51 protein-coding genes and 1 pseudogene (1 of these 52 running past the window's edge) are annotated in these 56,860 nt (G+C 71.7%); 15 read left to right on the top strand and 37 right to left on the bottom strand.

The genetic code is table 11. The features are described 5' to 3' along the window. The 10 genes from tatC to ACH4PU_RS10330 all read right to left on the bottom strand — a co-directional run. Nucleotides 1–690 carry the 5' portion of a twin-arginine translocase subunit TatC gene (gene tatC, locus ACH4PU_RS10375; protein ID WP_398269011.1) on the bottom strand. 288 nt of this gene lie to the left of the window's left edge, so the window shows 690 of its 978 coding nt (coding positions 1–690); it begins with the start codon at nt 688–690; its stop codon lies beyond the left edge, outside the window. A 65-nt stretch (nt 691–755) separates the two neighbouring features. Continuing rightward, on the bottom strand, nt 756–1,037 hold the full coding sequence (gene tatA, locus ACH4PU_RS10370) for a Sec-independent protein translocase subunit TatA (protein ID WP_040889645.1): 282 nt from the start codon (nt 1,035–1,037) through the stop codon (nt 756–758). Between the two features lie 270 nt (nt 1,038–1,307). Then, the gene (locus tag ACH4PU_RS10365) at nt 1,308–1,523 is read right to left on the bottom strand and encodes a hypothetical protein (protein WP_398269008.1); all 216 of its coding nucleotides are present in this window, start codon (nt 1,521–1,523) and stop codon (nt 1,308–1,310) included. Nucleotides 1,524–1,721: 198 nt separating this feature from the next. Continuing rightward, on the bottom strand, nt 1,722–1,967 hold the full coding sequence (locus ACH4PU_RS10360) for a hypothetical protein (RefSeq protein WP_185944692.1): 246 nt from the start codon (nt 1,965–1,967) through the stop codon (nt 1,722–1,724). A gap of 10 nt (nt 1,968–1,977) precedes the next feature. After that, on the bottom strand, nt 1,978–2,940 hold the full coding sequence (locus tag ACH4PU_RS10355) for a YafY family protein (RefSeq protein WP_185944691.1): 963 nt from the start codon (nt 2,938–2,940) through the stop codon (nt 1,978–1,980). A 105-nt stretch (nt 2,941–3,045) separates the two neighbouring features. Then, the gene (locus tag ACH4PU_RS10350) at nt 3,046–4,086 is read right to left on the bottom strand and encodes a helix-turn-helix transcriptional regulator (RefSeq protein WP_398269004.1); all 1,041 of its coding nucleotides are present in this window, start codon (nt 4,084–4,086) and stop codon (nt 3,046–3,048) included. A 126-nt stretch (nt 4,087–4,212) separates the two neighbouring features. After that, nucleotides 4,213–4,587: an FKBP-type peptidyl-prolyl cis-trans isomerase gene (locus ACH4PU_RS10345; protein ID WP_398269001.1), complete on the bottom strand. Its 375-nt coding sequence runs from the start codon at nt 4,585–4,587 to the stop codon at nt 4,213–4,215. 81 nt (nt 4,588–4,668) lie between these two features. Further along, a complete protein-coding gene (locus ACH4PU_RS10340; protein ID WP_398268998.1) occupies nt 4,669–5,760 on the bottom strand; it encodes an FKBP-type peptidyl-prolyl cis-trans isomerase in 1,092 nt (363 codons plus the stop codon). 167 nt (nt 5,761–5,927) lie between these two features. Beyond that, nucleotides 5,928–7,289 carry a Pup--protein ligase gene (pafA, locus tag ACH4PU_RS10335; protein WP_185944687.1) on the bottom strand — a complete coding sequence of 454 codons (1,362 nt, stop codon included), beginning with the start codon at nt 7,287–7,289 and terminating at the stop codon, nt 5,928–5,930. A 9-nt stretch (nt 7,290–7,298) separates the two neighbouring features. Beyond that, nucleotides 7,299–8,558, bottom strand: coding sequence for an MFS transporter (locus tag ACH4PU_RS10330; protein ID WP_398268994.1), 1,260 nt, complete (start codon nt 8,556–8,558; stop codon nt 7,299–7,301). A 120-nt stretch (nt 8,559–8,678) separates the two neighbouring features. On the opposite strand from ACH4PU_RS10330, the gene ACH4PU_RS10325 reads away from it, so the two are divergent. Further along, complete coding sequence (locus tag ACH4PU_RS10325) at nt 8,679–9,773, top strand: LacI family DNA-binding transcriptional regulator (protein WP_398268991.1); 1,095 nt, start codon at nt 8,679–8,681, stop codon at nt 9,771–9,773. A gap of 214 nt (nt 9,774–9,987) precedes the next feature. On the opposite strand, the gene prcA is transcribed toward ACH4PU_RS10325, so the two are convergent. The 6 genes from prcA to arc form a co-directional block, all read right to left on the bottom strand. Next, a complete protein-coding gene (prcA, locus tag ACH4PU_RS10320; protein ID WP_398268987.1) occupies nt 9,988–10,728 on the bottom strand; it encodes a proteasome subunit alpha in 741 nt (246 codons plus the stop codon). Nucleotides 10,729–10,790: 62 nt separating this feature from the next. Next, a complete protein-coding gene (gene prcB / locus ACH4PU_RS10315) occupies nt 10,791–11,636 on the bottom strand; it encodes a proteasome subunit beta (protein ID WP_398268984.1) in 846 nt (281 codons plus the stop codon). Then, nucleotides 11,588–12,178 carry an endonuclease VII domain-containing protein gene (locus ACH4PU_RS10310; RefSeq protein WP_398268981.1) on the bottom strand — a complete coding sequence of 197 codons (591 nt, stop codon included), beginning with the start codon at nt 12,176–12,178 and terminating at the stop codon, nt 11,588–11,590. The genes prcB and ACH4PU_RS10310 overlap by 49 nt, the downstream gene beginning before the upstream one ends. Nucleotides 12,179–12,213: 35 nt before the next feature. Continuing rightward, nucleotides 12,214–12,432, bottom strand: a complete 219-nt coding sequence (locus ACH4PU_RS10305; protein WP_185944684.1) for a ubiquitin-like protein Pup — start codon at nt 12,430–12,432, stop codon at nt 12,214–12,216. Nucleotides 12,433–12,580: 148 nt separating this feature from the next. Then, nucleotides 12,581–14,092 carry a depupylase/deamidase Dop gene (gene dop / locus ACH4PU_RS10300; protein WP_398268977.1) on the bottom strand — a complete coding sequence of 504 codons (1,512 nt, stop codon included), beginning with the start codon at nt 14,090–14,092 and terminating at the stop codon, nt 12,581–12,583. Nucleotides 14,093–14,428: 336 nt separating this feature from the next. Next, complete coding sequence (gene arc, locus ACH4PU_RS10295; protein WP_398268974.1) at nt 14,429–16,195, bottom strand: proteasome ATPase; 1,767 nt, start codon at nt 16,193–16,195, stop codon at nt 14,429–14,431. Between the two features lie 242 nt (nt 16,196–16,437). Here arc and ACH4PU_RS10290 point away from each other — a divergent pair, with 242 nt between their 5' ends. Next, entirely contained in the window at nt 16,438–16,773 is a 336-nt protein-coding gene (locus ACH4PU_RS10290; protein ID WP_398268971.1) for a ferredoxin, read from the top strand. Between the two features lie 4 nt (nt 16,774–16,777). Here ACH4PU_RS10290 and ACH4PU_RS10285 read toward each other — a convergent pair whose 3' ends face one another. From ACH4PU_RS10285 to ACH4PU_RS10275, 3 genes are all read right to left on the bottom strand, one after another. Next, nucleotides 16,778–17,335, bottom strand: coding sequence for a hypothetical protein (locus ACH4PU_RS10285; protein WP_398268968.1), 558 nt, complete (start codon nt 17,333–17,335; stop codon nt 16,778–16,780). 150 nt (nt 17,336–17,485) lie between these two features. Beyond that, on the bottom strand, nt 17,486–18,385 hold the full coding sequence (locus tag ACH4PU_RS10280; protein ID WP_185944680.1) for a tRNA (adenine-N1)-methyltransferase: 900 nt from the start codon (nt 18,383–18,385) through the stop codon (nt 17,486–17,488). A gap of 59 nt (nt 18,386–18,444) precedes the next feature. Then, nucleotides 18,445–19,722: a site-2 protease family protein gene (locus ACH4PU_RS10275; RefSeq protein WP_398268964.1), complete on the bottom strand. Its 1,278-nt coding sequence runs from the start codon at nt 19,720–19,722 to the stop codon at nt 18,445–18,447. Nucleotides 19,723–19,852: 130 nt separating this feature from the next. Between ACH4PU_RS10275 and ACH4PU_RS10270 the strand changes: the two genes are divergently transcribed. Next, the gene (locus ACH4PU_RS10270) at nt 19,853–20,845 is read left to right on the top strand and encodes a RecB family exonuclease (protein WP_398268961.1); all 993 of its coding nucleotides are present in this window, start codon (nt 19,853–19,855) and stop codon (nt 20,843–20,845) included. A gap of 48 nt (nt 20,846–20,893) precedes the next feature. Further along, nucleotides 20,894–21,565: a response regulator gene (locus ACH4PU_RS10265; protein WP_398268958.1), complete on the top strand. Its 672-nt coding sequence runs from the start codon at nt 20,894–20,896 to the stop codon at nt 21,563–21,565. Nucleotides 21,566–21,633: 68 nt separating this feature from the next. On the opposite strand, the gene ACH4PU_RS10260 is transcribed toward ACH4PU_RS10265, so the two are convergent. The 4 genes from ACH4PU_RS10260 to metH all read right to left on the bottom strand — a co-directional run bounded on the left by ACH4PU_RS10260 (nt 21,634) and on the right by metH (nt 29,964). Then, entirely contained in the window at nt 21,634–23,229 is a 1,596-nt protein-coding gene (locus tag ACH4PU_RS10260) for an ABC transporter substrate-binding protein (RefSeq protein ID WP_398268955.1), read from the bottom strand. Between the two features lie 146 nt (nt 23,230–23,375). Continuing rightward, the gene (locus ACH4PU_RS10255; protein ID WP_398268952.1) at nt 23,376–24,974 is read right to left on the bottom strand and encodes an ABC transporter substrate-binding protein; all 1,599 of its coding nucleotides are present in this window, start codon (nt 24,972–24,974) and stop codon (nt 23,376–23,378) included. 453 nt (nt 24,975–25,427) lie between these two features. Then, a complete protein-coding gene (locus ACH4PU_RS10250; protein WP_398268949.1) occupies nt 25,428–26,126 on the bottom strand; it encodes an HAD family hydrolase in 699 nt (232 codons plus the stop codon). Nucleotides 26,127–26,463: 337 nt separating this feature from the next. Beyond that, on the bottom strand, nt 26,464–29,964 hold the full coding sequence (gene metH, locus ACH4PU_RS10245) for a methionine synthase (RefSeq protein ID WP_398268946.1): 3,501 nt from the start codon (nt 29,962–29,964) through the stop codon (nt 26,464–26,466). 273 nt (nt 29,965–30,237) lie between these two features. Here metH and ACH4PU_RS10240 point away from each other — a divergent pair, with 273 nt between their 5' ends. The 7 genes from ACH4PU_RS10240 (at nt 30,238) to ACH4PU_RS10210 (ending at nt 39,050) form a co-directional block, all read left to right on the top strand. After that, nucleotides 30,238–31,002: an IclR family transcriptional regulator gene (locus ACH4PU_RS10240; RefSeq protein ID WP_398268943.1), complete on the top strand. Its 765-nt coding sequence runs from the start codon at nt 30,238–30,240 to the stop codon at nt 31,000–31,002. A 372-nt stretch (nt 31,003–31,374) separates the two neighbouring features. Continuing rightward, on the top strand, nt 31,375–32,157 hold the full coding sequence (locus tag ACH4PU_RS10235; protein WP_398268940.1) for an MIP/aquaporin family protein: 783 nt from the start codon (nt 31,375–31,377) through the stop codon (nt 32,155–32,157). Nucleotides 32,158–32,201: 44 nt separating this feature from the next. Further along, complete coding sequence (glpK, locus tag ACH4PU_RS10230; RefSeq protein WP_398268937.1) at nt 32,202–33,737, top strand: glycerol kinase GlpK; 1,536 nt, start codon at nt 32,202–32,204, stop codon at nt 33,735–33,737. 14 nt (nt 33,738–33,751) lie between these two features. Further along, complete coding sequence (locus ACH4PU_RS10225; protein ID WP_398268934.1) at nt 33,752–35,359, top strand: FAD-dependent oxidoreductase; 1,608 nt, start codon at nt 33,752–33,754, stop codon at nt 35,357–35,359. Between the two features lie 138 nt (nt 35,360–35,497). Beyond that, nucleotides 35,498–36,553 (top strand): hypothetical protein, encoded by a 1,056-nt coding sequence (locus tag ACH4PU_RS10220; protein ID WP_398268931.1) that lies wholly within the window; start codon nt 35,498–35,500, stop codon nt 36,551–36,553. 182 nt (nt 36,554–36,735) lie between these two features. Further along, nucleotides 36,736–38,043 carry a PAC2 family protein gene (locus tag ACH4PU_RS10215; RefSeq protein WP_398268928.1) on the top strand — a complete coding sequence of 436 codons (1,308 nt, stop codon included), beginning with the start codon at nt 36,736–36,738 and terminating at the stop codon, nt 38,041–38,043. A gap of 185 nt (nt 38,044–38,228) precedes the next feature. Further along, entirely contained in the window at nt 38,229–39,050 is an 822-nt protein-coding gene (locus ACH4PU_RS10210) for a hypothetical protein (RefSeq protein WP_398268925.1), read from the top strand. Between the two features lie 10 nt (nt 39,051–39,060). Here ACH4PU_RS10210 and ACH4PU_RS10205 read toward each other — a convergent pair whose 3' ends face one another. From ACH4PU_RS10205 to ACH4PU_RS10190, 4 genes are all read right to left on the bottom strand, one after another. After that, nucleotides 39,061–39,762: a bleomycin resistance protein gene (locus tag ACH4PU_RS10205; protein ID WP_398268922.1), complete on the bottom strand. Its 702-nt coding sequence runs from the start codon at nt 39,760–39,762 to the stop codon at nt 39,061–39,063. Nucleotides 39,763–39,830: 68 nt separating this feature from the next. Continuing rightward, nucleotides 39,831–40,628, bottom strand: coding sequence for an aminotransferase class IV (locus tag ACH4PU_RS10200; protein ID WP_398268919.1), 798 nt, complete (start codon nt 40,626–40,628; stop codon nt 39,831–39,833). A 25-nt stretch (nt 40,629–40,653) separates the two neighbouring features. Beyond that, on the bottom strand, nt 40,654–41,580 hold the full coding sequence (locus ACH4PU_RS10195) for a ribosome-inactivating family protein (protein WP_398268916.1): 927 nt from the start codon (nt 41,578–41,580) through the stop codon (nt 40,654–40,656). Nucleotides 41,581–41,786: 206 nt separating this feature from the next. Continuing rightward, on the bottom strand, nt 41,787–42,368 hold the full coding sequence (locus ACH4PU_RS10190; RefSeq protein ID WP_398268913.1) for a flavoprotein: 582 nt from the start codon (nt 42,366–42,368) through the stop codon (nt 41,787–41,789). A 131-nt stretch (nt 42,369–42,499) separates the two neighbouring features. On the opposite strand from ACH4PU_RS10190, the gene ACH4PU_RS10185 reads away from it, so the two are divergent. Beyond that, nucleotides 42,500–43,231: a GntR family transcriptional regulator gene (locus tag ACH4PU_RS10185; protein ID WP_398268910.1), complete on the top strand. Its 732-nt coding sequence runs from the start codon at nt 42,500–42,502 to the stop codon at nt 43,229–43,231. A gap of 172 nt (nt 43,232–43,403) precedes the next feature. Beyond that, nucleotides 43,404–43,886: a hypothetical protein gene (locus tag ACH4PU_RS10180; protein WP_398268907.1), complete on the top strand. Its 483-nt coding sequence runs from the start codon at nt 43,404–43,406 to the stop codon at nt 43,884–43,886. A 301-nt stretch (nt 43,887–44,187) separates the two neighbouring features. Here ACH4PU_RS10180 and ACH4PU_RS10175 read toward each other — a convergent pair whose 3' ends face one another. The 8 genes and pseudogenes from ACH4PU_RS10175 to ACH4PU_RS10140 form a co-directional block, all read right to left on the bottom strand. After that, on the bottom strand, nt 44,188–44,619 hold the full coding sequence (locus tag ACH4PU_RS10175) for an ASCH domain-containing protein (protein ID WP_398268904.1): 432 nt from the start codon (nt 44,617–44,619) through the stop codon (nt 44,188–44,190). Between the two features lie 9 nt (nt 44,620–44,628). After that, nucleotides 44,629–44,931 carry a DUF6191 domain-containing protein gene (locus ACH4PU_RS10170; RefSeq protein WP_398268901.1) on the bottom strand — a complete coding sequence of 101 codons (303 nt, stop codon included), beginning with the start codon at nt 44,929–44,931 and terminating at the stop codon, nt 44,629–44,631. A gap of 50 nt (nt 44,932–44,981) precedes the next feature. After that, a pseudogene (locus ACH4PU_RS10165) lies at nt 44,982–47,258 on the bottom strand (TIM-barrel domain-containing protein); the annotation flags it as partial. 133 nt (nt 47,259–47,391) lie between these two features. Continuing rightward, nucleotides 47,392–47,802, bottom strand: a complete 411-nt coding sequence (locus ACH4PU_RS10160; RefSeq protein ID WP_398268898.1) for a nuclear transport factor 2 family protein — start codon at nt 47,800–47,802, stop codon at nt 47,392–47,394. 219 nt (nt 47,803–48,021) lie between these two features. Next, on the bottom strand, nt 48,022–49,251 hold the full coding sequence (gene mshC / locus ACH4PU_RS10155; RefSeq protein WP_398268895.1) for a cysteine--1-D-myo-inosityl 2-amino-2-deoxy-alpha-D-glucopyranoside ligase: 1,230 nt from the start codon (nt 49,249–49,251) through the stop codon (nt 48,022–48,024). A gap of 321 nt (nt 49,252–49,572) precedes the next feature. Next, nucleotides 49,573–50,517, bottom strand: a complete 945-nt coding sequence (locus ACH4PU_RS10150; RefSeq protein ID WP_398268892.1) for an SCO1664 family protein — start codon at nt 50,515–50,517, stop codon at nt 49,573–49,575. Then, complete coding sequence (locus tag ACH4PU_RS10145) at nt 50,481–51,071, bottom strand: DUF3090 domain-containing protein (RefSeq protein ID WP_004946210.1); 591 nt, start codon at nt 51,069–51,071, stop codon at nt 50,481–50,483. The genes ACH4PU_RS10150 and ACH4PU_RS10145 overlap by 37 nt, the downstream gene beginning before the upstream one ends. A gap of 115 nt (nt 51,072–51,186) precedes the next feature. Then, complete coding sequence (locus tag ACH4PU_RS10140) at nt 51,187–51,891, bottom strand: histidine phosphatase family protein (RefSeq protein ID WP_398268888.1); 705 nt, start codon at nt 51,889–51,891, stop codon at nt 51,187–51,189. Nucleotides 51,892–52,005: 114 nt separating this feature from the next. Here ACH4PU_RS10140 and ACH4PU_RS10135 point away from each other — a divergent pair, with 114 nt between their 5' ends. Beyond that, entirely contained in the window at nt 52,006–52,989 is a 984-nt protein-coding gene (locus tag ACH4PU_RS10135; RefSeq protein ID WP_398268885.1) for a magnesium and cobalt transport protein CorA, read from the top strand. A gap of 221 nt (nt 52,990–53,210) precedes the next feature. Here ACH4PU_RS10135 and ACH4PU_RS10130 read toward each other — a convergent pair whose 3' ends face one another. Continuing rightward, nucleotides 53,211–54,002, bottom strand: coding sequence for a ferritin-like domain-containing protein (locus ACH4PU_RS10130; RefSeq protein WP_398268882.1), 792 nt, complete (start codon nt 54,000–54,002; stop codon nt 53,211–53,213). A 214-nt stretch (nt 54,003–54,216) separates the two neighbouring features. Then, nucleotides 54,217–55,266 (bottom strand): LLM class F420-dependent oxidoreductase, encoded by a 1,050-nt coding sequence (locus ACH4PU_RS10125; protein WP_185944654.1) that lies wholly within the window; start codon nt 55,264–55,266, stop codon nt 54,217–54,219. Nucleotides 55,267–55,613: 347 nt separating this feature from the next. Here ACH4PU_RS10125 and ACH4PU_RS10120 point away from each other — a divergent pair, with 347 nt between their 5' ends. Next, complete coding sequence (locus ACH4PU_RS10120; protein WP_398268878.1) at nt 55,614–56,597, top strand: aldo/keto reductase; 984 nt, start codon at nt 55,614–55,616, stop codon at nt 56,595–56,597. The last annotated feature ends 263 nt before the right edge of the window (nt 56,598–56,860 follow it).

Genomic DNA, 56,860 nt, shown 5'->3' with positions numbered 1-56,860 from the left:
GGCCGCGAAGATCGTGACGCCCATGATCATGCCGCGCCACCAGCCCAGCATCCGGCGACCGGTGAGAATCCCGCCGAAGTTGAGCAGCATGAGCAGCAGCGGCAGCTCGAAGGAGAGACCGAAGACGATGATCATCCGCATGATCAGGTCGAGGAGGTCGTCCAGCGGTACGAGGTTGGTGACCCCGTCCGGTGTGAACTCGATCAGCACCTTGGCGGCCGTGGGCATGATCGTGTAGGCGAACCAGGCGCCCGCGGCGAAAAGCGGCACGCCCGCCGAGACGAAGCTGAGCGCGTACTTCTTCTCGTGCCGGTGCAGGCCCGGGGCCAGGAAGGCCCAGAGCTGGTAGAGCCACACCGGGCTGGACAGCACCAGACCGGAGACCATGGCCACCTTCATCGACAGGGCGAAGGGCCCGGTCAGCCCCGACATCGTGAGGGTGCCGCACTTGGTCCTGGTGCCGGACTTGGCCTCCAGCAGCTCCTTGACGGTGAGGTCACAGCCGATGGACTGCTGGATCGGGTGCTGGAACACCTCGATGATCTCGCGGTAGTAGACGAACGAGACGATCGAGACGATCACGATCGCGATGACCGACTTCGCCAACCGGTTGCGCAGCTCACGAAGGTGCTCCGCGAGGGGCATCCGCCCCTCGGGATCCTTCTCCTTCTTGCGGGCAGGCTTGAGCAACCCACGTCCCTATCTCGTGCGGCGGACGGTCGCCTGCCGGCGGCCGCCCCAGTCGTCCTCGGTCGTCAGCGCTGCGTCGTACGGTCGGCCGGCTCCTGCACCGGGCGCGAGGTCACGTCGCCGGGGGCCGCCTTGATCGTACGCGGGGCCGCCGCCTGCTGGTCCGCGGGCTCGGCGGGCGCCGCGGCGTCCTTGCCCTCGGACTTCATCGCCTTGGCCTCGCTCTTGAGGATGCGGGCGGACTTGCCGAGGGCACGCGCCATGTCGGGGAGCTTCTTGGCGCCGAACAAGAGCACGACAACGACGAGAATGAGGATGATCTCGGGGGCCCCGATCCGTCCGAACAACATAAGCGTTTACCTTCTCACCGAAGCGGTTTAGGGGTGTGGAGCTGTGGACCGATAAGACGTTTTGTCCAGCAGTCGTACGGCAGCGATCGTAACGCGCAAGGATGAACGCCGGGCAATCCCCGCGCGTACTTCCCCACCGTTCCCCCGCTGTTCCCGCGGGTGACCCTCCGCTTCGTCGGCAGGGTCACCCGCACCAGCGTACCGCCAGCGGTTCCGGCGCAGGAGACGGCCGTCGGACGCTTCCGGGGCGCCCGTCCGCGCCGGGTGTCACTCCGGGCGTGCGCCGTGCGCCACCCGCGCGGCCTCGGCCGCGAGCGGCGCGGCGGCCCGCTCCAGGTCCTCGGTCGCCCGGGCGATCCGCCGGGAGCTCTCCTCCACCTGCCGGGCCAGCCGGCGCACCTGCGCCAGGACGAGCGCGGCGAGGACGCCGAGCACGGCGATGCCGCAGAAGGAGAGGGCGACGGCCAGCATGGGGAAGAGCATGGGGACGAACCTACCGAAGGCGGAACGGCGGACGGGCACGGGCCCTGAGCCGCCGTCCGACGGCCCCTTGACGGATCCCGCCGGACGCCTGACGAACGCCTGACGGCTCCCACGGGACCCCCGACGGACCCTGGACAGATCCCCACCGAACCCCCACCGGCCCCCGACGGACCCTGGACGGACCCCGCCCGCTCCCCGTCAGACCCGCGAGTGCAGCCGCAGCGTCCGCACGCCCCCGCCGGTCAGCAGCTGCACGATCCGCTCCCCCGCCGGCTTGCGGACCGACGCGCCGCAGTCGGGGCAGGTGAAGGAGTAGAAGGTGGTGCGCCGGCTGCCGCCGATCGCCAGCCGGAAGGCGCCGGCCGCCAGCTCGAAACTCCCCCGGCAGTCGGGGCAGGCGGCCTTGAAGACCGCGTCCGACAGCTCCCGCGCGTACCCGTTCACCTCTCCCACCTCACCCGCCGTACGCCGCGAGGGCCTCGCGCGCCGCGTCCCGGGCGCTCGCCGCCAGCTCCGGGGGCGAGACGATCCGGCCGTCCCGGCCCAGCCGCAGCGCCAGCCGGCGCAGCGAGGCGGGGTCGGGGGTGCGCAGGGTGATCCGCAGACCGCCACCGGGCAGTTCCTCGGCGCTGTCGTGCGGGTAGTACTCGGCCACCCAGCGTCCGCCCGGGCCCACCTCGACGACGACCTCGGGGTCCTCGGCCGCGGGCTGCACCAGCCCGGCCGACAGGTCGCGGGGCTCGACGGGCGGCGGGTCGGAGACCTCGTCCAGCAGCCGGATCTCGGCCACCCGGTCCAGCCGGAAGGTGCGCCGGGCCTCGGAGAGCCGGCACCACGCCTCCATATAGGTGTGGCCGACGGCGAACAGCCTGATCGGGTCGACCTCGCGCTCGGTCAGCTCGTCGCGGGCCGGCGAGTAGTAGCGGACCCAGAGCCGGCGGCGCTCGGCGATGGCCCGGTCGACGTCGGCGAAGACGCCGCCCTCGGACTCGAAGGTGACCGAGAGCCGGGAGCTGGCGCCCGCCGTCTCCCCGGCCGCGGCCTCGATCTTGGCGGTGGCGCGGACCAGCGCCTGCCGGTCGCTCTCCCGCAGACCGGGGAGGGTGGCCACCGCGCGGGCGGCCACCAGCAGGGCGGTGGCCTCGTCGGCGGCGAGCCGCAGCGGCTCGCCGGTGCTGGTGCCGGACGCGTCCGGGTTGTGCCACCAGATGCGGTCGCCGTCGGTGTCGATGTCCAGCAGGTCGCCGCCACGGAAGCTGGTGCCGCACATCGGCAGTACATCGAGGTCGCCGATCAGTTCGTCCTCGGTGATGCCGAAGGCCCGGGCGACGTCGGCGACGCGGGCGCCGGGGCGCTCGCGCAGGTAGGTGACCAGTGACAGCATCCGCCGGGTCTGGTCGATGGCGTTTCCGGCCATGGGGGGTCGGTCCGTACCTTTCCGTTGAAAGTCCGCTCGAACCTGCTCGAAGTCCGCTGGGTGTCCGAAGGGGTCCGCTCGCCGGAGCGCGCCGGCGGGCGGCCGTCAGCCCGCGGCCACGGCCCGCAGCCGGTCGAGGACGTCGGCCCGCAGGTCGTCCGGTTCCAGCACCACCACGTCCGGGCCGAACTCGGCGAGCCAGGCGTCCAGCCCGTGCCCGTACGGGATCTCCAGTTCGTCCCAGCCGTCGCCCAGGTCGCGGCGGGCCAGGGCCTTGGCGCGCAGTGGGTAGCCGTGTCCCGCCCGGACCTTGATCAGCGCGGTGCCGGTGGCCGTCTCGCCCGCCCAGCTCTCCACCGTCTCGCGGACGGTGACGTGGTCCGGGACCGGCGCGGTGAAGGGCAGGGCGCGCGACCGGACGCGGCCGGTGATGCGGGAGAGGCGGAAGACGCGCTCCGCCTCACGGTCGCGGTCCCAGCCCGCCAGGTACCAGTGCCCGCGCCAGCACTCCAGCGTCCACGGCTCGACGTGCCGCTGCTCGGGGCGGGCCGCGTTGGCCTTGCGGTAGTCGAAGAGGACGGTCCTGCGGTCGCGCGCCGCCAGCATCAGCGGCTCGAACGCCGCCTCGTGCACGGGGATCCGCGTCTCCAGGGCGCCGCCCTCGTACGCGTCCTCCGCCAGCGGCATGCCGGCCGCGCGCAGCTTCTGCAGCGCGCCGCTGGCGGCCGACGCCAGCCGCGCCTGCTGCCAGACCTTCGCGGCGAGGCCGAGCGCCGCGGACTCCTCGACGTCGAGGGTGATCGGGGGGAGGCGGTTGCTGTCCCGGCGGGCGAGGTAGCCGGTCTCGCCGTCGATGCCCTCGACCGTCTCGATGATCAGGCCGAGCTCGCGGAGGTCCTCCTTGTCCCGCTCGAACATGCGGTTGAAGGCGTCGTCGCTGCCGGTGCCGGCGGTACGGGGGGACGGGGCGGCGTCCGGGTCACCGTCCGACGCGACATCCGCACCGGAGGCCACGTCGCCCCCCGGCCCGAAGGCCTCGATGTAAGCCTCGATCGACCCCCGCAGCTCCCGCTTGCTGAGCGGACGCCGCGTCCCCAGCAGGCACAGCGCCAGATTCATCAGCCGCTCGGCCTTGGCAATCGCCATCGACGCCCTCTCGCCCTCTTCTCATGTTCTTTCAACCGATGACCGTACCGCTCACGCGTCACCCGGCAAAAGCCGAGGGCCCGCGCACATGGCGCGGGCCCCCGGTCGGAACCGTTCGGCGTCCGGTCAGACGGCGACCAGGTCGCAGACGAAGATCAGCGTCTCGCCCGGGGCGATCACGCCGCCGCCGGCGCCACGGTCCCCGTAGGCGAGGTGGGCCGGGATGGTCAGCCGGCGGCGGCCGCCGACCTTCATGCCCTGGATGCCCTTGTCCCAGCCCTGGATGACCTGGCCGGCGCCGAGCTGGAACTCCAGCGGCTTGCCGCGGTTCCAGCTCGCGTCGAACTCCTCACCGGTGGAGTAGGCGACGCCCACGTAGTGGACCTTGACGAAGTCGCCGGCCTTGGCCACCGCGCCGTCGCCCTCCCAGATCTCGACGATCTCCAGGTCGGACGGGGCCGGGCCCTCGGGGAAGTCGATCTCCGGCTTGTCGATGCTCACGTAAGTGCTCCTACGAACGGAATCTTCGGACAACCGTGCAAGTTTCGCAGATCAGCGGTCCGTGTTCGTCCCGCCGGCCGGTCAGACCTTGCCCACGATGTCCACGACGAAGACCAGCGGCGCGTCGGCGGGGATACCGCTGCCGGGCGGCGGGCTGCTGCCGTACGCCTGCTCGGCCGGGAGCACCAGCAGCACCCTGTCCCCCACGTGCTTGCCGACCAGACCCTTGTCCCAGCCGGAGACGACCGAACCGGTGCCGATCTGGAAGGCGGTGGCGCCACCGTGGTCCCAGGACGAGTCGAACTTCTTCCCGCCGTCCCACAGCACACCGGTGTACTGGGCGACCAGACCGTCGCCGGCCTTGACCTCCGGGCCGTCGCCCTTGATCAGGACCTGCTCCTTGAGCTCCTTGGGTGCCTTCTGCCCCTTGGGCATGGTGATCTCGGCCGCCTTCCCGGACTCGGCCTTCACCTCCGGCATCCCCGCGTCGGGCTTCGCCTGCTCGCCCTTGGCCTCCGCCTTGGCGTCCACCGTGCCGGTGCCCACCACGTCGAGAACCCAGACGAGCGTCTGGTCCGCGTTCTGCTGGACCTTGTCGCCGTACATCGACTTCAGCGTGCCCTCGGCCCACACCCGGGTGCCGACCTTGCGGCCCACCAGGGCGTCGGCGACCGCGTCCGGCACCTGGCCGCCGCCCTCGCCGCCGCCCACCCGCTGCACCAGCTCGCGGCGCGGCCCCTTGGTGTCCTGGCCCGGCTCGGGGTTCCAGGTGCCCTTGGCGGTGGTGCCCTCCTGGGTCGACTGCACCGCGAAGGCGAGCCGGGTGAACGCGCCCTTCTCCACCGTGGCGCCCTTGCCCTCGGTGATCGTGGTGATCCGCACCTTGTCCGGACCCTTGGCGTCCTTCGGAGCGGAGATCTTCGGCTGCTCGCCGAAGGCACCCGTCACCGTGATCTTCGAGCCGCCCTGCGCGGAGCCGGAGCTCGCCGACGCCTTGGAACTGCTCTCGGAGGACTTCTTGGAACCGTCGTCGTCCGAGCCGCAGCCGGCGGCGGTCAACAGCAGGACGGGCACGGCCAGGGCGGCGGCCAGACGGCGGGACGGGCGGGTGCCGCTCGCGGTCCTCGCGAGACGACGGGATTGCGGGAATCGTCCCGCGGTGAATCGCAGCATCGGTCCAACTCGGGCTAGGGGGCGGTGGCTGAACAGTGCCCGCCACTCTACGGCCTGAGTCCCGCCCGTCACCCCCGTCCGACACGGCGGTGCGCCGGACCAAGAGGTCCGGCGCACCGATGCCGTATTCGCTTCCCCGAATTCGGAATGTCAGACCGTGCGTCCGCTCACATTCCGGCAATCAGCTTTTCCACCCGGTCGTCCACCGACCGGAAAGGGTCCTTGCACAACACCGTGCGCTGCGCCTGGTCGTTGAGCTTGAGATGGACCCAGTCGACGGTGAAGTCCCGCCGCTGCTCCTGCGCGCGGCGGATGAAATCGCCGCGCAGCCGGGCCCGGGTGGTCTGCGGCGGCACCGACTTGCCCTCGAAGATCTTGAGGTCGTTGCACACCCGCGCGGCCTGGCCGCGCCGCTCCAGCAGGTAGTACAGGCCCCGGCGGCGGTGGATGTCGTGGTAGGCGAGGTCTATCTGAGCGACCCTCGGATGGGACATGCTGATGGCGTTCTTCGCCCGGTAGCGCTCGATGAGCTGGTACTTCATCACCCAGTCGATCTCGGTGGAGATGCGGTCCAGGTCCTCGTCCCGGATCGCCTCCAGGGAACGGCCCCACAGCTCCAGCACCCGCTCGACGATGCCCGTGCGGATGCCGCGCCGTTCGCAGAAGTCGACGGCCTTCTCGTAGTACTCCTGCTGGATCTCCAGGGCGGACGCCTCCCGCCCGCTGGCCAGCCGCACCTTGCGGCGGCCGGTGATGTCGTGGCTGACCTCGCGGATGGCCCGGATGGGGTTCTCCAGGGTGAGGTCGCGCATCACCGTGCCCGCCTCGATCATGCGGAGCACCAGGTCGGTGGCGCCGACCTTGAGCAGCATCGTGGTCTCCGACATGTTCGAGTCGCCCACGATGACGTGCAGCCTGCGGTAGCGCTCGGCGTCCGCGTGCGGCTCGTCCCGGGTGTTGATGATCGGGCGCGAGCGGGTGGTGGCGGAGCTGACGCCTTCCCAGATGTGCTCCGCGCGCTGACTGACGCAGTAGACCGCGCCGCGCGGGGTCTGCAGGACCTTCCCCGCCCCGCAGATCAGCTGACGGGTCACCAGGAAGGGGATGAGGATGTCCGCGAGACGGGAGAACTCCCCGTGTCTGGCCACGAGGTAGTTCTCGTGGCAGCCGTAGGAGTTCCCCGCGGAGTCGGTGTTGTTCTTGAAGAGGTAGACGTCGCCCGCGATCCCCTCCTCGTGCAGGCGGCGTTCGGCGTCGACGAGCAGTCCCTCGAGAATGCGCTCGCCCGCCTTGTCGTGGGTGACCAGTTCGATCACGTTGTCGCACTCTGGTGTCGCGTATTCCGGGTGCGAGCCCACATCGAGGTAGAGACGGGCGCCGTTGCGCAGGAAGACATTGCTGCTGCGGCCCCAGGAAACGACACGGCGGAAGAGGTACCGCGCCACTTCGTCAGGCGACAGTCGGCGCTGTCCCCTGAACGTGCACGTGACGCCGTACTCGTTCTCCAGCCCGAAAATGCGGCGGTCCATGCCTGAACACTACGCCTGATGCCCTGCGCTGAAACCGGGTTCGACCGCACCGTTCCGATCGGATTCCGAACGCGCGACGACGGGCGACGCCTTCTCGGGGGCGGTCAGCGCCTTGCGCGCCGCCAGCAGGACGAGCGCCGCGGCGATGCCGCCGCCCGCCGCGACCGCGAACCCGGCCCGGGCACCGCCCGACTGCACCGCCGGACCGACGATCGCCGTACCGATGGACGCGCCGACACCGAACGAGGTGACCAGCCAGGAGAACGCCTCCGTGGCCGTGCCCGCCGGCGCGTGCCGGTCGACGACGACGAAGGCACAGGCGAGCGCGGGCGCCAGGAACACCCCGGCGATCCCCGCCAGAACGGTCATCGGGACGACACCGGGGACCAGCAGCAGCGGCACGTAGCAGACGGCCAGCGCGGCGATGATCACCCGCAGCCGCCCCTCCGGCGCACCGGCCCACTGCCGGCCGCCGTAGACGACACCGCCCACCAGGGCGCCGGCGCTGAGCGCGGACAGCAGATAGCTGGAGATCATCTGGTTGCCGTGCGCGTCGGCGTAGGCCACGGAGGCCACGGCTATCGAACCCAGCGCCGAGCCGACGAAGAAGAAGGTGCCCAGGACGACCAACAGCCCCCGGGAGCGCAGGGCGCCCAGCCAGTGCGCCTCGCGCGGCTCGCTGCGCCACTTCCGCGAGGGCGGCGAGCTGACGACGGCGAGCGCGCCGAGCACGCCCAGGGCGTTGATGACCAGCAGCGCGGCGGCCTCGGACCACTCGCGGACGAACAGCATCACGATCAGCGGGCCGACCGCGTACATGACCTCCTGGGCCACGGCGTCCAGGGCGTAGGCCGCGTGGATGCGGTCCTCGCGCTCCAGGACGGACGGCCACAGCGCCCGCAGGCCGCCCTCCAGCGGCGGGGTGAAGAAACCGGCGACGACCATGGCCGCGTAGGCGACGGGCAGCGGCTCCAGGCCGACGACCGCGAAGAGGACCATGCCCAGCGCGGACAGCACCGCCGAGGGCAGCATCACGCGCGGCTGGCCGTACAGGTCGACGGCCCGGCCGAGCAGCGGCTGGCCGAACGCGTTGGCCACGCCGTACGCGGCGGACAGGGCGCCGGCGAGGGTGTAGCTGCCGCCCTCGGCGCGGGCGAAGAGGACGACCGCCAGCGCGGCGGTCGCGGTCGGCAGCCGGCCCACCAGGGTGCCCGCCAGCAACCGCGCGGCGTACCGCGTCCTGAGCATCTCGCCGTAGCCCGCCGCCATCATCTGCCTCTCTCGACCGACCGTGGGTCGGTTTTACGTATAACGTTGACGCGTTATACGTACCATGTCGGCAGCTCACGGGTCCAGCCGTGGGCGGGGCGGCGGAGAGGGGCGTCACCGATGGTGACGGACGACGGCGAACAGACCACAGGCGGAGTACGCGGCGGTGGCCGCTGGCCGACGGTCCGCGGGACGCACGCGGCACCCGCCCGGGCGACCAGCCGGGACGTGGCCCGCGCGGCCGGCGTCTCCCAGGCGACCGTCTCCCTCGTCATGGGCGACAAATGGCGCGGCCGGGTCTCCGAGGCCCGCGCCGAGGCGGTCCGCTCCGCCGCCCGCGAACTCGGCTACCGCCGCAACCTCGCCGCCCGCGACCTGCGGCTCGGCCGGACCCGGACCGTCCTGCTCGTCGTCCCCGCCCTCACCAACGAGTTCTTCGCCCGCGTCTACGCCGGAGCCGCCCGCGCCGCCGGCGAACAGGGCGTCGGCGTCCTCCTCTACCCCTCCCCCACCGGCATCGGCCCCGCCCGCGACCCCTTCGCCTCCGCCCGCGCGGCCCTCGACGGCGTGATCGCCTCCTCCATGGCCGTCGACTCCCTCGCCGCCCTGCGGGCCGGCGGACTGCCGGTCGTCATGCTGGACAGCGACCCCGACAGCGCGGAGGCCGCCGCCACCGTCAACCCGGACATCGCCGACGGCATGCGGCAGATCGCCGCCCACCTGCTGGCCCTCGGCCACCGCCGCTTCGCCCACCTGTCCGCCGACGTCGACTCCTGGACCTTCCGCGTCCGGGCCCGTGCCCTGGCCGACACGGTACGCGGCGTCCCCGACGCACGCGTGGTGCGCACGGAGCCGGCCGCGCTGCACGTCGACGCGGGGCGGGCGGCGGCCGAACGCGTCCTCTCCGGGCCCGGGCCGCGCCCGACCGCCCTCGTCTGCGACGACGACATGCTGGCCGCGGGGGCTTGCAAGGCGGCTCGGCGGCTGGGGCTGCGCGTCCCGGACGACGTGTCCGTCACCGGGTTCGCGGACCTGTCGCTGGCGACGGCCGTCGATCCCGAGCTGACGACGGTGCGGCTGCCCGCCGAGGCGGTCGGTGAGGCGGGGATGCGGGCGCTTTCGGCTGTTCTCGACGGACGGCCCGATGGCGCTGCGCACCTGCCGGTGTCCCTGGTCGTCCGCGACTCCAGCGGGCGGGCTGCGGGCGGCGCCTGACGGCGGTGGGGTGCCCCGGTCCCGCCCTTTCACCGTTTCCTGGGGCTGCGCCCCAGACCCCCTTGTCGCGGCTCCGCCGCTCGTCCTCAAACGCCGGACGGGCTGATTTCAGCCCGTCCGGCGTTTGAGGACAGCGCCCGCAGGGCGCTTGGGGGGTGCGGGGGCTCGCCCCCGCAAGAAACGGCGAAAGGGCGGGACCGGGGCACCCCACCCGTCAGGACTCGCCCTCACCCTCCCCACCCGAGGCGGGCGCCGCGTCCCCGTCCAGCAACCGCGTCAGCTGACTGCCGAGCAACCGCTTGAACTTCCGCTGCTGCGGCCGCGTCCGGTCGAGAATCGCGACCTCAAGCTGCTCCGCGGTCAGCGTCCGCTCCCCACCGTTCGTGTCGCGGGCAAGCGACTCGACAGCAAGCTTGAGCGCCTCCGCGAGGCTCATCCCGTCCCGGTGCCGCTGCCCGAGATAGCTGCTGATCTGGTCGGCGTTGCCGCCGACGGCGACCGAGCCGTGCTCGTCGACGATCGAGCCGTCGTGCGGCAGCCGGTAGATCTGGTCGTCCTCGGGGCCGGCCCCGACCTCGGCGACGATCAGCTCGACCTCGTACGGCTTCTCGCCCGCGCTGGAGAAGATGGTGCCGAGGGTCTGGGCATAGACGTTGGCGAGGCCACGGGCGGTGACGTCCTCGCGGTCGTAGGTGTAGCCGCGCAGGTCGGCGTAGCGGACGCCGCCGATGCGCAGGGTCTCGAACTCGTTGTACTTCCCGACGGCCGCGAACGCGATGCGGTCGTAGATCTCACTGACCTTGTGCAGCGCGCGGGACGGGTTCTCGGCAACGAAGATCACGCCATCGTTGTACTGGAGGACCACGACGCTGCGGCCGCGCGCGATGCCCTTGCGGGCGTACTCGGCGCGGTCGGCCATGGCCTGCTGGGGAGAGACGTAGAACGGCGTCGACACCGGTTATCCGTCCCTTTCTGGTCTGTGGGGAGTGCGTACGGAGGACTCGGGACCGGGGGGCCTCAGAGCAGCGAGGCCCGGGGGCCGTCGGGCTCCTGGAGCCGCCGCTCGTGGATGGCCCGGACGGTCTCGGCCAGGTCGGCGTCGGTGAGCCTCCGGTACCCCTCGTCGGAGATGACGGTGACGATCGGGTAGATGCGGCGGGCGAGGTCGGGGCCGCCGGTCGCCGAGTCGTCGTCGGCCGCGTCGTACAGGGCCTGTACCACCAGTGTGGCCGCCTGCTCGGTGGAGAGGTCCTCCCGGTACAGCTTCTTCAGCGCGCCCCGGGCGAAGAGCGAGCCGGAGCCGGTGGCCGCGTAGCCGTACTCCTCGGAGCGGCCGCCGGTCACGTCGTAGGAGAAGATCCGGCCCTTGCCGCGGTCCACGTCCCAGCCCGCGAACAGCGGCACCACGGCGAGGCCCTGCATGGCCATGCCGAGGTTGCCACGGATCATGGTGGAGAGCCGGTTGGCCTTGCCCTCCAGGGAGAGCTGGGCGCCCTCGACCTTCTCGAAGTGCTCCAGCTCCAGCTGGAAGAGCTTGACCATCTCCACGGCGAGACCTGCGGTGCCCGCGATGCCGACGGCCGAGTACTCGTCCGCCGGGAAGACCTTCTCGATGTCCCGCTGTGCGATGACGTTGCCCATGGTGGCCCGACGGTCACCGGCCAGCACCACCCCGCCGGGGAAGGTCGCCGCGACGATGGTCGTGCCGTGCGGCGCCTCGACGGCACCCTTCACGGGCGGCAGCTGCCGGTTGCCGGGCAGCAGCTCGGGGGCGTGGTTCCCGAGGAAGTCCACGAACGAGGACGAGCCCGGCGTCAGGAAGGCAGCTGGTAGACGCCCGGTGCTACGAGGGTTGGCTTCCACACGTTTCCTTCCACGTATTCGGCGGCACGCCTCATGACGTCCGGCCGATCCTTGAATTGCCCCAGTGCCGCGTTGCAACTGAAGCACAGCACGCCACGGACCTTATCGGTCACGTGACAATGATCCACATGCACGGGCCGGGCCGACAGGCAGATACAGCAGACCCCGCCCTGCTCCTTGATCATCTCCTCCCGCTCGGCCTCCGAGATGCCGTACGTGCGCTTGAGGTGACCGGCACGGCCCTCGGCGACCCGACAGGACTTGCAGGCCGTCGCCAACCCGTCGGAAGCCGAGCTGTTGCGGGACCACTGAGAGTGGGGCTTGGTCTCACCGCAGCGGCGGCAGTGCTTGTGCCCCGACGGCACGACGACCCGCGGGCGGACGTTCTTGCCCTTCGCCTTCTGCCGCTCCTGGTGGTACTCGGCAGCACACACCCTGCAGTAGGACTGCAGCCCGTCACGCAACGACCGGTTCGCAGCGAACGCCGCGCGCGGCTTGTCCTCGCGGCACCGCGCGCAACGCTTCACCTCCGCCGCCCCCAACGCGATCCCCCCTTGGATTCGAAGGCAAAAGCCCCCTACTCCCCGCCCTTCTGAACGAAGCTTCGCACGAAATCCTCTGCGTTCTCCTCTAGGACGTCGTCAATCTCGTCCAGGACGGAGTCCACGTCGTCCGACAGCTTCTCGTGCCGCTCCTTGAGGTCCTCGGACGCCTGCGCCTCCTGCGCCTGCTCCTCGGTCTCCTCGGTCGAGCGCGTCGCCTTCTGCTGCCCGCCGCCGGTGTCCTTGGTCGCCATACCCCTCACCCCGCTCGGTTTCGACGTACACGTACTCAAGTCCTACAGATCAGACCCTACAAGCACGGTCCGACATCGGCCCCGTACTCCCGGGAACGTCCGGGAACCACCGTGATGATTCCCGTTCCGCCTCCTCCCCAGACCCCGCTCAGCCCCCGGACAGCACCCGTACCAGCTCCTCCGCCGTGCGGCAGCGGTCCAGCAGTTCCTTGACGTGGTTGCGGGTGCCGCGCAGGGGTTCCAGGGTGGGGACCCGCTGGAGCGAGTCCCGGCCGGGGAGGTCGAAGATGACCGAGTCCCAGGAGGCGGCCGCCACGTCGTCCGCGTACTGGTCGAGGCAGCGGCCCCGGAAGTACGCCCGGGTGTCCTCGGGCGGTGCCGTGCGGGCCCGCTCGACCTCGGTCTCGTCCAGCAGCCGCTTGATCCTGCCGCGAGCCGCCAGCCGGTTGTACAGGCCCTTGTCGGGCCGGACGTCGGCGTACTGGAGGTCGACCAGGTGCAGCCGGGCCGCGTCCCAGTCGAGGCCGTCCCGCCGGCGGTAGCCCTCCAGGAGCTCCCGCTTGGCCACCCAGTCCAGCTCGCCGGCCAGGCTCATGGGGTCGCTCTCCAGCCGGCCCAGCACGTCCTCCCAGCGGGCCAGGACGTCCTTGGTCTGCTCGTCCGCGTCCGACCCGTACCGGTCCTCGACGTGTTTCCTGGCCAGCTCGCAGTACTCCATCTGGAGCTGGACGGCGGTGAGCGTCCGGCCGCTGCGCAGCGTGATCAGGCGGCGCAGCGAGGGGTCGTGGCTGACCCGGTGGAGGGTGCGGACGGGCTGGTCGACGGCGAAGTCGCCGGAGATGAAGCCGTCCTCGATCATGGACAGCACCAGGGAGGTGGTGCCCAGTTTGAGGTAGGTGGAGATCTCCGAGAGGTTGGCGTCGCCGATGATCACGTGGAGCCGGCGGTATTTCTCGGCGTCGGCGTGCGGTTCGTCGCGGGTGTTGATGATGGGCCGTTTGAGGGTGGTCTCCAGTCCGACCTCGACCTCGAAGTAGTCGGCGCGCTGGCTGATCTGGAAGCCGTGTTCGCGGCCGTCCTGGCCGATGCCGACCCGGCCGGCGCCGGTGACGACCTGGCGGGAGACGAAGAAGGGGGTCAGGTGGCGCACGATGTCCGAGAAGGGGGTCTCCCGCTTCATCAGGTAGTTCTCGTGGGTGCCGTAGGACGCGCCCTTGTTGTCGGTGTTGTTCTTGTAGAGGTGGATGGGCTGTGCCCCGGGCATCCGGCCCGCCCGTTCGGCGGCTTCCGCCATGATCCGTTCGCCGGCCTTGTCCCAGAGGACGGCGTCCCGCGGGTTGGTGATCTCCGGGGAGCTGTACTCGGGGTGGGCGTGGTCGACGTACAGCCGGGCGCCGTTGGTGAGGATGACGTTGGCGAGGCCGATGTCCTCGTCGGTGAGCTGGCTGGCGTCGGCGGCCTCCCGGGCGAGGTCGAAGCCCCGGGCGTCCCGCAGCGGATTCTCCTCCTCGAAGTCCCAGCGGGCACGGCGTGCCCGGTGCATCGCCGCCGCGTAGGCGTTGACGACCTGGGACGAGGTGAGCATGGCATTGGCGTTCGGGTGACCGGGGACGGAGATCCCGTACTCCGTCTCGATGCCCATTACTCGCCGTACGGTCATGCGGCCCTCCTTGCCCGGCGGCGCCCCCTGGTGGGGTCGCCGCTCAAGTACCGCTGCGCATCCGGTCCGTGTGCGTCCCCCACGCGCGTCGCGGTGGTACCGCAGAGCCTAGAACGGCTTTGCGGCCCTGGGGAGATCATTCCAGTCATTGCCCGGGTTCGTGCCGTACCGGGCCCGTCGCTCGTGCCGTACGGACCCGCCGTGCCCGTTGCCGGTCGCGCCCCCGGGGTCCGTGAACGCGTCCGGCCGCGGACGGACCGTTCCGGCCCGGTCCCGCGCCGTGGGGGCGGGACCGGGGGGATCCGGGGGACGGCCGGCCGCGGCCGGACGGCGGTGTTACAGGTACTGACCGGTGTTGGCCACCGTGTCGATGGAGCGGCCGGTGTCCGCGCCCTGCTTGCCGGTGACGAGGGTGCGGATGAAGACGATCCGCTCGCCCTTCTTGCCGGAGATGCGGGCCCAGTCGTCCGGGTTGGTGGTGTTGGGCAGGTCCTCGTTCTCCTTGAACTCGTCGACGCAGGCGGCGAGCAGGTGGGAGACGCGGAGGCCCTTCTGGTTGTGGTCGAGGAACGCCTTGATCGCCATCTTCTTGGCGCGGTCCACGATGTTCTGGATCATCGCTCCGGAGTTGAAGTCCTTGAAGTAGAGGACTTCCTTGTCACCGTTGGCGTAGGTGACCTCCAGGAAGCGGTTCTCCTCGGACTCGGCGTACATCTGCTCCACGACCGACTGGATCATGCCGTCGACCGTCGCCCCGGCGTCCCCGCCGTGCTCGGCGAGGTCGTCCGCGTGCAGCGGCAGGGTGCGGGTCAGGTACTTGGAGAAGATGTCCTTGGCCGCCTCGGCGTCCGGCCGCTCGATCTTGATCTTCACATCGAGCCGGCCCGGGCGGAGGATCGCCGGGTCGATCATGTCCTCGCGGTTGGAGGCGCCGATGACGATGACGTTCTCCAGGCCCTCCACGCCGTCGATCTCGGAGAGCAGCTGCGGGACGATGGTGTTCTCCACGTCCGAGCTGACGCCGGAGCCGCGGGTGCGGAACAGCGAGTCCATCTCGTCGAAGAAGACGATCACCGGCGTGCCCTCGCTGGCCTTCTCGCGGGCGCGCTGGAAGATCAGGCGGATGTGCCGCTCGGTCTCGCCGACGTACTTGTTGAGCAGCTCGGGGCCCTTGATGTTGAGGAAGAAGCTCTTCCCCGCGGGCTTCCCGGTGACCTCCGCGACCTTCTTGGCAAGGGAGTTGGCCACCGCCTTGGCGATCAGCGTCTTGCCGCAGCCGGGCGGGCCGTAGAGCAGGACGCCCTTGGGGGGCCGGAGTTCGTGCTCCTTGAAGAGGTCGGGGTAGAGATAGGGGAGCTCGACCGCGTCGCGGATCAGCTCGATCTGGTTCCCCAGGCCGCCGATCTTCGTGTAGTCGATGTCGGGGACCTCTTCGAGGACGAGCTCCTCGACCTCGCTCTTGGGGATGACCTCGTAGACGTAGCCGGAGCGGGATTCGAGCAACAGGGCGTCGCCGGGGCGGATGGTGACGTCCAGCAGCGGCTCGGCGAGCCTCACCACCCGCTCCTCGTCGGTGTGCCCGATGACCAGGGCCCGTTCGCCGTCCTCCAGGATCTCCTTGAGGGTGACGATGTCCCCGGCGCGCTCGAACGCCATGGCATCGACCACGTTGAGCGCCTCGTTGAGCATGACCTCCTGGCCGGGCCGGAGCTCTTCGGGGTCGACGCCCGGGCTGACGTTGACCCGGAGCTTGCGGCCGCCGGTGAAGATGTCCACCGTGCCGTCGTCGTTGGCCTGCAGGAAGACGCCGAAGCCGGCCGGCGGCTGGGCGAGCCGGTCGACCTCCTCCTTGAGGGCCACGATCTGGTCGCGGGCCTCGCGGAGGGTGTTGGCGAGCCGCTCGTTCTGGGCGGACACCCCGGCCAGGTTGGTCTGGAGCTCGACGATCCGCTCTTCGAGAATCCTCGTGTGCCGCGGAGAGTCGGCGAGCTTGCGGCGCAGGACGGCGATCTCCTGCTCAAGGTAGGCAACCTGACCGGCGGGGTCGTCTGAGCCCCGTCCCGGCCGGATGCCGCGGTTCATGTCGTCGTCGTGGGCTGCCACGGTCCTCACCTCCTCCAAGGGGAGCTGGACGCTTCCAGACCCTACCTGGGCCGGTGCAGGTTGAAACCCCTAGATCACAAACCCGGCTGGAGTGTGTCCGATCTTCACCCTTGCGCACGTCCTCACGACTGGGGAATACCCACCCATCAACATCGGAAAGCGAGCGGTTGTATCGTCGAGTCGGTCAACACCCGTCAGTGCTGGCTCCAATTGATTCACGTAAGCAGGAAACGGCAGGCGAGATGACCGTCCGGAACGAAGACCGCGCGACCGTCACCGAGGACCCGGCGGCCGAGGGCCCCGACGGCGCCCTCGAGGTCTGGATCGACCAGGAGCTGTGTACGGGGGACGGCATCTGTGTGCAGTACGCCCCCGAGGTCTTCGAGCTCGACATCGACGGCCTGGCGTACGTGAAGAGCGCCGACGACGAGCTGCTGCAGGAGCCGGGCGCCACCACGCCCGTTCCGCTGCCGCTGCTGGCCGACGTCCGGGACTCGGCCAAGGAGTGCCCGGGCGACTGCATCCATGTGCGGCGTGTCTCGGACAAGGTCGAGGTCTACGGGCCGGACGCCGGGTGACGGATCAGGCGCGGCCCGTGACGGGCCGTGCCGTCGGCTCGAACTGGCCGTCGCGCCACCGCCATTCGACCGCCCGGCGCAGGTCGGGGCAGCAGCGCGGCACGTTCCGCGCGGAGTAGCCGAGCAGAGTGGCCGAAATCATGTCCCCCGTCACCTTGAACCGGTCGACGTTCATCCGCCGGGCGGGGTCGACGAGGGTGGCGGCCACGCGCGGCGGTGCGCCCGCGCCCTTGCCGGCCGTCAGGACGTAGACGCCGTCGGGCGGGGTGCCCGCGCCGGCCCGGCAGTGGACCACGGCGACCGTCTCGGGGCGCTCGTCCCCGTCCAGGTCGGCGACGGCCTTCTCCCGCACCTCGACGCCCACCGGGCCGCAGTCGAGCGGGTAGCGGGCGGCGGCCGGATCGGGCGCGGCGGCGGCCGGTGTGGCGGGCGCGTCCCCGGCCGTGGCGTCGGCCGGGCCGAAGAGCGTCGCGCCGGCCAGCACGGCGGCCAGGGCCAGGGCGGTCAGCAGCCAGTGGACAGGCCTCGGGTGGGTGTGCGGAAGTCCGGCCGGGGGCTGCACGCGCGCCGCTCCTTCGAAGAGACTGCGAAGAGACTGTGACGAGAGCCGCATCGTCGCACACCGGTCCGGCGGGCGGAACGACGCCCCTTCCAACGCGCGGAAGCCGCCCCCGAGTTCGTCGGTGGCGGCTTCCGCGGTGGTGAGGAAGGCTCAGGCTTCGGCGGTCTGGCCGCCGGGGCCGGTGTAATCCTCGCCGTAGGCACCCTTCGCCGGGCGGCGGCGGCGCATCGGCGGCTCCACGCCGTCCGCGAGGCGCCGGGCGGTGAGCAGGAAGCCGGTGTGCCCGATCATGCGGTGGTCGGGGCGGACGGCCAGGCCCTCGACGTGCCAGGTGCGGACCATGGTCTCCCAGGCCGACGGCTCGGCGAAGCAGCCGATCTCGCGGATGGACTCGACGGTCCGCGCGAGCTGGGTGGTGGTCGCCACGTAACAACAGAGGATGCCGCCGGGGACGAGCGCCTTGCGGACGGCCTCCAGGCACTCCCAGGGGGCGAGCATGTCCAGGATGACGCGGTCGACGTCGGTGTCGGACAGGTTGTCCTGGAGGTCGCCGACGGTGAGCTGCCAGGCCGGGTGCGGACCGCCGAAGTAGCGCTCCACGTTCTTCGTGGCGATCTCGGCGAAGTCGGCGCGGCGCTCGTAGGAGTGCAGCATGCCCTGGTCGCCGATGGCGCGCAGCAGGAAGCTGCTCAGCGAGCCGGAGCCGACGCCGGCCTCCACGACGCGGGCGCCGGGGAAGATGTCGGCCATCGCCAGGATCTGCCCCGCGTCCTTGGGGTAGACCACGGCGGCTCCGCGCGGCATGGACAGGACGTAGTCGGGGAGCAGGGGGCGCAGCGCGAGGTAGGCGACGTTTCCCGTGGTACGGACAACACTGCCCTCGGGAGCACCGATCAGCTCGTCGTGCGGGAAGGCACCCTTGTGGGTGTGGAACTGCTTCCCGGCTTCGAGCGTGAAGGTGTAGTGGCGTCCCTTGGGGTCGGTGAGCTGGACCTGGTCCCCGACCTGGAAGGGCCCGCGACGGCGGGCGGCACCGGTCGGTTCGGACATGTGACCAGCCTACCGGGCGCCGGGCGGGGCCGGGACCACGGGCCCGGGCCGGCCGGGGCTCAGGAGGCCGGGGTGCGGGCCATGGCGGCGACGAAGGCCCGTTCGACGTCCGTGGTGGAGAGGACGCCGTAGACCTCGCCGGTCTCCTCGACGACCAGGTACTCGGTGGCGGGGGTCTGCCGGAGGGCCTCCAGGAGGTCCTCGCCGGAGAGCTCGGCGGAGATCCGCATGCCGTCGTGGAGGTCCTGGGCGAGGGTGTCCACGGTGACCCAGGGCCGGCGGTGGACGGGGATGCCGACGATGGCGGACTCGCGGACCAGGGCGGTGGGTGCGCCGGCCGCGTCGACGACGACCAGGGCGCGGGCGCCCTCCTCGTTGGCCCTCCGCAGCGCTTCGGAGAGCGGGGTGGTGGGTGCGACGGGCACGGCGCGCCGGGTGAGGGTGCGGGCGCGGAGGCCGGGGAGGCGTTCGCGGAGGCGGGCCATGCGGAGGCTGTTCCCGGCGCCCGTCCAGATGATCGCGGCCAGGATGGCGGCGAGCAGGGCGTCGGTGAGGGAGTCGACGCTGCCGAAGCTGTCGGCGCGGTACGCCTGGGTGAGCAGCGGGAGGCCGACGAGGACGCTGACGGCGAGCGCGCGGCCGACCCAGGCGGCGGCGACGGTGCCGGCCATGGGCCGGCCGGTGATCTTCCAGACGACGGCGCGGAGCATCCGTCCGCCGTCCAGGGGGAGGCCGGGCAGCAGGTTGAAGACGGCCACCAGGAGGTTGGAGACCATGAGTCCGGCGAGGAGCACGCCGGGGACGGTGTCGGGTTCGACGGCCTGCATGCCGATCCAGAAGACGCCGGCCAGCACCAGGGAGAGCAGGGGGCCGACGAAGGCGAGGACGAATTCCCGTCCGGGGGTCTCGCTCTCCTTCTCGATCTCGGAGACGCCGCCGAAGAACTGGAGCTGGATGCGGCGGACCGGGAGGCGGAAGCGGAGGGCGGCGACCGTGTGGGCCAGTTCGTGGACCAGGACGGAGGCGTAGAAGGCGACGGCGAAGAAGAGGGAGACCAGGTAGCGGGCCCGGCCGAGTTCGGGCAGGACGCGGTCGAGCTGGCCGCCGAAGACCCAGGTGATCAGGGCGGCGACCAGGAACCAGCTGGGGGCGACGTAGACGGGGACGCCGAACGGGCGGCCCATGAGGATGCCGCCGCCGCTCTCGCGCGGGCGCCGGGGCCCGCGGCCGTGCTCTCCGTGCTCCCCGGGGTCTCCGGGTTCCCTGGGGCCCCCGGGCTGTCCGGCCTGGTGGTCGGCGCCCCCGCTGCCGGAGCCGCCCTGCCCGCTGTTCTCCACGGTTTCCCCTCGTCGGTGCCGCTCCCGCACCCGCCCGGTGCGCGCGCCCTGCCACGATCATGCACGTGCGGGCGCTCTGCCGTCGATGGTATGCCGCGGAATGTCCGCGGGGGGCCGTAGGGTCTCTGCCATGGACACCGCTCTCGACGACACCGCCCGGGGCCCGGCCGGAGGGGCCGCCGATCCGGCGGTCCCGCTCCCCGAGCCCGTACGGCAGCAGGCCCCCGAGGCTTCCGGGGCGGCCTCCGGGGCCACGGGGGCCGCCGCCCGGCCGGCCTCGCTGTCGCCCTCGCGTGCGGCCGATTTCATGCGGTGCCCGCTGCTGTACCGGTTCCGGGTGATCGACCGGCTGCCGGAGAAGCCCAGCCCGGCGGCGACCCGCGGCACGGTGGTGCACGCCGTGCTGGAGCGCCTCTTCGACGTCCCCGCGGCGGACCGCACCCCGGACCGGGCGCGCGCGCTGCTGCCCGGCGAGTGGGAGAAGCTGCTGGCGGCGCGGCCGGAGCTGGCGGAGCTGTTCACCGGCGAGGACGGTGCGCACGAGCCGGAGCGGCTGGCCCGCTGGCTGGCGGAGGCGGAGGGGCTGGTCGAGCGGTGGTTCTCGCTGGAGGACCCGACGCGGCTGGAGCCGGCCGAGCGCGAGCTGTTCGTGGAGACGACGCTGGACTCGGGACTGGTGCTGCGCGGCATCGTCGACCGGGTGGATGTGGCGCCGACGGGCGAGGTGCGGATCGTCGACTACAAGACCGGCAAGGCACCGGCCCCGCGGTACCGGGACGAGGCCCTGTTCCAGATGACGTTCTACGCGCTGGTGATCCGGCGGCTGCGCGGGGTGATGCCGCGCCGGCTCCAGCTGGTCTACCTGGGCAGCGGGGACGTGCTGACGTACGACCCGACGGAGGCGGAGCTGCTGGCGGTGGAGCGGAAGCTGCGTGCGCTGTGGGAGGCGATCGCGCTGGCCACCGAGACGGGAGACTGGCGGCCCCGGCCGACGAAGCTCTGCGGCTGGTGCGACCACCAGGCGCTGTGCCCGGAGTTCGGGGGGACTCCCCCGCCGTATCCGCTGCCGGTGCTGCCCGTGCCGCGCGTCCCGGAGGCGGGGTCCGGGCCTGCCGGGGTCTGACGGACGCGCTCAGGGCAGAATGGACCGGGTCTAGCGAAGGAGTTCCCTGTGGCGATCCGTGTCCTGCTCGTCGACGACCAGCCCCTGCTGCGCACGGGCTTCCGCATGATCCTCGAGGCCGAGCAGGACATCGCGGTGGTCGGGGAGGCCGGTGACGGCCTGCAGGCGCTGGACCAGGTCCGGGCGCTCCAGCCGGACGTGGTGCTGATGGACATCCGGATGCCCCGGATGGACGGCGTCGAGGCGACGCGGCAGATCACCGGCCCGGACCGGAACGGCCCGGCGAAGGTGCTGGTGCTCACCACGTTCGATCTGGACGAGTACGTGGTGGAGGCGCTGCGGGCGGGCGCGAGCGGGTTCCTGCTGAAGGACGCCCCGGCCCATGAGCTGGTGCAGGCGATCCGGGTGGTGGCGGGCGGCGAGGCGATGCTGGCGCCGAGCATCACGCGCCGGCTGCTGGACAAGTACGCCGGGCACCTCCCGTCGGGCGAGGAGCCGCTGCCGGACACGCTGAGCACGCTGACCGACCGTGAGGTGGAGGTGCTCAAGCTGGTGGCCCGCGGGCTGTCGAACGCGGAGATCGCGGCGGATCTGTTCGTGAGCGAGACGACGGTCAAGACGCATGTCGGCCATGTGCTCACCAAGCTGGGGCTGCGCGACCGGGTACAGGCGGCGGTCTACGCGTACGAGAGCGGGCTGGTGCGGCCGGGCGCGCAGTAGTCGCGAGTGCACATGCCGAAGGGCCCGCCGGATCGTTCCGGCGGGCCCTTCCGTGTCTCGGCTCCGCGTCAGCCCTTGTCGGCCTTGGCGATCTCCCAGAAGCGGAAGACGGTGGAGGCGTCCAGGGTCCACTGGAGGCCGGTGACCCGCTCGTTGGCGACGGCGTACTGCTTGCCCTGCCAGAGCGGCAGCACCGGGACGTCCTGGGCGACGGTCGACTGGAGCTTGGCGAAGTCGCCGACGGTCGCGGTGCGGCTGCCCTGGGCGGCGGTGGCCGGGAGGATCCGGTCGGCTATCTCCTTGGACTCGTAGTGGTTGGCGAGTTCGTTGTCCTCGCCGAAGAAGGGCGCGGTGAAGTTGTCCGGGTCCGGGTAGTCGGGCACCCAGCCCTTCACGTAGACCGCGTACTTGCCGGCCTCGATGCTCTTCTCGTACTCGGGGAAGGGGGCGGTGCGCACGTCCGCCTCGAACAGGCCGCTGGCGTTGAGCTGCTTGGCGATGGCGTTGAGCTCCGGGACGGTGCCGGGGCCGTAGCGGATCGGCGTGCCCCAGAGGGTCAGCTTGACCTTGCCCTTGATGCCGGCGGAGGACAGCGCCTCCTTGGCCTTCTCGGGCTGCGGGCGGTCGCCGTAGAGGTCGAAGAACGGCGTCCGGTGGCCGGTGATGCCGCTCGGGACGACGGAGTACAGCGGCTCGGCGGTGCGCTTGTAGACGTCGCGGACGAGCGCGCTGCGGTCGACGAGGTAGGCGACGGCGCGGCGGACGGCGAGCTTGCCGGTCACCGTGTCCTTGGTGTTGAACACCAGGTGCTGGACCTCGGCGCTGGTGCCCTGGACGACCTTGAGGCCCTTGCCGGCGGTGGCGGCGGCTTCCAGGGAGGAGATGTCCTCGGTGGCCAGGCCACGGTAGGCGAGGTCGACGTCGCCCTTCTGCAGGGCGGTCTTCAGGGCTTCCTGCTCGCCGTGGAAGAACTTGAGGGTCATGCCCTTGTTCTGGACGGTCGCGGGGCCCTTGTAGCCGCCGTTGACCTTGAAGACGGCCTTGTCCTTGGCGTAGGAGTCCAGCGTGTAGACGCCCGAGCCGACGGCCTTGCCGTCGGTCCGGAGCTTGTCCATCGCGTACTCCTGGTGGTCCACGATGGAGCCGGCGCCGGAGGCGATCTTCAGCGGGAAGGTGGCGTCGGGGCGCTTCAGGCGGAAGACGACGGTCTTCTTGTCCGGCGTCTTGATGTCCTTGATCGTGGACAGCATGGCCGACGCGGGACCGGACTTGTCGTTGATCTTCAGGGTGCGCCGGAAGGAGAAGGCGACGTCCTCGGAGGTGAGGTCGTGCCCGTTGCTGAACTTCAGGCCGCTGTTGAGCGTGCACTCGTAGACGGTGCTCGCCTGGTCCTTGAAGCCGCACTTCCGGGCGGCGTCGGGCTGCGGCACGTTGCTGCCCTTGGGGAAGCTCAGCAGCGACTGGAAGACGTTGTTGAACAGGATCCAGGAACCGGGGTCGTAACCCGCGGCCGGGTCCACGGCGACGACCTCGTCGGACATCCCCATGACCACCGACTCACCGGTGCCCGCCGCCTTGCCGTCCTCCGAACCGCACCCGCTCAGCAGGGCGGCGGCGAGCCCCGCGCCGAGCGGGGCGGCAAGCCACTGGTCACGTTTCCTCACGTGCACGTTCCTCACAGTTCCAAGTGGAGGGGGCGGGCACGGGCCCGCCCCTCAAGGCCGTTCTGTGGAGCTTGTTGTACAGGTGGAGCGTTGTGTTGCAAAAGGGGTGTTCTCAGCACGGCAGGGTGTCGTCGCCGTGTTGTGCGTCACTTGCCGCGGACGAGCTCCCAGGGCTGCAGCTCGGAGGCCGCGTTGAGCGCCCACTCGGCGCCGGTGAGGCCCCCGCGCACCGCCACGTACTGCTTGCCCTGCCACAGCGGCAGCACCGGCACCTCGTCCGCGACGATGTCCTGGGCCTGCTGGAAGAGCTTGGCCGCCGAGTCGCGCTGGGCGGTCTGCCGGGTCCGCGGGATCAGGTCGTTGATCTTGGCGTTCTGGTAGCGGGACCGGAGGAAGTTGTCCTTGCCGAAGAACGGGGCGATGAAGTTGTCCGGGTCCGGGAAGTCGGGGAACCAGCCCATGCCGTAGACCGCGTACTCGCCCTTGGCCGCGTTGGGGCGGAACTCCGCCCACTTCACGTCCTGGAGCTTGACGTCGAACAGGCCGCTGCCGTTGAGCTGCTTCTGGAACGTCTTGAACGCCCGCGCGGTGGCCTCGCCGTAGTGGTCGGAGGAGTAGGCGAGGGTGAACCGCACCGGGGTGCTGATGTTGGCGCTCTTCAGCAGGGCGCGGGCCTTGTCGGCGCTGGGGTTGCCGTACTGGTTGGAGAACGAGTTCTGGTGGCCCGGGATGCCGCTGGGCACCAGCGAGTACAGGGCGTCGCTGGTCCGGTCGTAGCCCTCGCGGGCCAGCGCCTGACGGTCCACCAGCTGTGCCATGGCCTGCCGGACGGCCTTCGGCTTCACGGCCGGGTCGTCGGTGTTGAAGGCCAGGTAGCCGATCTCCGAGCCGGCCGACTCCAGCAGCCGGACCTGCTGGTCGGTGGCGTTGCGCAGCCGGTCGATCTGCTCGGGCGACAGGGTGCGGTTCGCCATGTCGATGTCGCCGCCCTTGAGGGCGTTCTCCATCGTCTTGGCGTCGTCGTAGAAGCGCATCTCGACCTTGTCGTTCTGCACCTTGACCGAACCCTGGTAGTCCGGGTTCTTGGTGAGCACGACCTTGACCGCGCGGCCGTCCTGCTCCTGGGTCTCCAGGGTGTACGGGCCGGAGCCGACGACCTTGAAGCCGTCGCCCATCAGCTTGTTCTTGGGGTACGCCTGGCTGTCGACGATGGCCGCGGCCGGGGTGGCGAGCTTCTGCGGGAACGTCGCGTCGGGCGTCTTCAGCTGGAAGACGATCTCGCGGTCGTTCGGGGTCTCGACCCTGTCGATGTTGCTCAGCAGCGAGACCGGACCGTTCTCGAAGTTGATCGTGCGGGCGCGCTCGACGGAGAACTTGACGTCCTTGACGGTCATCTCGTGACCGTTGCTGAACTTCAGCCCGCTGCGCAGGGTGCAGCGGTACTGCTCGTTGCGGCGGTCGCTGAACGCGCACTTGGAGGCGGCGTCCGGCTCCGGCTCCGAGCCGGAGCGGGGCAGCCGGAGCAGCGTCTGGAAGGCGCTGTGCAGCACGTTCCAGGCGCCGATGTCATACGCGGCGGCGGGGTCGAAGGGGGCCGGAGCGTCGGTCGTCTGCTCGAACCGGTCGGTGGTGCCGACGACGATGGCGCCCTTGCCCTTGCCCGCTCCGTCGCCCCCACCACAGGCGACGAGCACGGGGGCCAGCAGGCCCACCACGGTCGGCAGCACCAACGTCTTGCGGTTCATTGTCCGGTGTTCTCCCTGTGGTGCGAACGGCGCCCGGGACTCCGTACGGATGCGTTGCGGCACGGGCCCCACGGGGTGCCGTGAAGTACTCGCCAAGAGATTAGTGGCGGCGCCGAGGGGACCGGAACGCGGTCTCTCTGATGCGATATCACGCCGCGATAACGGCGGCGGGTTGGCGGATATCCGGGCGAGGGAACGATTCGCGCACCAGTGAACCAATCGGGACACAAGGGTGCGCCCACGCCGTCGACAAAGCGTCAGAACGGCGCAGAGTCGACGCCGCGATAGCCTCGGGCCGGTGACGAAGGTCACTCCGGAAATGATCTCGTACCCCTTGGCTTTTACCGTCGCTTTGATCACGCAAAACGACGGGACCGGCGCTCAGAGTTTCTTGAGCATTCCACCGTCAACGCTCGGTGTGCGCACCAAACACCTGTGGTGACCGGCGTTCCTTCATGATCCGATCAGGCTGCGCAGAAAACGGAGATCGACTTCTTCGAGGGAACGGACGACCGTCCGCCCGGCCGCGGGCGGGATCGCCCCCACCGAGGGCACCGCCACCACCCGGCAGCCGGCCGCCTCGGCCGCCGTCACCCCCGTCATGGTGTCCTCGACCACCGCGCAGCGCTCCGGGGCGACCCCGAGTCTCGCGGCGGCCAGCAGGTACGGGTCGGGGTGCGGCTTGGTGCGCTCCATCTCGTCACCCGCCACGGTCAGCGTGAAGTGCTCCGGGCCGAGGGTGCGCAGCACCCGGTCGATGATGTGCCGGTGCGACGCGGAGACCAGCGCGGTCGGCACGTCGTGCGCCGCCAGCTCGGTGAGCAGGCGCTTCGCACCCGGCATCAGGGGGACGCCGGAGCCGATCATCTCGGCGAAGCGGGAGTTGAGGAGGGCCGTCAGCTCGGCGAGGGCGATCTTCGCGCCCGTGGCCTTGATCAGGAACGCGGCGCTGCGGGTCATGGGGCCGCCGACGACGATCTCGCGGTACTCCTCCAGGAGCTGGTGGCCCAGCTCGGCGAAGACCGCGACTTCCACCTCCCACCAGAAGCCCTCGGTGTCGACCAGGGTGCCGTCCATGTCGAGGAGGACGGCTTCGAGGGCGCCGCCGCCTCGGGCGGGCCTGGTCGCGACCGTGGGAATGCCGCTGGTCATTCGCGCACCTCCTGAGGGGACGAGAAGGCCGGTCCGCCTTGCCCCTCGCGGGGCGGCGGACCGGCCTTCTGCTACCGGACGAACAGTTTACGGCGGGGGGCGCCGGAGCGCTCCTTCGTTTTTCGGCGCCCCTGTCCCGCCCTTTCGCCGTTTCCTGGGGCTGCGCCCCAGACCCCCTTGTCGCGGCTTCGCCGCTCGTCCTCAAACGCCGGACGGGCTGAATAGCCCGTCCCCCGGGGGTGCGGGGGCTTGCCCCCCCAAGAAACTGGGGGCACCTCCCAGCGGTAGCTGGGGGAGAAAGGGCGGGACCGGGGCACAGCCCGCCGCAGGCGCACCGCTACCGCGCGTTGAAGTACTTCGCCTCCGGATGATGAATCACGATCGCATCCGTCGACTGCTCGGGATGCAGCTGGAACTCCTCCGACAGCCGCACCCCGATCCGCTCCGGCTCCAGCAATTCCGCGATCTTCGCCCGGTCTTCGAGATCGGGGCAGGCCCCGTACCCCAAGGAGAACCGCGCGCCGCGGTACTTCAGAGCGAACATGTCCTCCACGTCGGAGGGGTCCTCGCCCCCGAAGCCCAGCTCCGAGCGCACCCGCGCGTGCCAGTACTCGGCCAGCGCCTCCGCCAGCTGCACGGACAGCCCGTGCAGCTCCAGGTAGTCGCGGTACGCGTCGGAGGCGAAGAGTTCCGCCGTCGCCTCGCCGATCCGGGAGCCGACGGTCACGACCTGGAGGCCCACCACGTCCCGCTCCCCCGACTCCTCGGGACGGAAGAAGTCGGCCAGGCAGAGCCGGCGGCCGCGGCGCTGGCGGGGGAAGGTGAAGCGGGTGCGTTCGGTGCCGTCCTCGTGGAGGAGGATGAGGTCGTCGCCCTTGGAGTAGCAGGGGAAGTAGCCGTAGACGACGGCCGCTTCCAGCAGGTTCTCCGTGTGGAGCTTGTCGAGCCAGCCGCGCAGCCGCGGCCGGCCCTCGGTCTCGACGAGTTCCTCGTAGCTGGGGCCGCCGGCGCGGGCCTGCTTCAGGCCCCACTGGCCCTTGAAGAGGGCGCCCTCGTCGAGCCACGACGCGTAGTCCTTCAAGGGGATGCCCTTGACGACGCGGGTGCCCCGGAAGGGCGGCGTGGGCACGGGGTTGTCGGTGGCGACGTCCGAGCGGACGGCGCCCTTGGGCTCCTCGTCCACGACCACCGGGGTGTCCCGCTTGGGCACCCGCCGCTGCTTGAGTTCGGGGAGCGTGGCGCCGGGGACGCCGCGCTTGACGGCGATGAGGGCGTCCATCAGCCGGAGCCCCTCGAAGGCGTCGCGGGCGTAGCGGACCTCGCCCTCGTAGATCTCGTGCAGGTCCTGTTCGACGTAGGCGCGGGTGAGGGCGGCACCGCCGAGGATCACCGGGTAGGTGGCGGCCAGCTTGCGCTGGTTCAGCTCCTCCAGGTTCTCCTTCATGATCACGGTGGACTTCACCAGGAGGCCCGACATGCCGATCACGTCCGCGCGGTGTTCCTCCGCGGCTTCCAGGATGGCCGAGACGGGCTGCTTGATGCCGAGGTTGACGACGTTGTAGCCGTTGTTGGAGAGGATGATGTCGACGAGGTTCTTGCCGATGTCGTGGACGTCGCCGCGGACGGTGGCGAGGACGATAGTGCCTTTGCCCTCGGCGTCGCTCTTCTCCATGTGCGGTTCGAGGTGGGCGACGGCGGTCTTCATGACCTCGGCGGACTGGAGGACGAACGGCAGCTGCATCTGGCCGGAGCCGAACAGCTCGCCGACGACCTTCATGCCCTCCAGCAGGGTGTCGTTGACGATGTCGAGGGCCGGGCGCTCGGTCAGCGCCTCGTCGAGGTCGGCCTCCAGGCCGTTCTTCTCGCCGTCGATGATGCGGCGCCGCAGCCGCTCCTCCAGCGGCAGGGCGAGGAGTTCCTCGGCCTTGCCCGCCTTCAACGACTTCGCTGTCGCGCCCTCGAAGAGCTGCATGAGCTTCTGCAGCGGGTCGTAGCCCTCGGAGCGGCGGTCGTAGATGAGGTCGAGGGCGGTGGTGACCTCCTCCTCGTCGAAGCGCGCGATGGGGAGGATCTTGGAGGCGTGCACGATGGCCGAGTCCAGGCCCGCCTTGACGCACTCGTCGAGGAAGACGGAGTTGAGCAGGATCCGGGCGGCCGGGTTGAGGCCGAAGGAGATGTTGGACAGGCCCAGGGTGGTCTGGACGTCCGGGTGGCGGCGCTTGAGCTCCCGGATGGCCTCGATGGTGGCGATGCCGTCCTTGCGGGACTCCTCCTGGCCCGTGCAGATGGTGAAGGTCAGGGTGTCGACGAGGATGTCCTCCTCGTGGATGCCCCAGTTGCCGGTGAGGTCGGCGATCAGCCGCTCGGCGATCTCCACCTTCTTCTCCGGCGTGCGGGCCTGGCCCTCCTCGTCGATGGTCAGCGCGATCAGGGCCGCGCCGTGCTCCCGCGCGAGGCGGGCGACCTGGGCGAACCGCGACTCGGGGCCGTCGCCGTCCTCGTAGTTGACGGAGTTGATGACGGCCCGGCCGCCGAGCTTCTCCAGGCCGGCCCGGATGACGTCCACCTCGGTGGAGTCGAGGACGATCGGCAGGGTGGAGGCGGTGGCGAAGCGGCCGGCCAGCTCCTCCATGTCGGCCACGCCGTCCCGGCCGACGTAGTCGACGCAGAGGTCGAGCATGTGGGCGCCCTCGCGGATCTGCTCGCGGGCCATCTCCACGCAGTCGTCCCAGCGGCCGTCCAGCATGGCCGTGCGGAACTTCTTCGAGCCGTTGGCATTCGTCCGCTCGCCGATGGCCAGGTACGAGGTGTCCTGGCGGAAGGGGACGGTCTGGTAGAGGGAGGCGGCGCCCGGCTCGGGACGCGGCGAGCGCTCGGTGGGGGTCAGGCCGCGGACGCGCTCGACGACCTGCCGCAGGTGCTCGGGGGTGGTGCCGCAGCAGCCGCCGACCAGCGACAGGCCGTACTCGCGGACGAACGTCTCCTGCGCGTCGGCCAGTTCGGCGGGGGACAGCGGGTAGTGGGCGCCGTCCTTGCCCAGCACCGGCAGGCCGGCGTTGGGCATGCAGGAGAGGGCGACGCGGGAGTGCCGGGCGAGGTAGCGGAGGTGCTCGCTCATCTCGGCGGGGCCGGTGGCGCAGTTGAGGCCGATCATGTCGATGCCGAGCGGCTCCAGCGCGGTGAGGGCCGCGCCGATCTCCGAGCCGAGGAGCATGGTGCCGGTGGTCTCCACGGTCACCGAGACGATCACCGGCAGGTCGGTGCCGGTGGCCTCCAGGGCGCGGCGGGCGCCGAGGACGGACGCCTTGGTCTGGAGGAGGTCCTGGGTGGTCTCGACGAGCAGCGCGTCGGCGCCGCCGGAGATCAGCCCCTCGGCGTTGGCCTGGTAGGCGTCGCGGAGGACGGTGTAGGGGGCGTGGCCCAGGGTGGGGAGCTTGGTGCCGGGGCCGATGGAGCCCAGGACCCAGCGGGGGCGGCCGTCGGCGGCGAAGGCGTCGGCGGTCTCTCGGGCGACGCGGGCGCCGGCCTCGGAGAGTTCGAAGACGCGGTCGGGGATGTCGTATTCGCCGAGCGCGGCGTGGTTGGCGCCGAAGGTGTTGGTCTCGACGCAGTCGACGCCGGCGGCGAAGTACGCCTCGTGGACCGAGCGGACGATGTCGGGCCGGGTGACGTTGAGGATCTCGTTGCAGCCTTCGAGCTGCTCGAAGTCGTCGAGACTGGGGTCCTGCGCCTGGAGCATGGTTCCCATGGCCCCGTCGGCGACCACGACCCGGGTGGCGAGTGCCTCCCGGAGCAGGTCGGATCGGGATGAACGGACGGTCGATGGCTGCAGGGCCATGGAGGTGCTCCCGTGGTTGCGACGGCTGTCGGCTTTGCGCCCTCCTGGAGAAGGCGCACGCCGCAAGCGTAGCCGCAGTGCCCGCGGAAAGCAGGGGGTGTCCCATGCCGCGGACATGCGGTATCGGGCGGGGTACGGCGTCCGGTGGGCCGCGCGGTACGCGCCCGGGCGGGGCCTCAGCGATCATGATCACGCCAGCGTCGGCTACCCCAGGGTCGGCATCGGCCGATAGTGTTCAGCAATGCCGAACGGCATTTTGGAGGAGGTTGCTCGATGGCACGGACCATCCAGTCGCTCGAACGGGCGGCGGCGATGCTGCGGCTGCTCGCGGGCGGCGAGCGGAGGCTGGGACTGTCCGACGTGGCCTCCGCGCTGGGGCTCGCCAAGGGCACCGCGCACGGCATCCTGCGCACGCTCCAGCAGGAGGGCTTCGTGGAGCAGGACCCGGCCTCGGGGCGCTACCAACTGGGCGCCGAGCTCCTCCGGCTGGGCAACAGCTACCTGGACGTCCACGAGCTGCGCGCCCGCGCCCTGGTCTGGGCGGACGACCTGGCCCGCGCCAGCGGCGAGAGCGTCTACCTCGGCGTCCTCCACCAGCAGGGCGTCCTGATCATCCACCACGTCTTCCGGCCGGACGACAGCCGCCAGGTGCTGGAGGTCGGCGCGATGCACCCGCTGCACAGCACCGCCCTGGGCAAGGTCCTGTGCGCCTACGACCCGGTGGCCCACAGCCAGCTGACCGAGACCGGCCCCGAGGCGTTCACCGACCGCACCGTGACCGACCTCGACGGCCTGGAGGGGATGCTGGACCTCACCCGCGCCCGGGGCTGGGCCGCGGACGTCGAGGAGACCTGGGCGGGCGTCGCCTCCGTCGCCGCCCCGATCCACGACCGGCGCCGGATGCCGGTCGGCGCGGTGGGCGTCACGGGCGCCGTCGAGCGCGTCTGCGAGGGCGGCGAGCTGCGCCCGCAGCTGATCGCGGCGGTGCGGGACTGCGCCCGCGCGGTCTCCCGCGACCTGGGCGCCGGCCGGTTCTGACGGCCTCCCGGCCCGACCGCCCTCCCCCGGGCCCGCGCACCCCCTCCGACAGGCCCGCGAAGATCCACTTCTCCGCCCGCTCCGGGCCTCGCGAGACCCCTTCGTTACCGGCCGGTATCCAAACGTACATTTCTGGCCAGTTGGCCTGGAGTTTCCGGTCACAGAACCCTTGACGGGCCCCTTACGGTGCAGAAAACTGCCGTGCATCGGTCGGCATTGTCGAACACCTGACGACAATATTCGCTATGGTGTGCAGTGCGTGCAGTGCTGCAAGGGCCATGGGACGACCGGTCACCGCCCTCACGGAGGGCGCGGACCTCCGGAGGTACCCGGGGTTCGCCTTCCCCTGGACGAAGGACAAAGGAGTCGCGGGTGTCCAGCTCCGACATCTTCATCGGCGAGACCATCGGTACCGCCGTCTTGATTCTGCTCGGCGGTGGCGTCTGCGCCGCCGTCACCCTGAAGCGCTCGAAAGCGCTGAACGCGGGCTGGCTCGCCATCACCTTCGGGTGGGGCTTCGCCGTGCTGACGGGCGCGTACATCGCGAAGCCCTCCGGCGCCCACCTCAACCCGGCCGTCACCATCGGTCTGGCCATAGACGGCGCCACCAAGTGGAGTGACGTTCCCCTCTACATCGGCTCCCAGATGCTCGGCGCGATGATCGGCGCCACGCTGGTCTGGATCACCTACTACGGGCAGTTCCAGGCCCACCTGACCGACCCCGAGCTGGTGGCCACGCTGAACCCCAAGGAGGGGATGGTCGACCAGACCGCCACTCCGCAGGCCGGCCCGGTGCTCGGCATCTTCTCCACCGGTCCGGAGATCCGGAACGTCGTGCAGAACCTGGCGACCGAGATCATCGGTACCGCCGTGCTCGTCCTCGCCATCCTGACCCAGGGCCTGACGGCGGGTCTGGCCGTCAGCGGTACCGGCGTCCTGATGACCGCGTTCGTGGTCGTCGGCATCGGCCTCTCGCTGGGCGGCCCCACCGGTTACGCGATCAACCCCGCGCGCGACCTCGGCCCGCGTATCGTGCATGCGCTGCTTCCGCTGCCCAACAAGGGCGGATCCGACTGGTCCTACGCCTGGATCCCGGTGGTCGGCCCGCTGGCCGGCGCCGCCCTGGCGGCAGGCATCCACAAGCTCGCGTTCTGACGCACGACAGCCGAGACCCTCAGACCTCAGGAGCAAGAGACCACATGACCAGCACCCACGGCACCCACGGTCACGGCCCGTTCATCGCGGCCATCGACCAGGGCACGACGTCCTCCCGCTGCATCGTCTTCGACCGCGACGGCCGCATCGTCTCCGTCGACCAGAAGGAGCACGAGCAGATCTTCCCCAAGCCGGGCTGGGTCGAGCACGACGCCAAGGAGATCTGGGCCAACGTCCAGGAAGTCGTCGCGAGCGCCGTCGAGAAGGCGGGCATCACCGCCGCCGACGTCAAGGCCATCGGCATCACCAACCAGCGTGAGACCACGCTGCTGTGGGACAAGAACACCGGCGAGCCGGTCCACAACGCCATCGTCTGGCAGGACACCCGCACCGACGCCCTCTGCCGCGAGCTCGGCCGCAACGTCGGCCAGGACCGCTTCCGCCGCGAGACCGGCCTTCCGCTGGCCTCCTACTTCTCCGGCCCGAAGGTCCGCTGGCTGCTGGACAACGTCGAGGGCCTGCGCGAGCGCGCCGAGCGCGGCGACATCCTCTTCGGCACCATGGACTCCTGGGTCATCTGGAACCTCACCGGTGGCGTGAACGGCGGTGTGCACGTCACGGACGTCACCAACGCCTCCCGCACCATGCTGATGAACCTCCGCAAGCTGGAGTGGGACGAGCGCATCCTCTCCTCCATGGAGATCCCGGCCGCCGTGCTGCCGGAGATCCGCTCCTCCGCCGAGGTCTACGGCAACGCCAAGGGCGGCGCCCTGGACGGCGTCCCGGTCGCCTCCGCGCTCGGCGACCAGCAGGCGGCCCTCTTCGGCCAGACCTGCTTCGACAAGGGAGAGGCCAAGTCCACCTACGGCACCGGAACGTTCATGCTGATGAACACCGGCGACGAGCCCGTCCAGTCGTACAACGGCCTGCTGACGACCGTCGGTTACCGCATCGGCGACCAGAAGCCGGTCTACGCCCTGGAAGGCTCCATCGCCGTCACCGGTTCGCTGGTGCAGTGGATGCGCGACCAGATGGGCCTCATCAAGTCCGCCGCCGAGATCGAGACCCTCGCCTCCAGCGTCGAGGACAACGGCGGCGCCTACTTCGTCCCGGCCTTCTCCGGCCTGTTCGCCCCCTACTGGCGCTCCGACGCGCGCGGTGTCATCGCGGGCCTGACCCGCTACGTCACCAAGGCGCACATCGCCCGCGCCGTCCTCGAGGCGACCGCCTGGCAGACCCGCGAGATCACCGACGCCATGACCAAGGACTCCGGCGTCGAGCTGGCCGCGCTCAAGGTCGACGGCGGCATGACCTCCAACAACTTGCTGATGCAGACCCTCTCGGACTTCCTGGACGCGCCCGTGGTGCGCCCGATGGTCGCCGAGACGACCTGCCTCGGCGCCGCCTACGCCGCCGGCCTGGCCGTCGGCTTCTGGCCCGACACCGACGCCCTCCGCGCCAACTGGCGCCGGGCCGCCGAGTGGACCCCCCGCATGGACGCTGACAAGCGTGACAGCGAGTACAAGAACTGGCTCAAGGCCGTCGAGCGGACCATGGGCTGGATCGACGACGAGAGCTGACTGAGGAGCAACTCATGACTACCCCGCAGAGCGTTCCGACCCTGGGAACGCACCCGGCCGCCGGTGCCAACCCGGGCCGCGCCGAGACCCGGGAGCGACTGTCCAACGCGACGTACGACCTCCTGGTCATCGGCGGCGGCATCCTGGGCACCTCGGTCGCCTGGCACGCCGCGCAGTCGGGACTGCGGGTCGCGATGGTGGACGCCGGCGACTTCGCCGGCGCCACCTCCTCCGCGTCCTCCAAGCTCGTCCACGGCGGTCTGCGCTACCTGCAGACCGGCGCGGTCAAGCTGGTCGCGGAGAACCACCACGAGCGCCGGGTGCTGGCCAAGGACGTGGCCCCGCACCTGGTCAACCCGCTCACCTTCTACCTGCCCGTCTACAAGGGCGGGCCGGTCGGCGCCGCCAAGCTCGGCGCCGGTGTCTTCGCCTACTCGGCGCTGTCCGCCTTCGGCGACGGCGTCGGCAAGGTGATCTCCCCGTCCCGCGCCAAGGCCGACAACCCCGGTCTGCGCACGGACAACCTCAAGGCCGTCGCGGTCTACTACGACCACCAGATGAACGACTCGCGTGTGGCGGTCATGACCGTCCGCGCGGCCGTCGAGTCCGGCGCGGTCGTCCTCAACCACGCCGAGGTCACCGGGCTGCGCTTCACGCACGGCAAGGTCTCCGGCGCGGAGCTCAAGGACCGCGTCGACGGCGCCGAGTTCGGCATCGACGCCCGCGTGGTGCTCAACGCCACCGGCCCGTGGGTCGACCACCTGCGCAAGATGGAGGACAAGGGCGCGGCCCCCTCCATCCGCCTCTCCAAGGGCGCGCACATCGTGATGAAGCGCAAGTCGCCGTGGAAGGCCGCCATGGCCACCCCGATCGACAAGTACCGCATCACCTTCGCCCTCCCGTGGGAGGACCAGCTCCTCCTGGGCACTACCGACACCCAGTACGAGGGCGACCCGGCCGACGTGCGCGCCACGGAGGAGGACATCCAGCAGATCCTGGACGAGGCCGCCTTCTCCATCGTCGACGCGGACCTCGACCGCTCGCTGATGACCTACGCGTTCGCCGGTCTGCGGGTGCTGCCCGGCGGCCCCGGCGACGTGGCCCAGGCCAAGCGCGAGACCGTGGTCACCGAGGGCAAGGGCGGCATGCTGTCCGTCGCCGGCGGCAAGTGGACCACGTACCGCCACATCGGCCGTACGGTCATGACCAAGCTGGCCAAGGTGCCCGGCAGCCCGCTGACCGAGGAGATGGAGCCCGTCTCCAGCCTGGTCCGCCGCACCCCGCTGCCCGGTGTCGCCAACCCCAACGCCGTCGCCCACCGCCTGCTGGTGGACCGCGAGCCCGGCACCCGGATGGACCCGCTGACGGCCCGTCACCTCGCCACGCACTACGGCTCGCTGTCCTTCGACATCGCGCGCCTGGCCAACGAGAACCCGGAGCTCGGCGAGCGCATCCACCCCGACGGCCCGGAGATCTGGGCCCAGGTCGCCTACGCCCGCGACTACGAGTGGGCCGAGACGGTCGACGACGTGCTGCGCCGCCGCACCACGCTGACCATCCGCGGCCTGGACGACGAGAACGTCCGCACCCGGGTCAAGGACATGCTGGAGCGCAAGGGCTGATCCCCGCCGCCACGGCCGTGAAGGGCCTCTGAAGGGGGGAGGGACGTGTGACGTCCCTCCCCCCTTTGCCGTCTTCCTCTTGTAAGAGGCAACCGGTGGCGCCCCTCCCCCGTCCCTGGAGGAGAAAGGGGGGCCATCATGACCTGGCCGCGGATCCGGGCCCGGCTGCGCCGGCTCCGGCGCCTGCCGCGCAGGCGGACCGTCAAGCGCGTCGCACTCGTCCTGTTCCTCGTCGTCGCGGTCCCGGTGGTGGCCGCCGCCGGGGCCCTGCGCGCCTCGTACGCGGGCGCGCCCGCCGACGACGCCGTCACCCGCGGGCGGGACGCCGTCTGGCTCGGACACGCCTGGGTCGACGGCCGCCGCACGGACCAGGACCTGGCCGGCCTCAAGCGGCGCGTCGGCGGCAGCGGCGTCCGGGACCTGTACGTCCACGCGGGCCCACTGGAGCACGACGGCACCCTGCCCGCCTCCGCTTACCGGGGCGCGCGCCGGCTGATCGACGCCGTCCACCGGGAGCTGCCCGGCGTCCGGGTGCAGGCGTGGCTCGGCGACGTGGTCGCGCACGGCGGGACGGGCGGGCTGCGGCTGGGGTCCGCCGCGACCCGGGGCGCGGTGGTGGCGAGCGCCCGGCAGGTGCTGACGGCCGGCTTCGAGGGCGTCCACCTCGACGTCGAGCCGGTGGCCGACGGCGACGGCGGCTTCCTGACCCTGCTGGACTCCCTTCGCCCGGCGGTCCGTTCGGGCGGCGGGGTGCTGTCGGTGGCCGCGCAGCAGATCGACCCGCTGCCGTCGATGCACGCGGCGTCGCGCGCGTTCGGCGGGCGGAAGTGGTGGTCGCAGGGGTACTTCGCGAAGGTGGCCCGGCGCACCGACCAGATCGCCGTCATGTCGTACGACACGGCGCTGCCCTGGGAGAGCCTGTACGGCGGCTACGTCGCCCAGCAGACGCGGCTGGCGCTGGAGGTCACCCCGGCCGGTACTGATCTGCTGATGGGACTGCCGTTCTTCCACACCGACGACATGGGCCACCACGGTTCGGCGGAGACGGCCGCCGCGGCGCTGCGCGGCGCCCGGCTCGGACTGACACGCGAGGACCGGCACCGCGAGCGGTTCGGCGTCGCCCTGTACGCGGACTTCGCCGCGACGGAGGGCGACTGGCGTGCGTACCGCGAGGCGTGGGGCAAGCGAGGGTGACGGCGGCTCCCGGTGACGCGAGGGTGATGAGCATCCCTTGCGCGGACTGCGGACAGCGGTCCCGGAAGTCGTAGGCTTGGGGGCGCACGCACGAGACCTGCGAACAACTGCACTGACAACTGCACTGAACGGCAACCGGCGATGGAAGGGACCCCTCCGCGCCGGTCGGAAGGAGGCGCTGGGTGATCGAGCTTGAGGGAGTTCCCGAGCTGATCGACCCGGTCATGATCTGTGCCTTCGAGGGCTGGAACGACGCCGGAGACGCCGCCTCCAGTGCGGTCGCGCACCTGGACCGGGAGTGGAAGGGCGAGGTCTTCGCCGCGCTGGACGCGGAGGACTACTACGACTTCCAGGTCAACCGGCCCACCGTCTGGCTGGACGGCGGGGTCCGCAAGATCACCTGGCCGACGACCCGGCTGTCCGTGGTGCGCACCGGCGGCGGTCCGGGGGGCACGGGTGAGGCCGGGGACACCGGGGGCACGGCGGGCATCGGCGGCCCGGGAGGCATCGGGGGCCCGAAGGGGCCGCGTGACCTGGTGCTCGTCCGGGGCATCGAACCGAGCATGCGCTGGCGTTCGTTCTGCAACGAGATCCTGGGCTTCGCCCACGAGCTGGGCGTGGAGATGGTGGTGATCCTGGGCTCGCTGCTCGGTGACACCCCGCACACCCGGCCGGTGCCGGTCAGCGGGGTCACCTCCGACCCCGACCTGGCGCGCACCATGGACCTCGAGGAGTCCCGCTACGAGGGCCCGACCGGCATCGTCGGCATCCTCCAGGAGGCGTGCACGCACGCGGGTGTGCCCACCGTGAGCCTGTGGGCGGCGGTGCCGCACTACGTGTCGCAGCCGCCGAACCCCAAGGCCACGCTGGCTCTCCTCAACCGCCTCGAGGACCTGATCGACCTGCGCATCCCGCAGGGCGACCTGCCCGAGGACGCGCGCGCCTGGCAGCTCGGCGTCGACCAGCTGGCGGCGGAGGACAGCGAGGTGGCCGAGTACGTCCAGTCGCTGGAGCAGGCGCGGGACACGGCGGACCTGCCGGAGGCGTCGGGCGAGGCCATCGCCCGCGAGTTCGAGCGCTATCTGCGGCGGCGGGACGGGCAGTCGGGGCCGGGGGCCGGGCCGGGCCCGGTCGGCGGACCGGGCGGGGCCGGCGGCCCCGGAGGTCCCGGCGGTCCCGGCGCGGTCTCGGGGCCGGGGCAGCCGGGCGGCCTGGCGGCCGAACCGGGCTTCGGCGAGCCGGGCGGCCGGGACGCCTCGTACCTGCGCGACACGACGAGCGGGCGGACGCGTCCACCGCGGCGGGCGCCGAAGGAGCAGGCGGAAGGGTCGGAGGGCGGCGACGGCGCCTCGGGCTCCGGATCGGGCTCCGGATCTGCCGGTTCCGACTCTGGTTCCGGCTCCGGCTCGGGCTCCGGCGGGGAAGGCCGTACCGGCGGCGAGCGCGGCGGTGGTGAGGACGAGAACGGTCCGCCGCCGCAGGGCGAGTAGTCCGAAGCTCCGGCCGAAGGGGCGCCCACCGCTTGGGGGCGCCCCTTCCGCTGTCCGTGCGGACCCGGTCGCCGGCCGGCCACGGGCGGCGCGTACGCTTCCTTTTCACCCCTATACGTCATATCGCTTGTCATATCGCTCGACAAAAGGACAGAACGGCCGTGAAGGCGCTCAGGAAATACGTCATGGCGGCCACCGGGACCGCCCTCGCACTCTCGCTCACCGCGTGCGGCGGCGGGGAGAAGGAGGACACCCGCGACCCGCAGGCCGCCCTGAAGGCCGCGGCGGAGAAGACGGCGGGGGCCAACTCCTACCGGACGAAGCGGCAGGTCACCGAGCTCGACGGGACCGAGCGCGGCGAGTACTCCTTCTCGCGCAAGCCCGATCTGGCCGAGCGCAAGACGTGGCGGACGCGGACGAAGGACGGCAAGAAGGAGCCGGAGCGCTTCGCGCACGCGATGAGCAAGGACCAGACGCTCTACACGCGCGACGCGAAGATCGCCGACGGCCGGTGGGTGAGCAGCAGCCTCCTGGACGCGGGCGAGGAGCCGCCGAAGCCGGAGGACGTCCAGAAGACCGCCGAGGGCTCGCTGCCCAAGCTGCTCGGCGTCCTGCGCACGTCGAAGGACGTGCGGAAGGTGGGCAGGGAGAAGGTGAACGGCCACAAGGCCACGCACTTCGCCGGCACGGTCGTCCTCAGCGACCTGGCGGCGTACAAGGGCGACGTGATGCGGGACTGGCTCCGCGAGCTCTACGTCGAGAACCACCGGAAGGACGGCCTGGAGAAGGTCGACATCGACCTGTGGATCGGCGAGGACGACATCCCGGTCAAGGGCGCGGAGCACGGCAAGGGCTCCAAGGGCAGCACGAGCGTGACCGAGGAGTACGCGGAGTTCGGCGCCGACCCGGGGATCCGCATCCCGAAGGGCAAGGACGTCGTCACGGAGGACGCCTGGCTCCAGGAGGTCCGGGACAAGGCGTACCGGGGCATCGACCCCGTGAGCTGAAGCTCCCCTCTCAGCCGCGCAGTTCGTCGAGCCGGGCGAGGTCGTCACGGACCGACTCCCGCTCCTCGGCGGTGAGTTCGACCGCGGCAGCCCGGGCCAGCGCCTCCTCCCGGCCCGCCTCGCCCCCCAGCCGCCCGGCGACGTCCGCCCGCAGCGCCAGCAGCCGCAGCAGCTGGACGGGCGTGGGGCGTTCGCCCTCCGTACGCAGCGCCCGGTCGACGACCCGGGCGGCCCCGGCCGCGTCCGCCTTGGAGTCCGCGAACAGCGACGCGTAGTGCAGCGCCCGCGCGAACGCCTCCTTGGGCGCGGGCCGGTGGCGCTGGTCGGCGCTCGTCACGGTCCCGACCCGGACGCAGTTGCCGCCCGGGTCCGTCATCAGGAACTGCCGCACGCCGTGCGAGGTGTCCTTCACCGCCCCGAACCGCGGCAGCCCGCGCGTCGGCACCTTCCCGTACGCCTCCTTCAGCCCCTGGCGGAACGCCTCGTGGAGCCCGTCGACGTCATCCGTGCGGACGTAGCAGGTGCTGTACGAGGCGGCCGGGTCGTGCTGCTTCACCCCGAAGAAGTGCAGCTCGATCCCGCCGTACCGGACGACGGCGTACGGATTGGGGCTCGTCTGACGGTACGTCACCTCGAAACCGAGGGCGGTGCAGAAGTCGAGGACGGGCCGGAGATCGGGGCAGGGAAGGATGGGGATCGTCGTCTCAGCCATGCACGACACCGTAGTCAAACTTGACTAGTGCCGCACCGGCATATTCCCGAACTCCCGTTCCCTGCCGCTCAGATCACTTCCCACTCCGCGGCCGCGTACAGCGACCGCAGCCGCTCCACCACGGGCACGTCCGCCGGGAGGGTCAGCTCGTCGATCCGGCCGACGGGCGCGACGCCGAGGGAGTTGGTGACGAAGGCGCCGTCGAAGGAGGGGACGTCGTCGAGGCGGACGGGGCGGCGGAGCCAGGGGAGGCCGAGCCGGTCGAGCTCACGGCGGAGCAGGAGCATGGTGATGCCGTCGAGGGCGGGGGCGTCCGGCCAGACGACGGTGTCGCCTTCGACGAAGCCCACGTTGGTGATGGCCCCCTCGGCCACGGTGCCGTCCGGGGCGACGAGCAGGGCCTCGTCGAAGCCGGCGGCCTGGGCTCGGCGCAGGTGGTACGACTGCCCGAAGACACCGGTGTGCTTGAGGTGCGCCGCGGGCCGCTGGTACGGGACGGCGGTGAGGCGTTGCGGAGCCGCCGGCTCGGGCGTCGGCGGCCGGGCGATCACCGTGGTGGCCGGGCGGACCGTCCCGTCACCGGGCGGCAGGTGGACGTAGACGCGGACGGCGGCGTCCGTCACCCCGGCCGCCCGCAGGGCACCGCGGACGCGTTCGCGGACGAGTCCGCCGTCCAGGCCTTCACCGAACAGTTCGCGGGTGGCGGCGTCGAGCCGCGCGAGGTGCAGGTCCAGTCCTCGGACCCGGCCGTTCCGGATCTCCATCGCGGTCATGTGACCATAGCCGCCGAGGAGGGCGAGGAACAGGGGGTCGGCGGCGACGGGACGGCCGTCGACCTCGACGTACGGGGTGGAGAGAGCGTTCATCTCCCCACCCTACGAGGCTGATCGCTCAGAGCTCGTCGTGGTTCCAGTCGCCGTTGGCCATGCTGCCCCGGCCCAGGGTCAGCCGCACGTACCGGCGGACCTGGTCGGCGCCGTTCACCGTGCCGATCGACGGGAGGAACGGAGCCGTGGCGTTCTGCCCGGCGGAGACACGGTGGTAGTACTCGGAGAGGGCGTCCCACGAGTTCTCCAGCTCCTGCTGCTGGTGCGGCAGCCCGTTCTGCGGGGTCCATGTGCCCATGGCGGTGCGGAAGGTGCCCTCGACGTCGTTGAACCGGGCGGCCTCCGGCAGCATCTGGATCATCAGGCTGAGGGACCGGGCGGTGTTCTCACGCTGGCTGCCGGCGCTCGGGGTGGTCACGGTCGCCAGCTGCACGATGGAGGCCCGGATGTCGTTGTAGCTGATCGGCATGCCCTCGCGGCCGCGCCGGGCCGCGCCGGTCAGCGAGTTGTAGTTGGAGCCGAAGTTCAGCGTCTGGACGTTGGTGTTGACGTCCGGGCGCGGGGTGTCGGTCTCCGCCAGCCGGCTGCCCAGCGCGCCGTTGATGTCGTTGAACTGGAACGTGGTGCCCTGCTCGTTGGAGAAGCCCCAGACGTAGAGGTTGGAGGGGTTGATCCAGATGTGCACCTGGTGCCGGTGCCCCTGGTCGTCCGGCGCCGTCAGCGAGGCCTGGATGATGCCGACGTCCTCCAGCTGCGTCTCCTGGGTGTTCCACCCGGCCGCGGCGTTCCGCAGGCTCTGGACGAACGCCGAGTAGTCGTCACGCTGGTGGTCACTGGCGCCCTCGTCCGCCAGGTTGATGTACACGTGCGACATGTGACGCCACTCGGTGCGCGCCTCGGCCGTACCGGCGGTCGTGAGCGTGCCCGTGACGGCCATGGCGAGGCCGACGCCGGAGAGGAGCAGGGAGCGGGCGAGGCGGGTCTTACGCATGGGGATGTGTTCTTCCTACGGTGACGGGATCCGAGCGATCGAAACCGTCGCTCCCGCCCCGCGCCCGGGGGAGGCGAGCGGGGCGGAAGCGGCGACCGGGTTCACCGTAGGCGCCCCTGACCTGCGCGAACCGTCCACTGCGCGCACACTCCTGCTCTGGTAGCGCACGGTGGCCACCGACGGCGTTCGGCCACACCTCGCGGACCTCATCCCGGACGCACGACGGCGTCCAACACCCGCTCCCACGGATAGCCGTCCACATGCCGCCCGCCACTCCCAGGCGCGTGCGGCACCCACTCCCCCGGGCCGTACACCACCCGCACCCCGGTGCTCCGCAACACCTCCAGCGAACGCCGGGTGGCGGGGTGCGCGTCCAGCGCGGTCGACCAGAACGGCAGCGCGGCCACCGGCAGCCCGAGCCCGACGGCTTCGGTGAGCAGCCCGAGAGCGTACGTGTCGGCGATGCCCGCCGCCCATTTGTTGGCCGTGTTCATCGTCATCGGCGCCACGACCACCGCGTCGGCGGGCGGGTTCCGCTTCTCCTCCCCCTCCCGGCGCCAGGTGCTGCGCACGGCCCGCCCCGACGCGGCTTGGAGCGCGGGGACGTCAAGGAAGCCGCCCTCGGCGGCGGCGGACGTCCCGATGACACACACGTCCCAGCCGCGCTGCTTCGCGGCGACGACCAGGCGCTTCGCGTCCCGCGCGGGACCGGCGGCGCAGACGATCGCGTACAGAACGCCGTCCGCTTCACACGACTCGTGAGCCACCGACTCCTGGCCGCACTCCATCACTGCACCTCCCGGACCATCGCAACGGACCGCCCGCCGCCGAGGTTCCCGGGGTCGCGCGGCCTTGACCGAGCGTCCTGACGTCACCACCATGACTACTGGACTGGTCCACCAGATGAGTTGGGGTTTTCATGGCGCTACCGAAATACGATCAGATCGCAGGCGACCTGCGAGGGCGCATCGTTCGTGGCGAGCTGAAGGCCGGTGACGCCCTGCCCTCCGAGCGCGAGCTGACGGAACGCTGGTCGGTGGCGCGAGCCACCGTGGTCCGCGCACTTGACGTGCTGCGCCAGGAGGGGTTGATCGAGACCCGTCAGGGCACGGGTTCGACGGTGCGGGAACGGGCGCCTTTGGCGCGGACCGCCGGCGAGCGATACCGCACCGCGGTGCGCACCGGCCAGATCTACACCGCCGGGGAGTACGCCGAGATCGTCGGGGCGGAGACACTCCCCGCACCGGAGGACGTGGCCACCGTCCTCGCGATCGAGGCCGGTGAGCCGGTGGTACGACGGCACCGCGTCACCTTCGAGGGTGAGGTTCCCACGGCGACCTCGTGGTCCTGGTTCACGGCGGAGGTCGCGGCACAGGCGCCGCGCCTCCTCCACCGGGAACGGGTACGGGAGGGCACCACGCGCTACGTCGAAATGCAGACCGGACGACGGCCGCACACCGGTCGCGACTGGTGGACGGCGCGCCTCGCCACAGCGGAGGAGCTGGAGTTGCTGCGGCTCGACGGCCCTGCGGCCGTGGCCGAGGCACGGCATGTGGCCTACGACGCGGACGGCCGGGCGATCACCTACGAGGTCGGGGTGAGCCCGGGAGGCAGGTGGACCCGTACGGACGAGTACTCGATGAACGACTAGAAAGGCGTCAACTCCGCACACGGCCCCCACACTTGGTGGGGGCATTTTTCGTCCCGGACGCTTGACCTGACTAGTCCACCGGTGGACTATCCCAGTGCAGGGCATCTCGTCGAGGTGTCTCTCCATGACCGCACGAGCCCGGAGCCCTGCTCGCCAACCATGGGAGTCCATCATGTCCCCCACTCCAGGCCGTCCAGTGGCCACTACGGCGCGCTGGCTCTGCCAGGCGGCCCCCTCCGCGCGGAAAGCACTGGCCCAGTGGGAAGCGGGCGGAACAACGCCGCTGACCGTGGGCCGCCACTGGGACCTCGTCGAGATCGACTTCACCCTCGCAACCGCCGCCGTTACCCGGCTGAGGGACGCCGACCGCCACATCGGGCTTTACCTGATGGGTGGCATGGAGCACGCGATGTGGTGGCTGCTGCCGCTGGGTACCGCACCACGACTCACCGGAGTTCCCGGGATCAGGCCCCGCCCCAGGGGCTCGGAGTTGTTCGCCCCGCCCCCGGGGAAGTACCGCGGCGACCGCGTCTGGGTGCTCCCCGGCCAGGACGGCGACGCATGGCGGACGCTCACGGCTCCGGACGACCTCCGCCATGCCGCCGAGACCGGCATGCGCCTGCTCGACCGGAAGGCCGTCACGCGATGCCCCTGAGCGGCCGGATCACGCCACACATCGCGCCGCGATGCGCTCTCGGCCAGCACGCCGATTGCGAGGGAGCCATCGTCGTCCGCGTCATCGGCGCGCCACCCGGTGCGGACGCCACCGAACGGCTCCGCTGTGCCTGCGCATGCGGACACCCAGCCGACCAGGACCGGCAAGAACCGGCCGACAGCCCACAGGGACAACCCCCGCCGCCGTCAGTCGGCTGATCACCTTCACAGGACGGACCGATCCGGACGGTGACTGTCGTCAACGCGGCCGATCGGCCACCGTCCGGTGACGGCCGGCGCGCCTATGCGCCCCGCAGGTCCGCCACCAGGCGGAACCGCTGCAGGACCGCGAGCGTCGAGTCGTCCACCGTGAACTCCGGGTCGTCCATGGCCTCCCGCATCTCGGCGCTGTGCCAGAACGACTCGTGGTTGGCGCGCCATTCGGCGACGGAGGCGTCGCCCTCCCCCTCGTCGACGACGTGGGCGAAGTCCACGTCGGACAGCGGCACGACGCGGACGTCCGTCACCTCGATGACCGCCACCGGACGGTCGTCGGAGTCGACGACGACGCTCCGCTCCCCGGACACGGGCAGCGCCTCGCCCTCGTGTTCGTAGGCGACGACCAGGCCGGTGGTGGAGGTCTTCGAGCCGTCGAGGATGGCGGCGACGAGAAGGTCGCGGAGGGGGCCGGGGAAGGCGAACTCGGCGCGGGGGAGGCCGGTGATGCGTTCCATGGTCGCAATCTAGTGCGGGTGATGGCGGGGGGACAGGTGTGCCGTTCCCGCGTCGAGGTCGATGCCGGTCCGGCGCGGGGCGCCGTCCTGTTCGTCGTCGCGCAGGACCAGTTCGACGCGGCGCTGTTCCAACTGCGCTCGCTTGCCCGGGTACATGAGGCCGTGCAGCTCCTCTGTCGCGGCCGCGCCCGCACCGCGCGAGCCGCCGGCGGCGCCTCCGCGGAGGAGGTGAACGCCCTTGCGCGCGGCGGCCGTCACGAAGAGCGGGACGACGATCAGGAGGGCCAGCCCAGGGCCCGTCAGGAGGCTCATCACATCGAGAGAACGTGGCGGGCCCGGGCGTGGTTCCGTCCGCGTCAGTCGACCGCGCTCGCGCCGCGCAGCTTCAGGGTGAACGGGTGGTTCGTGGAAAGGCTGGGGGTGGTGAGGTGAAGGGTGCCGCCGCGGTCGGTGGGGTCGTACCACCAGCCGGGGGTGGAGGAGCCGGAAGTGACGTGGGGCAGGGGGCGGCCGTCCAGCAGGACCGTTCGCGGGGTGGTGCGGGAGTGGACGGTGAAGGTGTACGGGCGGGTGGTCTGCTTGCCCTTGAAGTGGCCGCGGGAGGCGTCCACTCGGACGGTGACGTCGCCTCGGCCCGTGTGCGGTGCCCGGACGGTCACCGTCTGGCGGGCCGAGGCGCCCGCGCGGTGGGCCCGGGTGACGCCGTCGTCCTCGTAGAGGGTGAACGAGGATGCGCCCTTGGGGTAGACGTCCCAGGCGAGCGGGGAGTCGGGGGTGCGGTCGCGGTGGGAGCGGATGCCGGGCCACATCGGGATCGCGGCGCCCTCTTTCACGAAGAGGGGCAGGGTGTCGAGCGGGGCGCGGTAGCCGTCGAGGGTGGTCGGACCGTGGTACGTACGCCCGGTCCAGTAGTCGGTCCAGGTGCCGCGCGGCAGGTAGATGCCGTCACGCGTCTCCTTGTCCTCGTACACCGGGGCGACGAGGAAGTACTCACCGCTCAGGAACTCGTACTTCGCCGCGTCCGTCGCCGCCTTGGGGTCGTCCGGGTACTCCAGGGCCAGCGGGCGGACCGGGCCGACGCCCGTGCGGGCGGCCTCCGCCGCGTACGTGTACATGTACGGAAGGAGGGATTCCTTGAGCTTGAGGTACTTGCGGTTGATCGAGGTGTACGGCTCGCCGTACCGCCAGGGCTGCTTGTCGCTCGGCGCCCAGCCGTCCATGGTCATGACGGCGGGGAGGAACGCCTTCCATTGGAGGTCGCGGACGTACGTCTTCGCGCTGCCGCCGAAGATGCCGTCGATGTCGCCGGTGGTGTAGGCGAGGCCGGACATCGTCGCGCCCGCGTAGGTGGGGATCTGCCAGCGGATGTAGTCCCAGGAGCCCTTCTGGTCACCGGACCACTGGACGCCGCAGCGCTGGGCGCCGGACCAGCTCTCGGGGGCCCAGGTGAAGCCGCGGGCGTCGCTGTTGTCCTCGATGCCCTTGTACGCGTCCTTGCAGCCGTCGAGGGCGAACTTGTAGCCGTCGCCGACCCAGGCGACGTCCAGTTTGGCGACGCGCTGGCCGGCCCGCACCTGGTCGGCGAGCTTGCCGAGGCCGTCCTCGGTCCACAGGCCCATGGTCATCCCGCGGTCGGCGAGGCCCTTGTTCACCTCGGGCAGGTTCTCGTAGCCGCAGCCGTAGCCGTCGTTGACGAGCATCCAGCCGAGCGGCATGTCGTGCCCGACGTAGCCGTCCGCGACCTTGAGCGCGTCGAGGGTGCGGCGCTCGCCGCGGTTCTTGTTGTGCAGGTAGCAGTCGGAGTCGCCGACTTCCAGGCCGTACAGCGGCGGCAGGAAGGGGCGGCCGGTCAGCCGGGTGTAGCCGCCGATGACGTCCTTGGGGGTCCGGCCGGCGACGTAGTACGCGTCGAAGCGCTGCTCGCGGGCGGTGGCCGCGACCGGGTCGGCGAAGTCGTAGGTGTTGGGCGCGTACGTGTTGCGGTAGACGCCGTAGCCGGCCGAGGAGAGGTAGAACGGGACGGAGTTGGGGTGGCCGCCGTCGTTCCAGTCGTAGTCGACGCCCACCTCCACCTTCTTGCCGCGGTGCGAGGTGTTGCCGCGGCCGTTCTGCATGCCGGCGCCGTAGAACCGCTCGTCGGCGCCGCGCGCGAGGGACTGCGTCGTGCCGTCCTTGTCCCAGGTCAGGCCCTTGGTCTCGGACCAGAGGCGGGTGCCGTCGGCGCGGTACAGGGCGAAGCGGAGCGGTGCCTTGTAGGCGCGCAGGGTGAGGGCCGAGGTACTCAGTTCGTAGCGGTCGCCGCGGTCGCGCCAGCGGGTGGGCGGGGGCGCGCCCTGCGGCAGGACGATGTCCTTGCCCGTGGGATCGGTGAACGTGCCGTCCGGGGCGAGCTGGAGGCGGAGGGTGTCCGGGGTGACGAAGCGGATGCGGGCCTCGGATCGGCCCGCTCTTAAGCGGTACTCGGGGCCTTGGGGGGTGAAGGAGGTGATGTCGCCGACGGTGTGCGGCTCCGTGCCGGGGCCGTCGGCGGCTCGGGCCCCCGCTTGGGGGCCGACGAGGGCCGTGAGGAGGCCGAGCAGGGCGAACAGGGTGAGGAGGCGGGTGGTCGCGGGGGTTCTGTGCCGGGTGCGGGTGGTCATGCGGCCATGCTTAGCGCACTGTCGTGCGCATGACTACGGGGCGTTCCCCGGCCTCGGTTCCTTGCGGGGGCGCCCCCCCGCACCCCGGCACCGCGCTCCGCGCGGTTGTCCTCACACGCCGGGCGGGCCGCGATCAGTCCTCTCCCCGTACCGCCCCCAGGTCGAAGTAGTCCCGCCACGCCGCGATCGCCCCGTCCCGGATCTCGAAGACACCGGCCACCCGCACCCGTACCACCGTCCCCGACCGGAGCCGCATCACGTCGGTCCGTTCGTTGAACACCACTCCCCCGCCCTCGGTTTCGGACGAAGCCTGGTGGTGGATGGTGAAGTCGGCGGCGGTGAAGCGGGCGAGGAAGTCGGCGAAGTAGGCGCGGATGCGGTCCCGGCCGACCACGGGCGGCAGGGGCATGCTGTGGTAGGTCCCGTCCTCCGCGAAGAAGGACGCGAGCCGGGCGGCGTCCAGCCCGTCCCACGCGGCGAAGAAGCGCGCGACGACCTCCTCCGGCCCGCTCCCCGGCTTCGTCCCCGTCTCCGTCCCCGTCATGGAAAGGCACCTCTTCCCCGTCTCGACTCGACGTGTGCGAAGCCTACGAGGGTCCGGAACGGCGGTTCGCCCGGGGCCCCGCCCCGGTGCCCCGCGCCGGGAACGGGGTACAGCCGGCGGGTGCTCGCCGCCCTCCGCCGCCTGGGCCGCTGGGGCACCGAACGCGGCAGGAGGCGCTCCCCGCCACTGGTGGGGAGCGCCTCCTGTCCTCGGGGCGGGCTAGAGCGCGACGCCCAGCAGCGCGTCCACGGTCCGCGACACCAGGCCGGGCGCGCCCTCGTCCGTACCGCCGTCGGCGGCCTGGGCGGCGGCCCAGCGGTCGACGGCGGCCAGGGCGGCCGGGGCGTCGAGGTCGTCGGCGAGGGCCTCGCGGACCTCGTCGAGAAGGGCGTCGGCGGACGGGCCGTCCGGGCGGGAGACGGCGGCGCGCCAGCGGGCGAGGCGCTCGACGGCCTCGGCGAGGACGGCGTCGGTCCACTCCCAGTCGGCCCGGTAGTGGTGGGACAGCAGCGCGAGGCGGATCGCGGCCGGGTCCACGACCTCGCGGCGCAGGGCGGAGACGAAGACGAGGTTGCCCTTGGACTTGGACATCTTCTCGCCGTGCAGGGCGACCATGCCCGCGTGGACGTACGTCTTGGCGAACGGGTGCTCGCCGGTCAGCGCCTGGGCGTGCGAGGCGCCCATCTCGTGGTGCGGGAAGATCAGGTCGGAGCCGCCGCCCTGGACGTCGAAGCCCATGCCGAAGTACTCCAGGGCGATGGCGACGCACTCGATGTGCCAGCCGGGGCGACCGGGGCCGAGGGAGGCGCCGTCCCAGCTGGGCTCGCCCGGGCGAGCGGCCATCCACAGCATCGGGTCGACGGGGTTCTTCTTGCCCGGCCGGTCCGGGTCGCCGCCGCGCTCGGCGGACAGCAGCCGCATGGCCTCCGCGTCCAGGCCGGAGACCTCGCCGAAGTGGGCGTCGGAGGCGACGGAGAAGTAGATGTCGCCGTCGAGCTCGTAGGCGGCACCCGCGTCGCGCAGGCGCTCCACCAGCGGGACGATCTTGGGTATCGACTCCACGGCGCCCACGTACTGGCGCGGCGGCAGCAGCCGCAGGGCGGTCATGTCCTCGCGGAACAGGACGGTCTCGCGCTCGGCGAGGGCCTCCCAGTCCTCGCCGTTGGCGGCGGCCCGCTCCAGCAGCGGGTCGTCGATGTCCGTCACGTTCTGGACGTAGTGGACCTGCCGCTTGGTGTCGAGCCACACGCGCTGCACGAGGTCGAACGCGTTGTAGGTCGCCGCGTGCCCCATGTGAGTGGCGTCGTACGGCGTGATGCCGCAGACGTAGAGGCGGGCGACGGGGCCGGGGACGAGGGTCACCCGTCCACCGGTCGCGGTGTCGTGGATCCGGAGGTCGCGGCCCTTGCCGGGCAGGGCGGGAACCTCAGAAGCGGGCCAGGCATGCATGTCCTGAGCGTAACCGGATGCGGGTTCCGGATACGAACCGGAGGGGGCGGTTGGCTGAGAAGGGGGTCTTGCGCGGGGGGCGGGGTTGTGCTCCGGGCCCGCCCTTCACCGTTTCTTGCGGGGGCAAGCCCCCGCACCCCCGAAACCGCGCTCCGCGCGGTCGTCCTCAAACGCCGGACGGGCTGATATTCAGCCCGTCCGGCGTTTGAGGACGAGCGGCGAAGCCGCGACCAGCGGGGTCTGGGGCGCAGCCCCAGGAAGCGGCGAAGTGGGGGTGCCCCCTCTGGGCGAGGGACCGGGGCACCAGCCCGCCGCAGGCGCCTACACCGGCGGCCACGGAATCGCGGGCCACTGCCCGCTCGGCTCCCGGTGCCGCCCGGTCCGCAGAAGCTCCTCCACCCGCCCCCGCAAAGCGTCGATCTCCGCCGGAGTGATCAACTCCGCCAGCCGCCCCGCCAGGGGGCGCCCGTCGGCCAGATCGGCCGAAAGTCGCCGCAACGCCTCCACCGCCTCCTCCGTCAGCGGCTCCCCCGCCCACCCCCACAGCAACGTCCGCAGCTTGTCCTCGGCGTTGAAGGTGACGCCGTGGTCGATGGCGTAGAGCCGGCCGTCGGCGGCGGGCAGCAGGTGGCCGCCCTTGCGGTCGCCGTTGTTGATCACCGCGTCGAGGACGGCCAGCCGGCGCAGCCGCTCGTCGTCGGCGTGCACGAGCAGGGCGGTGCGGTCGTCGCCGACGTCCGCGTAGCCGACGGCCTTCCAGCCGGGCCCGGGTTCGTCCCCCTCGACCAGCGCGAGGAGGCGCCGCGTCTCCTCGGCGGCGCCGTCGTCGGCCGGGCCGTCGATCCAGAGCTGGCACATGCCCGGCCCGTAGGGGCCGTCGCGGAGGACGGTCGGCGGGACCAGGCCCCAGCCCATCGCCTCGGAGAGCTCGTAGGCGGCCACCTCGCGCTGGGCGAGGGTGCCGTCCGGGAAGTCCCAGAGCGGGCGCTCCCCGGCGACCGGCTTGTAGACGCAGGCCGCCGTCACGCCCTCGTAGGCGACGGTGCAGTACAGGACGGCGTTGGACGCCTCGCGGATCCGCCCGCGGACCGTGAGCTCACCGCGGGCCAGCAGCTCCCGCGGGGTCACGCCGAACCCGGAGGGCTCGACGGACTCGCCCGGCCCGGCGGCCCCGTCCGGCCCGGCGGCCCCGTCCGGCCCCGGCGGCACCCCACCGCGCTCCCGCGCGGTCACGCTCCGCGGCGGTATCCGTTCTGGCGCGGACATACGTGTCCCTCCGGGTCGAGCGGCAGGCTGCACAGCGGGCAGGGCGGCCGGCCGGCGTTGACGATGTCCAGGGCGCGCTTGGCGAAGGCGCGGGCCATGGTGCCGGTGATGCGCACGCGCAGCATGGGCGGCCCGTTGGTCTCGTCCTGGAGGAGGCGCTCCTCGGCGGCGGCCAGGTCCTCGTCGGTGTCGGCCTCCAGCTCGACCAGGGCCTGTGCCTCGACGACCATCCGCTGCCCCTCGGCGTCCCAGGCCAGGGCCATGGTGCCGACGCGGAACTCCTCCTCGACGGGGGTGTCCAGCGGGGCGGTGTCGGCGTACTCGACGGGGGCCACGGCCGGGACCGGGGCACTGCCGCCGGTGCGCCGGACGACCTCGTCCAGCAGTTCGTCGATGCGCTCGGCGAGCGCTTCCACCTGCGCCTTCTCCAGGGCCACGCTGGTGGTCCGGCCGGCCGCGCTGGCCTGGAGGAAGAAAGTGCGGCGGCCCGGCAGCCCGACCGTACCGGCGACGAAGCGGTCCGGCGGGTCATAGAGGAACACCTGACGGGACAACGTCCTGCTCCATTGTGTCGGTGGTCGGACGGGGAATCTGGGGAACCACGGGAAGCTCGGCGGGCTCAGGCGCCGCGGCGGCGCCCCCGCGCCCCCACCCTACTGCTCATGTGGATCACGGTGCTCCCGCACCGCCTCCCACCACGGCCTCCCCGGGGTCCCCCGCCGCCCCGCCCGGCGGCGTCGCGCGCGGGGCGAGCGACGCGGTCTCGCCGGTGTCCCCCAGCCGCAGCAGGTACGGCCGCAGGGGGGTGTAGCGGATCACCGTGAGGGAGCAGGGGTCGACGGCGATCCGCTGGAACTGGTCGAGGTGCAGCCCGAGAGCGTCGGCGACGACCGCCTTGATCGGGTCGCCGTGCGAGCACACGACGTAGACGGCGTCGGCGCCGTGCTCGCGCTCGATCCGGTCGTTCCAGTCGCGGACCGCGTCCACGGCGCGGGCCTGCATCGCGCGTAGAGACTCGCCGCCGGGGAAGGAGGCGGCGGAGGGGTGCCGCTGCACGACGGTCATCAGCGGCTCGTCGTGGAGTTCGGCGAGCTTGCGGCCCGACCAGTCGCCGTAGTGGCACTCGCCGATCCGCTCGTCCGTGTGCGACGGCAGCTCCGGGCGGGCGGCGAGCAGGGGGGCCACGGTCTCCTGACAGCGCTGGAGGGGACTGGTGACGAGAGCGGCGAGCGGGATCTCCCGCAGGCGGTCCGGGAGGGCCGCGGCCTGGGCGGCGCCCCGCTCGTCCAGGGCGACACCGGGAGTCCATCCCGCGAGCACGCCGCCGGTGTTGGCGGTGGACCGGCCGTGCCGGACCAGGATCAGGGTGGGCATGCCCGCCAGCCTACGACGGCCCCGGGCGCACACCGACGGCGGTGCGACGAAGGTCTCCGGCGGTGCGGACGACGAACGGCCCCGGCAGGGGAGCCGGGAAGGGAGAATGCCCGCGTGATCGTGGACTTCGCCATCTATCGGAACGGACACCGCACGGACGGTCCGGCCGACTTCTCCGACGCGCTCGACCAGGCGCGCGCCGACGGTAACGCCTTCCTCTGGGTCGGCCTGCACGAGCCGACGGAGAGCGAGTTCGCCCTGGTCACCAGCGAGTTCGGGCTCCATCCGCTGGCCGTCGAGGACGCCCTCAAGGCCCACCAGCGGCCCAAGCTGGAGGTGTACGCCGACTCGCTGTTCGTCGTCCTCAAGCCCGTCGTCTACGACGACCACGCGGACACCGTGAGCACCGGCGAGCTGATGCTGTTCCTCGGCGACTCCTTCGTGGTGACGGTCCGGCACGGCGTCGGCAACCCGCTGTCCGAGCTGCGGGCCCGCCTGGAGGACCAGCCCGACCTGCTGCGCTGCGGCCCGACGGCCGTGCTGTACGCGGTGAGCGACGCGGTCGTCGACCACTACACGGAGGTGTCCGGGCTGCTCCAGGCCGACCTGGACGAGCTGGAGACCGAGGTGTTCGCCCCGATCGGCATCGACAACAAGAACATCGCGTCCCGGATCTACGCGTTCAAACGGCAGGTGGTGGAGTTCCGGCGGGCCACCGTGCCGCTCGCCGAGCCGGTGGCCCGGCTGGCCGGCGCCGGGCTGCCGTTCGTCAACGAGGAGGCGCGCCCGTTCTTCCGCGACGTGGGCGACCACCTGGCGCGGGCGAACGAGGCGGTGGAGCAGCTGGACCGGCTGCTTTCGGACATCCTCTCCGCCCACCTGGCCCAGATGGGCGTGCAGCAGAACGACGACATGCGGAAGATCTCCGCCTGGGCGGCGATGGCGGCGGCCCCGACGATGATCGCCGGGGTGTTCGGGATGAACTTCGTCCATATGCCGGAGTTGCGGCAGGTGTGGGGGTATCCGGCGGCGCTGCTGCTGATGGTGGGCGTGGTGGCGCTGCTGTACCGGCTGTTCAAGCGGCGGGGGTGGCTGTAGGGCGGGCCCGGCCACGGCCGGTACCGGACCGAATCGGATCGGATCGGATCGGACTGAATCGATCGAACCGGGCCGGACCGGATCGGATCGGTCCGCGGTCGCGAGGGCCGGCCCGCGGTCCCGGGGACCGGCCGCCGTCGCGGGAGCCGACCCACCGTCCCGGGAACCGACCCGCGGTCGCGGGAGCCGACCCGTGATCGCGGAGGCCGGAGGTCTCGGCTTCAGGCGAACTCCGGCACCACCGCCACCGCCCCACCGCCCAGCGCGTCCCGCCGCTCCGGCATCCGCAGGGAGACCATCCGCCGCCGTCCGCCGAGCCGTTCGGCCGCGTACAGGGCGTGGATGCCCGCGGCGAGGGCGGCCGATTTGGCGCGGGGCCAGTGCAACAGGCGTCCCATACGCCCCATGACGGCGAGGGCGACGTCCCGGTGGACGCCGGTCTCCGCGAGGGCGCACTCGCGCAGCAGGGTGTGGATCGTCCGGCCGTGCCCGGCGGCGGCGAGCCGCAGCAGTTCCTCGTGGCAGTACGCGAGGTGGTTGGCCTCGTCGTGGCAGATCATCCGGAGGGCGCGGCCGACCTCGGGGTGGTCGCCGAAGTGGTGGGTGAGCATCCGCATCTGGTCGGCGGCCCGCTGCTCGGTGACCCGGCTGTGCGCCAGGTAGGCGATGACGTCCCGGACGGTCAGCGGCTCGTCCGCCCGCAGTCTGGCGTGCGGCAGGCCGATGCCGCGGCGTTCGAGGAGCATCGTGTAGTCGGTCTCCGGGGGCACCTCGGCCGGTTCCAGACCGCGCCGGCGCAGCAGGGCCAGGAAGATGCGGCCGTGTTTGTCCTCGTCCGCGCCATGCCGGGCGATCTTGGGGGCGAGGGCGCGGAGGCTCTCGGGCACCAGGGCGGAGATCCGGCCGTTCTCCCAGCCGCCCTGCGCCTCGCCGCTCGCGGCGATGGAGCAGAACAGGCGGAACGCCTCGTCGTCGCCGAGGATCTCCTGGAACAGACTTCTGGCCGTGAGCATGGCCCTCACCTCCGTGGGGACCAGTCAAGGTCCCCACCGAGGGGGGCGCCAGCCAGGAGGCGGCGGGCGCTCGGCCGAACGGACGACGCCGGGCGCGCGCCCCGGGCGCCCCCGACCGCGTAACCCGGCGGGCGCGGGGGCGTTGAGCCCGGTGCCGGCCGTGGCGGGGAAGACCCCCGAGCCCCCACCACGGCCGCGGGGCTTTCCGTGGGCGTCAGGCGAGCCCGGCCCGCTCCAGCGCCTCGACGCCGGCGCGCAGCCCGGCGATCCGCTCCTCCAGCGTGAAGCCCGAGGGGTTGAGGGACAGCGTGGTGACACCGGCGTCGGCGTAGGCGCGCATCCGGTCGGAGATCCGCTCCACGGAGCCGAGCAGCGACGTCGAGTCGATGAGCTGCTGCGGAACGGCCGCGGCGGCCCCCTTCTTGTCCCCGGAGAGGTACTTCTCCTGGATCTCGGCGGCCTCCTTCTCGTAGCCCATGCGCACCGCGAGCCGGTTGTAGAAGTTCTGCTTGGCGCTGCCCATGCCGCCGACGTAGAGGGCGGTGTAGGGGCGGAAGGTGTCGGCGAGGGCGGCGACGTCGTCGCCGAGGGCGAGCGGGACGGTCGGGACGAGGTCGAAGCCCTCCATGTCCTTGCCGGCCTTGGCGCGGCCCGCGCGGATGGACCCGAGCGTGGTCTCCTCGGCGAGCTCGGGGGCGAAGAAGAGGACGAGGGCGCCGTCGGCGATCTCGCCGGTCTGCTCCAGGTTCTTGGGGCCGATGGCCGCGATGTACAGCGGGATGTGCTCGCGCACCGGGTGCACGGTCAGCTTGATCGGCTTGCCGGGGCCGCCGGGCAGCGGCAGCGTCCAGTGCTCGCCCTCGTGCGTCAGGCGCTCGCGGGCCATGGCCTTGCGGACGATCTCGACGTACTCGCGGGTGCGGGCGAGCGGCTTGTCGAACTTCACGCCGTACCAGCCCTCGGAGACCTGCGGGCCGGAGACGCCGAGGCCGAGCCGGAACCGGCCGCCGGAGAGGGAGTCGAGGGTGGCGGCGGTCATGGCCGTCATGGCGGGGGTGCGGGCTGGAATCTGGAAGATGGCCGAGCCGACGTCGATGCGCTCGGTCTGCGCGGCGACCCAGGAGAGGACGGTGGGCGCGTCGGAGCCGTACGCCTCCGCGGCCCAGCAGACCGCGTAGCCGAGCCGGTCGGCCTCCTTGGCGACCGCGAGATTGTCCGCGTCCATCCCGGCGCCCCAGTAGCCGAGGTTGATTCCGAGCCGCATCCCGCTCTCCCTACCCATCAGTAACGTCGTCGTTCCGGGGACTGTAGCGCGCGGACCCGTGGTCCGTCACCGGGTGCTTCGGCGCCGGGGGCGCGGGCCGCAGTGTCGGGGCCGGGCGTTGGGGCCGAAGCCGGGGATCGTCCGGGGCCGGCCGGACATCGGCGGGTGGGGAGCCGGCTGCCGAGGACGCCGCCGGAGGCCGGGCGCCGAGCCGGACGCGTGATCCGGAGCTCGAGCCGGAATCGGAGCCCGAGCCGGACACCCGACACCGGACACCGGACACCCGACACCCGTGATCGTCCGGCGTCGGCCGGCCCGCCCCCACCCGGCCGATACGCTCACCCGTCATGGAGCAAAGGCATGTCGGCCGCACGGGCCTGCGCGTCTCCCGGATCGGACTCGGCACGCTCACCTGGGGACGGGACACCGACGAGCAGGAGGCCGGCGAGCAGCTCAGGGTCTTCCACGAGGCGGGCGGGACGCTCGTGGACACGGCGGACGTGTACGCGGGCGGCGCCGCCGAGTACCTCCTCGGCCGGCTCCTCGACACGGTCGTCCCGCGCCGCGACCTCGTCCTGGCGACGAAGGCCGGCAGCGTCCTGGACCCCGGCCACCGCGCCGACACCTCGCGCGGCCACCTGCTGGCCGCCCTCGACGCCTCCCTCGCCCGCCTCGGCACGGACCACGTCGACCTGTGGCAACTGCACGCCTTCGACCCCGGTACGCCGCTGGAGGAGACCCTCCAGGCCGTCGACACCGCCGTCGCCAGCGGCCGCGTCCGGTACGCCGGCGTCTCGAACTTCTGCGGCTGGCAGCTCGCCAAGGCCGCGACCTGGCAGCTGGCCGCGCCGGGAACGCGCACCCGGCTGGCGAGCACGCAGATGGAGTACTCCCTGCTCCAGCGCGGCATCGAGCGCGAAGTGCTGCCCGCCGCCCTGGACCTGGACATCGGCGTCCTGCCCTCGTCCCCGCTGGGCCGGGGCGTACTCACCGGCAAGTACCGCCGCGCGACGCCCGCCGACTCCCGGGGCGCCTCCGAACACCTCGCCCCCTTCGTCGCCCCGTACCTGGAGGAGCCGGCGCGCCGCGTCGTCGACGCCGTCGCCACCGCCGCCGACGGCCTCGCCACCACACCCCTCCAGATCGCCCTCGCCTGGGTCCGCGACCGCCCCGGCGTCACCGCCCCGATCGTCGGCGCCCGCACGGCGCGGCAGCTCAGGGCGGCGTTGTCAGTGGAAGCCCTTACGCTTCCGGACGAGATCTGCCAAGCGCTCGACGACGTGTCGGCGCCGGTGCACCGCTACCCCGATCAGGACTGGAGCGAGCTGTGAACACGGACCGCCTCGACGGCGAGGCCGCCCCCGCGGCCACGAACGGGACGACGTCCGCCACACCGGACCCGACCCGGGACCGGGCCGACGGACCCGATGCCTCGGCGGCCGGGGGCGGGGGAACGGTCGCGGCGGAGTCCGCGGCGGACGGCGCTCCGACGGGCGCGGGCGCCGAGGCAGGCGCTGGCGCCGAGGCAGGCGCTGGCGCCGAGGCAGGCGCTGGCGCCGAGGCAGGCGCTGGCGCCGAGGCAGGCGCTGGCGCC

Source organism: Streptomyces sp. NPDC021100, assembly GCF_044333095.1.
Classification (GTDB): Bacteria; Actinomycetota; Actinomycetes; order Streptomycetales; family Streptomycetaceae; genus Streptomyces.
Note: the sequence above shows the minus strand (reverse complement) of the source record. Positions and strands in the feature narration are given on the sequence as shown.

Bases quoted from the DNA above. Each gene is read 5' to 3' on its own strand.
- ACH4PU_RS10140 (WP_398268888.1), bottom strand. From the start codon at position 51,891: ATGCCCACCCTGATCCTGGTCCGGCACGGCCGGTCCACCGCCAACACC.
- mshC (WP_398268895.1), bottom strand. From the start codon at position 49,251: ATGCATGCCTGGCCCGCTTCTGAGGTTCCCGCCCTGCCCGGCAAGGGC.
- ACH4PU_RS10210 (WP_398268925.1), top strand. From the start codon at position 38,229: ATGGCGGCCACCGGGACCGCCCTCGCACTCTCGCTCACCGCGTGCGGC.
- ACH4PU_RS10240 (WP_398268943.1), top strand. From the start codon at position 30,238: ATGGCACGGACCATCCAGTCGCTCGAACGGGCGGCGGCGATGCTGCGG.
- glpK (WP_398268937.1), top strand. From the start codon at position 32,202: ATGACCAGCACCCACGGCACCCACGGTCACGGCCCGTTCATCGCGGCC.
- ACH4PU_RS10225 (WP_398268934.1), top strand. From the start codon at position 33,752: ATGACTACCCCGCAGAGCGTTCCGACCCTGGGAACGCACCCGGCCGCC.
- ACH4PU_RS10180 (WP_398268907.1), top strand. From the start codon at position 43,404: ATGTCCCCCACTCCAGGCCGTCCAGTGGCCACTACGGCGCGCTGGCTC.
- ACH4PU_RS10175 (WP_398268904.1), bottom strand. From the start codon at position 44,619: ATGGAACGCATCACCGGCCTCCCCCGCGCCGAGTTCGCCTTCCCCGGC.
- ACH4PU_RS10330 (WP_398268994.1), bottom strand. From the start codon at position 8,558: ATGGCGGCGGGCTACGGCGAGATGCTCAGGACGCGGTACGCCGCGCGG.
- ACH4PU_RS10205 (WP_398268922.1), bottom strand. From the start codon at position 39,762: ATGGCTGAGACGACGATCCCCATCCTTCCCTGCCCCGATCTCCGGCCC.
- ACH4PU_RS10340 (WP_398268998.1), bottom strand. From the start codon at position 5,760: ATGCTGCGATTCACCGCGGGACGATTCCCGCAATCCCGTCGTCTCGCG.
- ACH4PU_RS10160 (WP_398268898.1), bottom strand. From the start codon at position 47,802: ATGACGGGGACGGAGACGGGGACGAAGCCGGGGAGCGGGCCGGAGGAG.
- ACH4PU_RS10130 (WP_398268882.1), bottom strand. From the start codon at position 54,002: ATGCTCACGGCCAGAAGTCTGTTCCAGGAGATCCTCGGCGACGACGAG.
- ACH4PU_RS10195 (WP_398268916.1), bottom strand. From the start codon at position 41,580: ATGCGTAAGACCCGCCTCGCCCGCTCCCTGCTCCTCTCCGGCGTCGGC.
- ACH4PU_RS10355 (WP_185944691.1), bottom strand. From the start codon at position 2,940: ATGGCCGGAAACGCCATCGACCAGACCCGGCGGATGCTGTCACTGGTC.
- ACH4PU_RS10325 (WP_398268991.1), top strand. From the start codon at position 8,679: ATGGTGACGGACGACGGCGAACAGACCACAGGCGGAGTACGCGGCGGT.
- ACH4PU_RS10250 (WP_398268949.1), bottom strand. From the start codon at position 26,126: ATGACCAGCGGCATTCCCACGGTCGCGACCAGGCCCGCCCGAGGCGGC.
- ACH4PU_RS10255 (WP_398268952.1), bottom strand. From the start codon at position 24,974: ATGAACCGCAAGACGTTGGTGCTGCCGACCGTGGTGGGCCTGCTGGCC.
- ACH4PU_RS10350 (WP_398269004.1), bottom strand. From the start codon at position 4,086: ATGGCGATTGCCAAGGCCGAGCGGCTGATGAATCTGGCGCTGTGCCTG.
- ACH4PU_RS10305 (WP_185944684.1), bottom strand. From the start codon at position 12,432: ATGGCGACCAAGGACACCGGCGGCGGGCAGCAGAAGGCGACGCGCTCG.
- ACH4PU_RS10120 (WP_398268878.1), top strand. From the start codon at position 55,614: ATGGAGCAAAGGCATGTCGGCCGCACGGGCCTGCGCGTCTCCCGGATC.
- ACH4PU_RS10185 (WP_398268910.1), top strand. From the start codon at position 42,500: ATGGCGCTACCGAAATACGATCAGATCGCAGGCGACCTGCGAGGGCGC.
- pafA (WP_185944687.1), bottom strand. From the start codon at position 7,289: ATGGACCGCCGCATTTTCGGGCTGGAGAACGAGTACGGCGTCACGTGC.
- ACH4PU_RS10200 (WP_398268919.1), bottom strand. From the start codon at position 40,628: ATGAACGCTCTCTCCACCCCGTACGTCGAGGTCGACGGCCGTCCCGTC.
- ACH4PU_RS10270 (WP_398268961.1), top strand. From the start codon at position 19,853: ATGGACACCGCTCTCGACGACACCGCCCGGGGCCCGGCCGGAGGGGCC.
- ACH4PU_RS10125 (WP_185944654.1), bottom strand. From the start codon at position 55,266: ATGCGGCTCGGAATCAACCTCGGCTACTGGGGCGCCGGGATGGACGCG.
- ACH4PU_RS10190 (WP_398268913.1), bottom strand. From the start codon at position 42,368: ATGGAGTGCGGCCAGGAGTCGGTGGCTCACGAGTCGTGTGAAGCGGAC.
- ACH4PU_RS10170 (WP_398268901.1), bottom strand. From the start codon at position 44,931: ATGAGCCTCCTGACGGGCCCTGGGCTGGCCCTCCTGATCGTCGTCCCG.
- ACH4PU_RS10150 (WP_398268892.1), bottom strand. From the start codon at position 50,517: ATGTCCGCGCCAGAACGGATACCGCCGCGGAGCGTGACCGCGCGGGAG.
- dop (WP_398268977.1), bottom strand. From the start codon at position 14,092: ATGACCGTACGGCGAGTAATGGGCATCGAGACGGAGTACGGGATCTCC.
- metH (WP_398268946.1), bottom strand. From the start codon at position 29,964: ATGGCCCTGCAGCCATCGACCGTCCGTTCATCCCGATCCGACCTGCTC.
- ACH4PU_RS10365 (WP_398269008.1), bottom strand. From the start codon at position 1,523: ATGCTCTTCCCCATGCTGGCCGTCGCCCTCTCCTTCTGCGGCATCGCC.
- ACH4PU_RS10220 (WP_398268931.1), top strand. From the start codon at position 35,498: ATGACCTGGCCGCGGATCCGGGCCCGGCTGCGCCGGCTCCGGCGCCTG.
- ACH4PU_RS10290 (WP_398268971.1), top strand. From the start codon at position 16,438: ATGACCGTCCGGAACGAAGACCGCGCGACCGTCACCGAGGACCCGGCG.
- ACH4PU_RS10280 (WP_185944680.1), bottom strand. From the start codon at position 18,385: ATGTCCGAACCGACCGGTGCCGCCCGCCGTCGCGGGCCCTTCCAGGTC.